This window comes from Noviherbaspirillum agri, from assembly GCF_054780595.1.
In genome coordinates this window covers 171,366-216,470 of sequence record NZ_BAAGWA010000007.1, presented here as the reverse complement: position 1 = coordinate 216,470, position 45,105 = coordinate 171,366, and the positions used below count along the sequence as shown (strand labels likewise).

Below are 45,105 nucleotides of genomic sequence, written 5' to 3'. Positions count from 1 at the left end.
TGGTGAAATCATCCACGATGGTCAACACCTTGATCCGCCGGCCATTGGCCAGCGCGTCACTGACGAAATCCATGGACCATACTTCATTGGGCCGGCTTGGCAGTGCCAGCGGCTCTCTTTCTACTGCAACACCATGCCGCTTGCGCCGGCGCTTTACTGCCAATCCCGCGTCCTGATAAAGGCGGAATACCCGCTTGTGGTTTGCCTCGATGCCCTCGCGCCGCAATAGCGCATGAAGGCGCCGATAGCCGAAGCGACGGCGAACGCCAGCCAGCTCAACCATGCGACTTTGCAATTGATCGTTCTCGGGTTGGGCTTTGCTCTGGTAATGCAAGACAGTGCGTGACAGTCCCACAAGCAGGCAGACACGGCGCTCGGAGATCTTCGTCTTCTCCTGCATCGCCGCCACCGCCTCACGCTTGGCCTGGGGGCTCAGTGCTTTCGGCACAACGCGACCTTCAGCGCTTCTGCATCGAGTATCGATTCGGCCAACAGCTTCTTGAGCTGGGCATTCTCCGCTTCCAGCTCCCGCAGTCGTTTCGCATCCGACACCGTCATGCCACCGAATTTGGCGCGCCAGGTGTAAAACGACGCATCGCTAAATCCATGCTGTCGGCACAGCTCTTTGACCGGAACCCCGGCATCTGCCTGCTTCAAAACACCAATAATCTGTTCGTCGGTAAACCGCTTCCTCACGTTCGTTCTCCCTTTCGAAAACGAACTTTACTAGATCCTGACTGGCACTCTTTATTGGGGGCACATCACTGGTTTAACTGTTTCCGCAAACTGCTGGTGCGCTACGAGGAGCTGCAGCGCAGTTATCTGGCCTTACATCATTTGGCGGCAGCAATAATCGTCATCCGCAAAGTATCGATGAAGGTCAATATTATTTTCGGATAGATTCTAAATCTGCCTGCCAAGCTTGATGATGGCGAAATTGACGCCGTCGTTCGGCTGCTTCATGCTGGCATTCGAAAAGTGTTGAAACTTAATGCCGAGTTCCCATTTGTTTTCAAAGACATAACCGACTCCAATGTGGTCGCCGAATTGAAATTTCGTTGAGAGTTGTCGGCCGTTATTATCGTAGCGGTCGGAAAAGATGTGTACGCCAATGCCGAGCTCCACGTAGGGCCCTTTCAGGCTATTCCTCTGAAGTCTAAATACGGGGGTAATTCCGGCGCCTCCGATATTTTGGGAGCGGTTCGACATGTCTTGGAAGCGCATACCGTGCCAATAAGCGACGTTGAGATTCCAATAGCCGCCGATATGGGTTCCATTCGAATCCCACCAACGTTTGTCCCAGTTCCATTGGACGCCGACCGACCCCGTTCTTGTCTTATTGCCGCTGCCAATCTCGACTGCAATTGAGTCTGCAGCGTTCCCAGAAATTGGTGCGCAAAAAAAAGTTGCGCACAGCGCGAAAGCGCTGAAATTCTTGACATTGAAGCGCATGTACGAACGCCTTCAGGGCTGGTTATTCTGATTGCGCTGAGGGAGCACAACTTGGACTTCTTCGAAATTCTAGCCAGAGTCAGTCCTCGCACAGAAATAACGATGCACAAGTTTGATTCAGGACAGATACGCAGGCTCGACGCGGCCAGGCACGTCCACGCAAAGCGACAGCACGCAGCCTGAAAGTGGATGGTCTTTGAGCTCGTCCTCCTTGCGATTGTGGCGTGCTGTGGTGATATAGAGGGTGCGCAAGTCATCGCCACCGAATGCAACCATTGTGGGGCAACGGACCGGCAAGGAAATCTCGGCAAGTATGTCGCCACTTGGAGACAGGCGTAGCAGGCGACCGCCTTCATACATGGCGCACCAATACGTGTTTTCACTATCGACGGCGGCGCCATCGGGACGCCCACCGTAACTATTCGTTCTGTCAGGCGAAAACTGCTTGAAAACGCGGCTCGTTCCCACACTGCCTGTTGTGAGATCAAAGTCGTAGGCGCGGATGCAATGTGCGGTTGTATCGGCGTGGTAGAGGGTTGAATCGTCGATACTAAATGCGACACCGTTCGATACGGTGACCGGATGCCCCACGTCGCGGATTACGCCGCGCTCAATGCAGTACAAGGTGGCGCCCGGTCGATCACGTGGTTCGTAGAGCGAACCTACCCATAACCGTCCCTTCGCATCACAGCGCCCATCATTGAAACGCACTCGCGAGGGATCAAAAGGTGCGTCGAGTAGAGGGCTCAATTTGCCCGAAACTGTGTCCAGAATCTCCACCCCTGACCGCATGGCTACGATCAGCCCGCCGTCGGCACAGCGCGCAATACATCCGGGCTCGGATGGCAGCCCCCAAGCGATATGTGCATTGCTCTCCGGATGCAAGCGATGTACGGCACGCCCCGCAATATCGATCCAATACAGAGCTCGCTCACAGGGATGCCACAGGGGCGACTCGCCTAACAACATCGGAGTATCGAACGCCATCTGAACATTGCTCGTCGACATAAGCAGTGGAATTTTGAGATGATGACGCACCATTATGCTATCAATCGATTCTCTTTGAAGGAGCGCTCATGACTGTTTCCCCTCGGCTACCAACGCTCGCATTCTTAGGCACCGGGCTCATGGGCAAACCAATGGCTTCGCGACTATTGCAGGCGGGATATCCGCTGTCGGCATGGAACCGAACGCGGTCGAAGGCGGAGCCGCTCGAGTTACTGGGAGCTGCAGTGGCCGATACGCCGGGCGAAGCCGTGCAGGGCGCAGATATCGTCATCACGATGCTGGAGGCGGGGCCTGCAGTTGGACAGGTGCTCGACATGGCGACGCCTGCGCTCCGGCTGGGTGCCCTGGTGGTTGACATGAGTTCGACCCGGCAGTCGGAGGCCAAGGAATTCCAGGCGAGGCTGGCTGCATGCGGTGTTGGATTCATCGATGCACCCGTCTCCGGCGGTGTGCTGGGTGCCGAGGCGGGAACGCTGGCGATCATGGCGGGTGGCAGTGCAAGTGACTTTGCACGTGCCGAACCTGTCCTGACGGTCTTGGGGCGACCTACGCGTGTTGGTGAGCCCGGCTGCGGACAGCTGGCCAAACTCTGCAACCAGCTGATTGTTGGAGGAACGCTCAGCATTGTCGCCGAAGCGCTTCTGTTGGCGGAAGCCGGAGGGGCGGACCCCGCTGCGGTTCGCAGCGCAATTCGCGGCGGCTTTGCCGAAAGCCGCATTCTTGAGGTCCATGGGCAGCGTATGCTCGAGCGGAATTTCATGCCGGGCGGCCAGGTAAAAAGCCAGACGAAGGATCTGGATAATGTGCTGGCCGCCGCCAGCGCGGCTGGTGTGAAATTGCCGGTTACCGAGCTGGTTACCCAATGCTTCCGAAGCATCCTCGACCTCGTTCCCAATGCCGACCAGTCCGCGGCTTTGCTCGCACTGGAAAAACTGAATCCGGGAAAACGCATTGGCACTGCACCTGATCGGCTACCCTGATGCGCATAGACACATTACGCCGATGTCTTGAGCCAGCAAGTGGCGTTTTCAGATAAGTGCAATGACAGCTCGCATTCGAGAACGTACCGACTGGCGTGCAGTATGGCTGCTCATCAAGCCGTACTGGATGTCCGAAGAGAAGTGGACGGCGCGCGGCCTGCTTGGTGCAGTGGTTATCCTTGCGCTTGGCCTGGTCTACCTCGACGTGCTGTTCAACGAGTGGAACCGCGATTTCTACAATGCGTTGGAAAACAAGGACTTCGGCGTCTTTCGCGAGCAACTGTGGCGGTTTTCCTACCTCGCCTTCATCTATATCGCCGTAGCGATCTATCGTGTCTACCTCACGCAGTCGCTGCAGATGCGCTGGCGCCTATGGATGACGCGTCAGTATCTTGACGAATGGCTGAGCAACCAGGCCTACTACCGAATCGAGCAGGCGCGCAGTGCCGACAACCCCGACCAGCGGATTTCGGAGGACCTGAACTACCTGACCAGCGGAACATTGGATCTTTCGCTGGGACTCCTGTCCAGTGTCGTGAGTCTGCTGTCCTTCATCGGCATACTGTGGTCGGTGAGCGGGCCACTCTCCATCATGATCGGATCGCAGGACATCACAGTCCCCGGTTACATGGTGTGGTTTGCGATTGCGTATGCTGCGATCGGTTCCCTGCTCGTCTGGTGGATTGGCAAGCCGCTGGTATTGCTTAACTTCAACCATCAACACTACGAAGCGGACTTTCGCTTCGGGCTTGTGCGTATTCGGGAGCATGCCGAACCGGTCGCCCTGTACCGCGGCGAGGCGCAGGAGCACCGTCAGCTTGCCGGCCGGCTTGAATGGATCTGGAAAAACTGGTGGTCGATCATGCGCACGACCAAGCGTCTGAATGTGGCGTCCAATTTCTATGACCAGTTTGCGATCATCTTCCCCTTCCTTGTCGGTGCGCCGCGGTATTTTTCGGGCGCCATCACCTTGGGCGGACTGATGCAGATTGCTTCGGCATTCGGCCATGTACAACAGGCGCTCTCCTGGTTCATCAATGCTTTCGGTTCGCTCGCGGCGTGGAAAGCCAGCGTGAACCGCCTGGCGGGCTTTCATGCCGCAGTTAGCACCGCAAAGATGCAGGCATCTGGCATTACCGTGGAAAGGAACAATGTCGGCGCGATCTTGCTCGACCGCGTAGTGTTAAGACTTCCTCATGGAGCCGAATTGAACGAGCCGATGTCGGGCGAGATCCATGCCGGCCAGTGCATTCTTGTCACCGGCCCTTCTGGATGCGGCAAGTCGACGCTCTTCCGGGCGATGGCCGGAATCTGGCCTTACGGTAGCGGCCATATCGAAATCCCAAGCGGCATGAGGTTGCTGTTTTTGCCGCAGAAGAGTTACCTGCCGATCGGGACGCTACGTGCAGCGCTTGCTTACCCCGCGCCGGAAGGTGCATACAAGGATCTCGCAATCCGCCACTATCTCGTGCTGTGCCGGCTTCCGCATCTGCAAGAAAAATTGAATGATGTCGACAACTGGAGCCAGCGCCTGTCGCCAGGGGAACAGCAGCGCGTGGCTTTTGTGCGTGCATTACTGGCTCGCCCACAGGTCTTGTTTCTCGATGAGGCGACCAGCGCACTCGATGCGGACACGGAGCAGGCCTTATATGAGCTGGTGCTGAAAGAATTGCCGGGCATCTCGCTCGTCAGCATCGCGCACCGGGATGTCGTGGCGAAGTATCATCAAATCCATTGGCGGTTTGTTGACGACGCACCAGAACGCGACAACTCCGCCTCTGCAACTGCCCAGCATCGCTATACCGTGCGCAAGTTCAACGAGGCCGCCTGCGAATGATGACGAAGAATCGCCTTATTGGCGACCGGCCTGCACGTATGTTGCGCAGACCCATCACCGTTTGTATACGATGAGTCGCATCATCTCATCCCCCGTAATGCTGGTGCACTCTTTCTGACTTTAACGCTCGGTCAATGCAAGCAATGCGAAACTCGCCAGCCAGTGCGTTCCGGCATAGTCGCCATGCACTGCATGCAGCAGCGAAGCGGCGAGGTGTGCGTCGATGGCTGTCGCTACCGCAGGAACCAGTTCCTGCGGTAACTGCTGAACGAGCATCCTCCAACACCATGCACGCGAGAGATTGAGTCCGTCCAGGTGCGCAAGCTTGGGGTCGGAGCGGTCGCTCACAATAACGGGCGTTAGCCATGTCTGCAGATCATGCACCGTCGGGCAGAAGACCTGCCACCAGTCCGCATAGCTGCAGCCATCGACGATACGCATCATCAATACCGCTTCCATCAAGCCGGGTGACAGAAAGTCCTCCCCACTTGGTTCGTACGCAGCGGGATAGCGACGGTCTCGACCGTACCAGTCATTCGCCTTCTCAACGATCCGCTTGCGCAGCGCGACGTGCTGGATGGTTTCGGCGTAGTCGAGCGCAAACAACAGACCAAAAGCGCTATTCGTATGCGTCCCGCAGCGGATGGGGTGGCCGGCGAGTGGAAGAAACTGCAGATACCGCTCAACGAAGGCGTCCGCCAGCGGCGCCAATGCGCCGGACCATGCACCGGCACGATGGTCGGAGTCTGACAACGCCAGCAGCTCGGCCTGCAGTTTGAACAACCATGCCCAGCCATAGGTGCGCTCGAACGACTGGCGTGACGGTTGCCCGAGGTAGGCGACCTCTGCGGAGATGTTTGCCTCGGTAAAGCGATGGTCGAAGGCGAGGTGGATGCTTTCGGCTTCCGGCAATTCCGGGAAAAGGCGCAGCAGTCGCGCCAGCGTCCAGTGCATGTGTACGCAGGAGTGCCAGTCGAAGCTGCCGAAAAACGCCGGGTGCAGCTCGCGTGGCGCCCGCACGTCCGATGCATCGTTGAGCACATGATCGAGCTTGTTTGGATACTCGCGCTCGACATTGGCCAGGGCGATGCGCGCAAGCGGCGAGGCATGGATCGCAGCGACCGAATCGAACGAGGCGGGCGAGGCGTCAGCACTTGCAGTACGTGCTGAAAGCATAGCGGCGTTACGCCTTTTTCAGATAGGACTCGACGAGACGTACCCAATAGGTCGCACCAATCGGCAGCAGCTCATCGTTGAAGTCATAACTCGGGTTGTGCAGATTGCATGGTCCGAGGCCATGGCCCGCTTCCCGATGCAGGCCTTCGCCATTGCCGATAAATACGTAGCATCCCGGCTTCTCCTGCAGCATGAATGCGAAATCCTCCGCACCCATGGTGGGTTCGATGTTGGTGTCGACATTCTTCTCGCCAACAACGGATTTCAGCACCTCCACGGCGAACGCGGTTTCCTTTGCATGGTTTACGAGTGGCGGGTAATTCCGCGTGAAGCTGAAGTCGACCTCGGCGTCGAAAGCGGCACTGGTGTGCTCGGCAATGGCGCGCATGCGCTGTTCCATCAGATCCAGAGTCGGCGTGCTGAAGGTGCGGACAGTGCCAATCAGGGTCGCTTCATCCGGAATGACGTTGGTCGCGCTTCCGGCATGGATCTGCGTAATCGACAGCACCGCAGCTTCGAGCGGATTCTTGTTGCGTGCCACAATGGTCTGCCAGCTTTGCGCAATCTGGATTGCGACCATGATCGGGTCGATGCCTTTGTGCGGCTGCGCAGCATGCGAGCCTTTGCCGCGAACTGTGACCTCGAATTCATTCGAGGAGGCCATCATCGGCCCGGGGGTGACGCCAAAGCAGCCAACCGGCACACCCGGCCAGTTGTGCATGCCGAACACGGCGTCCATCGGACACTGGCGGAACAGGCCGTCATCCATCATCCGCTTCGCACCGCCGCCGCCTTCTTCCGCCGGTTGGAAAATCACGTAAGCCGTGCCATCAAAGTCGCGCTGCCGGGAGAGATGCCGTGCCGCGCCGAGGAGCATCGCCACATGTCCGTCGTGACCGCATGCGTGCATCTTTCCGGCATTCCTGGATGCATGGGAGAAGGTATTGATTTCCTGGACGGGCAGTGCGTCCATGTCGGCACGCAGGCCGATTGCACGATTGCTCGTGCCGTTCTTGATCACGCCGACGACACCGGTAATGCCGAGCCCGCGGATAACGGGGATGCCCCATTCCGTCAATTTCTGGGAAATGACATCGGCAGTGCGACGTTCTTCAAAGCAGAGTTCGGGATGCGCGTGGATATCGCGCCGGATTTGTGACAGTTCCGACTGGAACTCGATGATCGGGTCAATCAACTTCATTGCTATCTCCACATGGCCGCGAGTTGCGGGGAGTTGCTTCTGAGAATGCGTGGCATGCTTAATGTAGGTATATTACGCTGAGCCTCGTACGGCATATTTTAACGACTGCTGGCGCCGCCCGACGATAGATCGAACGGGGTTCCCGGCAGATTCTCTCTTGAACTGACCACCGCCGAGTTGTGCAATGACGACATCAACGATACGCGCGACCTGCCCGCATGATTGCCCCGATACCTGTGCCCTGCTTGTGACCGTGGAAGGCGGCGTCGCAACCCAGGTGCGAGGCGATCCCGATCATCCCACCACAGCCGGAGTGCTGTGCACCAAGGTCGCCCGCTATGCCGAGCGCACCTACCACAAGGACCGTTTGCTCACACCGATGAAGCGCATCGGCAGGAAAGGCGAAGGGCGCTTTGCGCCGATCAGCTGGGACGAGGCGCTCGATACCATTGCAGCTCTCCTGAAAGAGATCGCATCGCGCAATCCCCAGGCGATCCTGCCCTATAGCTATGCGGGGACGATGGGGTTGGTCCAGGGCGAATCGATGGCGGCGCGCTTCTTTCACAAACTGGGCGCGTCGCTGCTGGATCGCACAATCTGCGCTTCTGCAGGTGGCACCGGTTATAAGTACACGATTGGTGCGCGCATCGGGACGGACCTTGAGCAATTTCAGAATGCCAAGCTGATCCTGATCTGGGGCGGCAATCCGATCGCCTCCAACCTGCATTTCTGGATGCGTGCGCAGGAAGCCAAGCGCCGCGGCGCAAAACTGATCGCGATTGATCCCTACCGCTCGCTCACTGCGGAGAAGTGCCACCAGCATATTGCGCTGATGCCGGGCACCGATGCAGCGCTCGCCTTGGGCATGATGCATGTGCTGATCGCGGAGAACCTGATCGATGCAGACTACGTCGAACGTTACACGCTTGGTTTTGATCAGTTGCGGGAGCGGGTAAAGGAGTGGACTCCACAACGCACCGCCGAGGTCTGCGGCATTACGGCAGACGAGGTCGAGCAGCTGGCGCGCGACTATGGAAGTGTTGCAAAGCGTGGCGAGCCGGTTGCGATCCGCCTCAATTACGGTGTGCAGCGCGTGCACGGAGGTGGAATGGCGGTGCGTAATATCGCCTGCCTACCTGCGCTTGTTGGTGCGTGGCGCCATGCAGCGGGCGGCATTCAGCTTTCTTCGTCCGACACCTTCCCGAAAAATAATCATGCGTTGCAGCGTCCCGACTTGCTGCCCACGGAGCGACCACGTACCATCAACATGAGCACCATCGGCGATGACCTCTTGCGAGATTCATCATCGAAATTCGGGCCGAAGATCGAAGCATTGATTGTCTACAACTCAAACCCGGTTGCCGTCGCGCCCGAGTCCCGCAAAGTGGCACAGGGGTTCGCGCGCGAAGACCTGTTCACGGTGGTGCTCGAGCATTTTCGAACCGACACGGCGGATTATGCCGACATCATCCTGCCGGCGACGACACAGCTGGAACATGTGGACGTGCATTCTGCATATGGCCATTCCTACATGATGGCCAACAATGCAGCGATTGCCCCGTTGGGACAAGCCAAGTCGAACACCGAGATCTTCCGGCTGCTTGCAGCGCGCATGGGATTCGACGATGCCTGCTTCAAGGAGAACGATGATGAAATTGCAGCGCAGGCCTTCAACCGCAAGGACGAGCGCGCCATTCATTTCGACTGGGATTCGCTCAAGCGCAAAGGCTGGCAGAAGCTGAATGTGGCAGAAGCATCATTTGCACAGGGCGGATTTCCCACGCCGTCCGGCAAGTGCGAGTTCTATTCGGCGCGCATGCAGGCCGACGGACTTGATCCTTTGCCAGGCTATATCCCTCCGCATGAATCTCCTGCGAGCAGTCCTCAGTTGGCAAAAGCATATCCACTGGCAATGATTTCTCCGCCAGCAAGGAACTTTCTCAACAGCACCTTCGTCAATGTGGAGAGTCTGCGCGATACGGAAGGCGAACCGCACCTCGATATCCATCCCGCCGATGCGGCACAACGCAGCATTGATGATGGCGATCAGGTACGTATCTTCAACCAGCGCGGATCATTCGTCGCCAAGGCGCGCGTGACCGACAAGGCACGCAGGGGACTGGTAGTTGGCTTGTCGATATGGTGGAAGAAGTTTGCCGCCGATGGCAAGAACGCTAACGAAGTCACCAGCCAGCGCCTGACCGACATGGGCAACGCACCCACGTTTTACGATGTGCTGGTGCAGGTGGAGAAGGTGTAGGCAGGACATGAAGATGAAGTGGCGGGCTTTGGTTTTTTGCGGCGTGGCGGCGATGGTCGGCGGTTGCGCACAGTTGGGTTACTTTGCACAGGCGGCGCACGGACAATTGTCCCTGATGGCCGAAGCAAAGCCGATCGACGAATGGCTCGCCAATCCAGGCGTCGAGGACAAGCTCAAAGGCAAGCTCGCCAAGATCAAGGACATTCGTGCATTCGCTGCGCGCGAACTCGGGCTGCCGGACAACGGCAGCTACACCACCTACGCCGACCTCAAGCGCCCTTACGTGCTCTGGAATGTCGTCGCAACGGAAGAGTTTTCGTTGAAGCCCGTGCAATGGTGCTTCCCTGTTGCCGGATGTGTGAACTACCGCGGCTACTACAGCGAAGAAGGCGCAAAAACCTATGCGGCGGAGCTGCGCGCAGCGAAGTACGATGTCGACGTAGGCGGTGTCACAGCCTACTCCACGCTCGGCTGGTTCAAGGATCCCGTGTTATCCACTTTCATCAAGTATCCGGACGTCGAACTGGCAAGGCTCGTATTCCATGAGCTCGCTCATCAAGTCGTCTACGTGCCGGGTGACTCACGCTTTAACGAAGCGTTCGCTGTGGCCGTCGAAGAGGCGGGCATGGAGCGCTGGATGGCGGTTCGTGGTGACGACAAGATGCGCGAGGCATACGCTGCGTATAAGCACCGCAAGCAGGATTTTCTCGCACTGTTGATGAAGCATCGCAACGCGCTGGAAGCGAACTACGAGCGAGATGTCAGCAAGGAGGAAAAGCGCAGGGAAAAAGCTGCGATCTTCAAGGCACTGAAGGACGAGTATCTGGTGCTGAAAGAATCGTGGGGCGGCTACGCGGGATACGACCGCTGGTTCGCTGAACCCTTGTCCAATGCCCACTTGTCTGCCGTCGCCACCTATCATGACCTCGTGCCGGCCTTCCGCGCGCTGCTCGCCGAGAAGAAGAGCATGGAAAAGTTCTATGAGTCGGCACGCGCATTGGCCAGCCTCGACAAGGACGAACGACATAGCAAGCTCGCAAGTCTCGCACCGGTCCCGTCAATCACTGCCGCAAACGAACAAGCGGCTATCGCGCAATAACGGCACCGGCATCGCTGCGCGGCATGCTGCCGCAAACAATAACCACAATCACAAAGCGACCCTTGGCGGTCGCTTTGTCACATCTGGGACAAACGATTTCGGGCGCGCCGCGTGCCTCCGCTTTGTTGCGATGCAATAAGTTGGATGGGATAGAAGAATTGTTCTGATCTTGTTTAAAAGACTTGCACGCTGGCGCGGCCACCGATAGCATCTATGTTAAAAAAAGAATCGGTCGTTCGATTATTTCGCAACCAGTACCAATCCAAAACAATACAAGAGGCAGACAATGGAAAAAATGTGGCTGAAGTCGTATCCCCAAGGCGTTCCGGCGGAAATCGATTACACGCAGTACCGTTCGCTGGTTCACCTGATGGAGGAGGCGTTCCAGAAGTATGCGTCCCGTAATGCATACGTATGCATGGACAAGTTCCTCACCTATGCGGAAGTCGACGACTACTCCAGGCGACTGGGGGCCTGGTTGCAAAGCAAAGGGCTGAAGAAAGGCGCACGCGTCGCCATCATGATGCCGAATGTCTTGCAGTATCCGATCGCACTGGCTGCTGTACTGCGTGCCGGCTATACCGTTGTCAACGTCAATCCGCTCTACACCCCGCGCGAACTCGAGCATCAGCTCAAGGATTCCGGCTCGGAAGCGATCATCATCCTGGAGAACTTCGCCACCACGCTGGAGCAGGTGATCAGTCGCACCCCGGTAAAGCACGTTGTCGTTGCGAGCATGGGCGAAATGCTCGGCGGCCTCAAAGGCATGATCGTCAACTTCGTTGTTCGCAATGTAAAGAAGATGGTGCCGGCCTTCTCGCTGCCGAATGCTGTCCGCTTCAAGCAGGTATTGGCCGAAGGCGCACGCATGACGCTCAAGCCAGTTGACATCAGCCAGGAAGACGTCGCCTTCCTGCAATACACCGGCGGCACGACAGGCGTGTCAAAGGGCGCGACGCTGGTTCATCGCAACGTCATTGCCAACGTTCTGCAGAACGAAGCGTGGGCAAAACCGGTACTGGAAAAGGAACCGAAGGTCGATGCGCTGACCATTGTCTGCGCACTGCCGCTATACCACATCTTCGCGCTGACAGCATGCTGCCTGTTCGGTACACGTGCCGGCGCATTGAATATCCTGATTCCGAACCCGCGTGATATTCCGGGCTTCGTCAAGGAACTGGCGAAGTACAAGTTCAACATGCTGCCTGCAGTGAACACGCTGTACAACGGCCTGCTGAACAATCCTGATTTTGCCAAGCTCGACTTTTCGATGCTCAAGGTCTGCAACGGTGGTGGCATGGCCGTGCAGAAGGCGGTGAATGACAAGTGGCTCAAGGTGACTGGCAAGCCGATCCTGGAAGGTTATGGCTTGTCTGAAACCGCACCGGTGGCAACCGCCAATCCGCCATCCGATGAATTCAGCGGCACGATCGGTCTGCCGATTCCGTCGACCGACATCGCGATCCTCGATGATGATGGCAAGCCGGTGCCGCTTGGCCAGCCGGGAGAAATCGCCATTCGTGGTCCGCAAGTCATGGTCGGTTACTGGAACCGCCCGGACGAGACGGCAAAGGTCATGACGCAGGACGGCTTCTTCAAGTCGGGTGACGTCGGCATCATGGATGAGCGCGGCTTCGTGAAGATCGTTGACCGCAAGAAGGACATGATCCTGGTCTCGGGCTTCAACGTGTATCCGAACGAAATCGAGGCGGTTGTTGCAGCGCATCCAGGGGTGCTGGAGTGTGCCTGCATTGGCGTGCCGGATGCAAACTCCGGTGAAGCTGTGAAGCTGTTCGTCGTACGCAAGGATCCGGCATTGACGGTGGATGAGCTGATGAACTACTGCAAGGAGCAGTTCACCGCATACAAGAAGCCGAAGTACATCGAGTTCCGCGACGAGTTGCCGAAGACGAACGTCGGCAAGATCCTGCGCCGCGAACTGCGTGACGAAAAGAAGGCCGCGTAATACGGTCGATGTCCGAGCAAAACAAAACCGCCTGCATGTCAGGCGGTTTTGTTTTTGTGGCGGAGATTTTGTGGAAGTCAGGCCGCAAACCTGCGACATCCATATGCACGTCATGTAGAAGCGGTTGTAGTGCTATTGCCGTTTCCTGCGCGACGATCGGCCTGCGTTTCTTTTCAGCCGAGGCTTTCCGGTGCATACAAAGTGGATATTCGCCAGACAGATTGGGACGATTTGAGATGACAGCAGGTGCATTCAGAGCATGACACTCGGTCGTACCGGCGAGCCAGAGAAACATGCAGAGTCAAGCTCAGGAACGATGAGCTGTATGTAATCCCGATATTTTCCGCGAAGAGGATATGGTGACGAGTGCTGCCAGTACAGCAAGCAGGCGTGCAAACCGTACGAAAAAGATTCGGCTCAAAGCCAGGGCTGCAGGCTATTCAGGCGCGAATCACCGAGGGGATGAAACGATGTCTCCGACGAAATACTACGCATCCAGCGGCGGCACGAGACGAGGCTTGCGATCTTCGTCCGTCGCGACGTAGGTGAGCGTGGCTTCGGTTACCTTGACGGTTTCGACCTGCAGGCGGTTGCGTTCCGCATAGACTTCCACGTTGACGGTAATGGAGGTTTTCCCTACCTTGACGATGTCCGCGTAAAAGGAAAGCAAATCGCCAACAAACACCGGTTGCTTGAAGAGGAAGGAATTCACCGCGATCGTTGCCACCCTGCCATTGGCGCGTCGCACGGCGGGCAGGGAGCCGGCGATATCCACCTGCGCCATGATCCAGCCGCCGAACACGTCGCCATGGACATTGGCATCGGCTGGCATGGGCATGACGCGCAGTTGCGGAACTTTTCCTTCCGGCAGGCTGGTTTGGTGGTTATCTGTCACGAGATCCTCCTTGAAATCATCTGGTTTTATTGTGGCGCCTGCGTCCGGCATTGCCGCTTGGGCACGCCAAGTTGAGCGGCAGGCGCTACGCTACAATCGACAAGCCGAAGCATAAACCATTCTCTCCGATTGTTTCTCCATGCGCCGCCATTCTGTATCATCCCCCGAGCCCGCCGCCAATCAGGGCACACGTAACGACTGGGCTACGCTCAAAACCCTGATTCCATATTTATGGGCGTATAAGTGGCGCGTGCTTCTCGCGTTGGCTTTCCTTGTGGGAGCCAAACTCGCCAATGTCGGCGTGCCGTTGGTACTGAAAGCGTTGATCGATCACATGACGATCCGCCCGGACAATCCCCAGGCATTGCTCGTGCTGCCGGTGGGGATATTGATTGCCTATGGTGCGCTACGGCTGAGCACGACCGTCTTTACGGAACTGCGCGAATTCGTATTTGCGAAAGTGACGCAGCGCGCGGTACGCACCATTGCATTGAAGGTCTTCCGGCACCTGCATTCGCTGTCCTTGCGCTTTCACCTGAATCGCCAGACCGGCGGCATGACGCGTGATATCGAGCGCGGCACACGGGGTATTTCTTCGCTGGTTTCCTACACCTTGTACAGCATCCTGCCCACGCTGGTGGAAATCACGCTGGTGATCGGTTATCTGGTGCTCAACTACGATATCTGGTTTGCGGCAATCACTTTTTCCGCGCTGCTGGTGTACGTGGTCTTCACCGTTGCGGTTACCGAGTGGCGCACGCATTTCCGCCGCACCATGAATGATCTCGATTCGAAGGCGAATACCAAGGCGATCGATTCGCTGATCAACTACGAGACGGTCAAATACTTCGGCAACGAAGATTATGAGGCGCGCCGTTATGATCAGAGCCTGCAGAGCTGGGAGACCGCCGCGGTGAAGTCGCAGACATCGCTGTCGCTGCTGAATTCCGGCCAGTCATTGATCATCGCGACTGCAGTGACACTGATCCTGTGGCGCGCAACGCAGGGTGTGATTGACGGAAAAATGACGCTGGGCGACCTGGTGCTGGTCAACGCCTTCATGATCCAGTTGTACATCCCATTGAATTTCCTCGGCGTTATCTACCGTGAAATCAAGCAAAGTCTTGCCGACATGGAGCGACTGTTCACCCTGCTCGAGCAGAATCGTGAAGTGGCTGACGCGCCCGACGCAAAGCCGCTTGCAGTGCGTGGTGCCGAAGTGCGCTTCTCGCATGTCAACTTCAGCTATGAATCGAAGAGGCAGATCCTGTTTGATGTTGATTTCGCCATCCCTGCCGGAAGCACGACGGCAGTGGTCGGGCACAGCGGCTCCGGCAAGTCGACCATGTCGCGCCTGCTGTTCCGCTTCTACGACGTCACCAACGGCAGCATCACCATCGACGGGCAGGACTTGCGAGATGTGACGCAGGAGTCCCTGCGCAAGGCGATCGGCATCGTGCCGCAGGACACCGTGCTGTTCAATGACACGATCGAATACAACATCGCGTACGGCAAGCCCGAGGCAAGCAAGGACGAGATCATCGCCGCCGCTAAGGCCGCCTATATCCATGATTTCATCGAGAGCCTTCCGGACGGTTATGCGACCATGGTGGGCGAGCGCGGTCTGAAGCTGTCCGGCGGGGAGAAGCAACGGGTGGCCATTGCGCGCACCTTGTTGAAGAGCCCGGCGATCCTGATCTTCGACGAGGCAACATCCGCACTGGATTCACGCGCCGAGCAGGCGATCCAGGCCCAGTTGAGGGAAATCGCAAAGGAACGGACAACGCTTGTCATCGCACACCGCTTGTCCACCGTCGCGGACGCGGAGCAAATCCTGGTGCTGGATCATGGGCGCATCATCGAACGCGGCACGCATGCCGAGCTCTTGGCCAAGGAGGGCGCCTATGCCCAAATGTGGTCGAGACAGCAGGCGCGCCAGGAACCTTCGGTCTCTTCCTCTCGCCCGGACGATCTGCCCGAGGAGTCAGCAGTTGCCTGACGCTTGGTTTCTGCCGGGAAGCGCTCTACCATAGCGCCATGGAAACCAAATGGCTGGAAGATTTTATTTCGTTGGCGGAGACGCGCAGTTTCAGCCGCTCTGCCGAACTGCGGCATGTCACGCAGCCGGCCTTTTCTCGCCGCATTCAGTCGCTTGAAGCTTGGCTCGGCGCAGACCTGATTGATCGCACCTCTTATCCAACACGCCTGACTCCTGCCGGCGAAGTGTTCTACGAACAGGCACTGGAAATGCTGGGGCAGATCAACAATGCCCGCGCCCTGTTGCGCGGCAAGCTCCCTGCGGCGAAGACGACCGTGGACTTCGCGGTGCCGCACACGTTGTCGCTCACCTTCATGCCGAAATGGCTGGCGCAAATGGAATCCGGATTCGGCCCGCTCCACACTCGGCTGATCGCCCTCAATGTACATGATGCAGTGATGACGATGGTGGAAGGCGGATGCGATCTTCTGCTGTGTTACCACCATCCGCGTCAACCCGTGCAACTGGATGCAAGCCGCTATGACATGCTGGTGCTCGGCAGCGAAACCCTGCGGGCTTACGCGCGCAGCAACAAGGATGGCACGCCACAACTGCAACTGCCCGGCACGCCGAAGGCGCCGCTGCCTTTTCTCTCTTACACCAGCAACGCCTATCTCGGGCGGATGGTGGACCTCATCCTGTCCGATGCAAAGCGGCCGCTCTATCTGGAAAAGCGCTACGAGACTGACATGGCGGAGGGATTGAAAATGATGGCGCTCGAAGGACGCGGGATCGCGTTCCTGCCGGAATCGGCAGTAACGCGGGAGCTCAAGCAAAAGCAGCTCGCGCGCGTCGACGGCGGCCAGGCGTCATGGGAGGTGGACATGGAAATACGCCTTTATCGTGAGCGTCCCTCATCGCAGCGTTCGGGAAAACTTATCGTGACGCGACTCTGGGACTACCTGCTCGCTCGCAGCCAAGCGCAAACCAAGACAAGAAAGCGCAAACAGGCTGCGGCCTGAGAGGAGGGCTGTCATGTCTGTCACGCATGGTTATGCGTTTCCTGCATAGTTGCATGCGCACAAAGCATTGGATTTGCTGCGCTGCGTTGCCCTAGCATGCGGTTCAAACACAAGCCACTGCTCACGAGGCGGTGGTCGAACTTCAAAGGAGCAGCCACCTATGTCGAACCAGCACGAAATCCCTTCATACCTCACCCCGCATGGCATTGGCCCCTGGGGCGTCTATCTGGAACAGATTGAACGCGTCACCCCTCATCTCGGATCGCTCGCGCGGTGGGTGGAAACCCTCAAACGCCCCAAGCGGATTCTGGTCGTTGACGTACCCATCGAACGGGATGATGGCAGCATCGCTCACTTTGAAGGCTACCGCGTCCAGCACAATACTTCCCGCGGCCCTGGCAAGGGCGGCGTGCGTTTTCATCAGGATGTCACGCTGTCAGAAGTGATGGCGCTGTCAGCATGGATGACGGTCAAGAATGCCGCAGTGAATGTGCCCTATGGCGGCGCCAAGGGTGGCATCCGGGTCGATCCGAAAACGCTGTCGCAAGGCGAGCTGCAACGCATGACGCGGCGCTACACCAGTGAGATCAATATCATCATCGGCCCCACCAAGGATATTCCCGCGCCGGACGTCAATACCAATGAAAAGATCATGGCTTGGATGATGGACACGTACTCCATGAACGAGGGAGCCACCGCGACCGGCGTCGTCACTGGCAAGCCAATCTCCCTCGGTGGCAGCCTCGGGCGGCAGGAAGCGACGGGTCGTGGCGTGTTCGTCGTCGGTTGCGAGGCGGCGGCGAAGCAAGGACTGGATATCCGGGGAGCGCGCGTTGCGGTCCAGGGGTGCGGTAATGTTGGCGGTGTGGCGGCACGACTTTTCGCCGAGGCGGGGGCCAAGGTGGTTGCCGTGCAGGATCATGGCGGCACCATCATGCGTGAAAGCGGAATCGACATCCCGGCACTCCTGGCTCATGTCGCACAGCATGGCAGCGTAGCCGGTTTCGGGAACGCGGAGACGATCAAGGACCGCAGTGCATTCTGGGAGACCGATTGCGACATCCTGATTCCGGCTGCGCTCGAGCAGCAGATCACTGAAGCCAATGCCAACAAGATACGCGCCAGGATCATCCTGGAGGGAGCGAATGGGCCGACCACTCCTGCTGCGGATGACATCCTCCACGATAAGGGTGTACTGGTGGTGCCGGATGTGATCGCCAATGCCGGCGGCGTGACGGTCAGCTATTTTGAATGGGTGCAGGATTTCTCCAGCTTCTTCTGGACCGAGGACGAGATCAATCAACGCCTGACGCGTATCATGCGCGAGGCCTTTGCTGCCGTCTGGCAGCTCTCACAGGAGAAAAAGGTTTCGTTGCGCACGGCCGCGTTTATTGTCGCCTGCACGCGTGTGCTGCAAGCGCGTGAGATGCGCGGACTGTATCCGTAATCCCCCTGCGCAGATCTGCTTCAACGAAGGCGCCTCGACCCGAGGGCGGGCGCCTCATCTCCCTGAAAAAGTATTGATTTCCGCGCGGTAATCAAAACTTCACCGGTCGGCTCATTCACTTATCCATCTATCCACTTATCCAATAATCTCAAGGATGAGCAAAAAACCAATTTGGAATTAATGCATTTTGGTACACTTAGCCGGTAACTTTTTATCAGGAGACGTTATGAAAATATCGAAGCAGATCGCTGTTCTTATCGGTGCAGGTCTGATCGCTGCTGGTGCAGCTCACGCACAAGAGAGCGGCACGCTGAAGAAAATCAAGGACTCGGGCACCATTACCCTCGGTGTGCGCGACTCCTCGATCCCGTTTTCCTACCTGGATGACAAGCAGTCGTACCAAGGGTATTCGATTGATCTTTGCATGAAAGCGGTCAGGGCGGTCCAGAAGCATCTCGGCCTGTCGCAACTGAATGTGAGGATGAATCCGGTGACGTCTGCGACCCGTATTCCGCTGATGGCCAACGGCACCATCGACCTCGAGTGCGGCTCCACCACCAACAACCTCGAGCGTCAGAAGCAGGTGGCGTTTGCACCGACGACCTTTGTGGTCGGCACCCGTTTCCTTGCCAAGAAATCGTCGAACATCAATTCGATCAATGACCTGAAGGGCAAAACGGTCGTCTCCACCGCCGGCACGACGTCGATGAAGCTCATCACCGCGTTGAACGGCGAGAAGAACATGGGCATGAACCTGCTCTCCGCAAAGGACCATGCAGAATCGTTCCTGATGGTGGAAACCGGCCGCGCCGTCGCGTTCCTGATGGACGACATCCTGCTGGCTTCGCTGGCGGCTAACTCCAAGAACCCGGGTGACTATTCGATCACCAAGGACATCATGGAAGTCGAGCCGTACGGCATCATGATGCGTCGCGATGATCCAGCCTTCAAGAAAGTGGTGGACCAGGCCATCATTGATACGTTCAAGTCCGGCGAAATCAACAAGATCTACGCGAAGTGGTTCCAGTCCCCGATCCCTCCGAAGGGCGTGAACCTGAACTGGCCGATGAGCGAGCAGCTGAAGAAGGTCATCGCGAATCCGACCGATTCTGGCGACGCGGCAGTCTACAAGTAAGAGGCTTCTGCTGCGGTGATTGATAAACGGGGGGCACGTGCCTCCCGTTTTATTTTTCGCGATGAATTTGTTGCGGAGCACAAACAACAAGGAAATCCCGCCTTTCTCAGGCACATAAGGCTTGAAGGGAAGGCGAAGTAACAACAAGCCTATACAAGAAGAAGGTTTGACATGAACTACAACTGGAACTGGCGGATTTTCTGGGAGCCGTCTCCCGACGCCGTCGGCACATACATGGACACGCTGCTGTCCGGCCTCAACTGGACACTGGCTACCGCATTAAGCGCCTGGATCATGGCGCTCATCCTTGGTGCCATCATCGGCACGCTGCGAACAGTGCCAAACAAGTGGGTGGTCCGCCTCTCCAATGCATACATCGAACTGTTTCGGAACATCCCGCTGCTGGTGCAGATGTTCCTGTGGTTCTTCGTCATGCCGGAACTGGTGCCGACCTCGCTCGGCGACTGGCTGAAGTCCTTGCCGAATGCCCCGTTCGTCACGGCCGTGATTTCGCTCGGCTTCTTTACATCGGCGCGGGTCGCGGTCCAGGTGTCATCCGGCATTCTTGCGCTGCCGCGTGGGCAACGCATGGCGGGCACTGCACTCGGCCTGACCTTGCCGCAGACTTATCGCTATGTGCTGCTGCCCATGGCATTTCGGATCGTCATTCCGCCGCTGACGAGCGAATTCCTGAACGTCATCAAGAACAGCGCCGTGGCGCTGACGATCGGCTTGATGGAATTGACCGCGCGCGCCAGGTCCATGCAAGAGTTCTCTTTCCAGGTATTCGAGGCGTTTACCGCGGCAACCATCATCTACGTGCTGGTTAATATCGTTGTGGTCACGCTGATGCGCTTCATCGAGCGCAAGGTGGCCGTGCCGGGCTTTATCAGCTCTGGCGGAAAGTGAGGCACTGATCATGATGGATTTCGATTTCGATGTCATCCAGCGCTCCTGGGTCTACCTGTTCCAGACGGGGATGGCCTTTACCTTGCAGCTGACAGCCCTGGCCATGATTGGCGGCATTATCCTTGGCACACTGCTGGCGATGATGCGCCTGTCCAGCATCAAGACCATCTCCCTGGTGGCGACGACCTATGTCAACCTGATTCGCTCGGTACCGCTGGTGCTGGTGATCTTCTGGTTCTATTTCCTTGTGCCGTACATCGGCGCCTGGGTCATTGGATCGGAAACGCCGATTCAGGTTGGCGCATTCACTTCTTCGCTGATTACCTTCGTCCTGTTCGAGGCCGCGTATTACTGCGAGATCATGCGTGCCGGTATCCAGTCGATTCCTCGCGGGCAGATCTGGGCCGGGCAGGCATTGGGTATGAACTACTGGCAGACGATGGGCAACATCGTCCTGCCGCAGGCCTTCCGCAACATGATTCCGGTCCTGCTCACGCAGACCATCGTGCTGTTCCAGGACGTTTCCCTGGTCTATGTGCTGTCGATCACCGACTTCGTTGGTGCCGCATCCAAGGTCGCGCAGCGTGACGGCCGTCTCGTCGAAATGTACCTGTTTGTCGCGGTGGTGTATTTCGTCCTGTGCTTCAGCTTGTCCTTATTGGTCAAGCGGCTGCAGCAGAAGGTTGCCATCATCCGGTAAAGCGCACACCACTGCCCTTGTCGCCCATTGGGTGATAAGGGACCACAAGGGAAAAGAAAAGAATTCAGGAGTAGAAAATGATTGAAATTAAAAACGTCAGCAAGTGGTATGGCAGCTTCCAGGTATTGACCGATTGCTCAACCAGCGTGAAAAAAGGCGATGTGATGGTGGTGTGTGGCCCGTCCGGCTCGGGCAAATCGACGCTGATCAAAACGGTGAATGGTCTGGAGCCATTCCAGAAAGGCGAAATCCTCGTGGACGGTATCTCCGTCGGCGATCCGAAGACCAACCTTTCCAAGCTGCGCGCGCGCATCGGCATGGTCTTCCAGAACTTCGAGCTGTTCCCGCACCTGTCGATCCGCAAGAACCTCACCATCGCGCAGGTGAAAGTGCTCGGCCGCAGCGAGGAAGAAGCAACCGAGAAGGGTCTCAAATACCTCGATCGTGTCGGCCTGCTTTCACAGCAGGACAAATTCCCCGGACAGCTGTCCGGCGGTCAGCAGCAGCGTGTTGCGATTGCGCGCGCCTTGTCGATGGATCCGATCGCGATGCTGTTCGACGAGCCGACCTCGGCGCTGGACCCGGAAATGATCAATGAAGTGCTCGACGTGATGGTTGGCCTCGCTCACGAGGGCATGACGATGATGGTCGTCACCCATGAAATGGGATTTGCGAAGCGCGTTGCAAACCACATCGTGTTCATGGACAAGGGCTATATTGTCGAGGACTGCAGCAAGGAAGAGTTCTTTGGTTCGCCGCGTTCGGAACGTGCACGGGACTTCCTGGCAAAGATCATTCACTGACAGCCACTTGTCTTAACCGAAAGCCGTTTCTGCTTCATGGCGAAACGGCTTTTTTGTTTATCCTCGCGGCAGATGGCGCACCGATTGGACAGGTAAAATAGCGGCAATTCTCGGAAAAAACTGCTATGTCCACCCAAACGAACCAAATCAACACCCTCACCATCACACGCCCCGACGACTGGCACTTGCATCTGCGCGATGGCGCGGCACTAGCCAGTGTCCTGCCGCACAGCGCCCGGCAGTTCGCCCGTGCCATCGTCATGCCGAATCTCAAGCCGCCTGTTACCACCACGGTGCAGGCCGCGGCATACCGCGAGCGCATCCTTGCAGCCCTGCCGGCGGGTATGTCGCTCGAGCCGTTGATGACGCTCTACCTGACGGACAACACGCCACCTGATGAAATCCGCCGAGCAAAGGACAGCGGATTCATCCACGCCGTCAAACTCTATCCAGCCGGCGCAACAACCAATTCCGATGCCGGCGTCACGGCATTGTCGAAATGTTACAAGACGCTGGAAGTCATGCAGGAACTCGGCATGCCCTTCCTCGTGCACGGCGAAGTGACCGATCCCGCCGTCGACATATTCGACCGCGAGGCAGTCTTCATCGACCGCGTGATGCAGCCTTTGCGTCGCGATATGCCCGCACTAAAAGTGGTGTTCGAGCACATCACGACGAAAGACGCCGCGCAGTATGTATCCGAAGCGGACGGCCCGGTCGCAGCCACCATCACCGCGCATCACTTGCTCTACAACCGCAACGAAATCTTCAAGGGCGGCATCCGCCCGCACTACTATTGCCTACCTGTCCTGAAGCGGGAAGAGCACCGGCAAGCGCTAGTACGCGTCGCCACATCCGGCAGCCCCAAGTTCTTCCTCGGCACCGACTCAGCACCGCACGCAAAAGGCCTGAAGGAACATGCCTGCGGCTGCGCCGGCTGCTACACCGCATTGCACGCGATGGAGTTGTATGCCCAAGCCTTCGATCAGGCCGGCGCTCTCGACAAGCTCGAAGCGTTTGCGAGCTTCAACGGACCGGCATTCTACGGTTTGCCGCGCAATTCCGGGACGATTACCCTCAAGCGCGAGACATGGACGCTTCCCGCTGAACTGCCGCTGGGCGATGCCACGGTTGTGCCGCTGAATGGCGGTGAAATAATCGACTGGAAGTTCGCCTGATTGCCCGTTGTTGTCGGTTTTGGGATGCCTTAAGTTTAATAGCTGGTACTTGAACTGTGCCCGCAAGCTTCCTGGATATCATCGACTGGAGTCGCCCTTGGCTGGCTCCATATCGCACAATTGCCGAGCCCTTAATACGAGCATCGAATTGGCGCCAAACCCTTAATGCGCTGGCCGGTGAGATGGATTTACGCAACCACCGTGGCCTGCCCATCCAATTTGTCCCCCAAGCGCATCTACCACCGGGAATGGCTTATGAAGAATTTATCAGCACGACGGGTGGTGTCCCAACGCGCGAAAATCTTCATGATTTCTTCAACGCGTTGATGTGGCTGAGCTTTCCGAAAATAAAAATCCAGCTCAATGCGCTCCAAGCCGCAGAAATCGAAAAGGCCGCCCAAAGGCCGAAGGCTGGGATTCGCGGGAGTGTGCGCGATGCCGCCACAATTTTTGACGAGAATGCAGCTTTGTTGGTGGTACGTGATGCGAAATGGATCCAAACCCTGCGCGCCCATCAATGGGGCGAGATGTTTCTCACGCAACGAAACGATTTTGAGCACGACTGCGAAGTTTGGCTATTCGGCCACGCATTAATGGAGAAACTAGTTAGTCCGTATAAAGCAATCACATCACATGCCTGGGGAATCCCGGGCGACAACAGTTTTTATGAAATGACAGAGGATCGAAAACGTAATTGGTTAGATGAATACTTGGCATCGCGGCTTGGATATGACTTCGCGACTTCAAATTTTAGCCCGCTGCCAGTACTAGGTGTCCCACAATGGTGGAGTGGACAGAATGATGCGTTTTATGCAGACAAGAGCGTTTTTCGTCCGCTGCGGAATCAAAGGAAGTAGGCTAGAGGGTGTTATGAACTAAGCGTCGTGGCGGAAGTCTTGCGAGCATGAATGCTCGCAAACCCTACCCAAGCGACGTCAGTGATGAGGAATGGGAATTCGTCGCCCCCTATCTTTCCTTGTTGCCACTAGATGCCGGCCAACGCGACCATGATTTGCGCGAAGTCTTTAACGGTTTGCGCTGGGTGGTTCGCAGTGGCGCCAGCTGGCGCATGCTGCCGCACGATTTGCCGCCATGGCACACGGAGACGCAGCGCTGGTTCAGGGCGGGCAGCTTCGAGTCGATCGCGCATGACCTGCGCATGCTGTTGCGCATGGCCACCGACCGCGAACCATCGCCCAGTGCATCCGTAATGGATAGCCGGACGCTGCAATCGACGCCGGAAAGCGGCTCGTGGGCCGGGTACGACGGCGCCAAGCGGCGCAAGGGCTCGAAAGTCCACTTGGCGGTGGATACGCTGGGCCATTTGCTGGTGTTGCATGTCACGCCGGCCAACGAGCAGGATCGGGAGCAGGTGGCCGAAATCGCCGAAGCGGTCCTGATGTGCCCCCAATAAAGAGTGCCAATCAGGATCTAGTAAAGTTCGTTTTCGAAAGGGCGAACGAACGTGAAGAAGCGGTTTACCGACGAACAGATTATTGGTTTTTTGAAGCAGGCAGATGCCGGGGTTCCGGTCAAAGAGCTGTGCCGACAGCACGGTTTTAGCGATGCGTCGTTTTACACCTGGCGCGCCAAATTCGGTGGCATGACAGTACCTGATGCGAAACGACTGCGGGAGCTGGAAGCGGAGAATGCCCAGCTCAAGAAGCTGTTGGCCGAATCGATACTCGATGCTGAAGCGCTGAAGGTCGCGTTATGCCGAAAGCACTGAGCCCACAGGCCAAGCGTGAGGCAGTGGTAGCGATGCAGGAGAAGATTAAGATCTCCGAGCGCCGTGCCTGCCTGCTTGTGGAACTGTCACGCACTGTCTTGCATTACCAGAGCAAAGCCCAACCCGAGAACGATCAATTGCAAAGTCGCATGGTAGAGCTGGCAGGCGAACGCCGCCGCTTCGGCTATCGACGCCTTCATGCGCTGTTACGACGAGGAGGCATCGAGGCAAATCACAAGCGGGTATTTCGCCTTTATCAGGACGCGGGATTGATAGTAAAGCGCCGGCGCAAGCGGCATGGTGTAGCAGTAGAAAGAGAGCCGCTGGCACTGCCAAGCCGGCCCAATGAAGTATGGTCCATGGATTTCGTCAGTGACGCGCTGGCCAATGGCCGGCGGATCAAGGTGTTGACCATCGTGGATGATTTCACCAAGGAGTCAGTCGATCTGGTCGCTGAGCATGGGATTTCGGGTCACTACGTCGTTCGTGTGCTGGAACGAGCAGCCCAGTTCCGGGGAATGCCGTCGGCGATTCGAACGGATCAGGGGCCGGAGTTTACCGGCAAGGCATTGGATCAATGGGCGTATCAGAACGGCGTGCAACTCAAACTGATTGAGGCGGGAAAGCCAACGCAGAACGCCTATATCGAGAGTTTCAATGGTCGCTTCAGGGATGAATGCCTGAACGATCACTGGTTCACCAGCCTGGCAAAGGCGCGCATTCGAATCGCAGCATGGCGGCGCGATTACAATGAGCATCGGCCGCATAGCGCATTGAACTACCAGACACCGGCGGAATTTGCTGCGAGCTGCCGAACAAACCGGTTACCGAAGGCCAGCGAGCAGGAAAGAATTTGATGTTTTTAACTGGACTTTGCTAGAAGGCCCCTGGCACTACGGATGGGGGCACATCAGTCCAGGTGGCGACCGGCGGCACGGTCGATGTGGCGTTTGTCGACCAGGGATACACGGGGGAGTCGGCCCAGACGCAAGCCTAGGACTATGGAATGGAACTAGTCGTGGTCAAACACACCGAGGCGAAAAAGGGATTCATCCTGCTGCCGCGGCGCTGGGTGGTGGAACGCAGCTTCGCGTGGATGGCGCGCTTTCGCCGACTGGCGCGCGATTACGAACGGCTCGCCGATACTATGGTAGGCCTGCATTTTGTCGCCTTTGTCTGCCTCATGCTGAATAAGGCAGTCATGATGATGGGCCAAGGTTCATAACACCCTCTAGCGGGCCGCGGGCCCAGCAAAAAGAAAAGGCACCCGAAGGTGCCTTTTCTTTTTAGTCAAGTCAATACAGGCTTACACCTGTAAGTGATTAGAACTTGTGCTGAACGCCAACGTTGAAGATGCTGCCGTCATAGCTTGCATCGCGGTTGAAACGAGCGTAGGACGTGTACACGTTGGTACGCTTGGACAGGTTGTGGACATAGCCGACGGAATACTGGTCGACGTCTGCATCAGCTGCCAGACGGTCATCGCTGCGCATCCAAGAAGCGCGAACTTCACCTGCGCCCACCGGAGCGCTAACGCCGAGCATGTAGTTGCGATCCTTAACGGATTCTACGCCCGCAGCTTCGGTCTTGTTGGTCTGGAAGCCAGCATGTACCTTTGCAACTTGCAGGTCGTAAGTGCCGCCCAGCAATGCCGTCTTGGTGTCACCTGTATCGGTAGCGTCGTTGGCATCGTGGTACGCAAACTGTGCGTTGAGCGGGCCATTTGCGTAGCTGAGAGCCAGAGCAAGCTGGCGGCTAGCGCCGGTATTGCCAGCAACTTCACCCAAGCCGTACGCTGCTTGGCCGGTAAAGCCAGCTGCGGAGTACGAGTAGTTGATGGTATTGCTCATGCGCGTACCGTTGTTATTAAACTGGTAGGCGATGTTGCCGGCCATACCCGTGCCGAACGGATCAATCGCATCCAAAGCAAGGTGCATCGGCGTGTACTGATGACCCAGCTTTACGGTACCAAAGCCGCCTTGCAGGCCGACGTAAGCTTGACGGCTGAAGAGGCCGCCGTCGCCACGCATTGCGCCGCTGTCAACTTGGAAACCACTTTCCAGAACGAAGAGTGCGGACAGGCCGCCACCGAGATCTTCCGTGCCCTTGAAACCCAAACGGCTACCGTTCTTGCCGCTATTGAACGAGTTTGCATCACGCATTCCCCAAGTGATGGGGCCGTTGTTGTCGTCGTTGCGCTCGATAGATGCGTCAACAAGACCGTAAACCGTTACGTTAGAGCGATTTTCATATTAATAAACGGAGAAGGAACATAAGGCACAGGAATCTGTCCTGATGGGATTATGGAACCAGAGGTGCCATCATGGCTGCTCCCTACTCATTGGATCTGCGTCGGAAAGTTGTGCAGGCATGCGAGCGCGGAACGCAATCGCAACGCGAAGTGGCTGAGCTGTTCAATGTCAGTTTGTCTTTCGTCGAAGCATTGTTGCGCCAGTATCGGCGCAGCGGCGGCGAACTGGTCCGCCAGCGAAAAAAGTGTGGCCGACACGTGCTGCTGGAGGATGACTGCCGAAAGCAGCTACGCCAATGGCTGCAGAAACAGCCCGATCTGACATTGAAGGAACTGATCGGACGCCTGCAGGCGCGTACCGGTATTGCGGTAAGCGAGCCGACGATGAGCCGGGTTCTGCATCAAATGGGCATGCGTCGAAAAAAAAGACATTACACGCCGCAGAACGGGATACAGCGCGCATACGTCTGGCACGCCGCCGATACCGTAAGCAAATCGGGAACTACCCGGTCAAGAAGCTGAAGTTCATTGACGAGTCGGGATTGAATATTGCCATGACGCGCCGCTATGGAAGAGCGCCACGCGGGCAGCGCGTGCATGACGCGGTCCCGAAAAACTTTGGACGCAATATCAGCATTCTGGGTTCGCTGTCCTGGTATGGCATGAATGCCGTCATGACAATTGAAGGCGCGGTCGACACGGCGGTGTTTCGTGCTTACGTCAAGCGTGTCCTGTTGCCCACGCTGCATGCTGGCGATGTGGTGGTAATGGACAACCTGAGCGTGCACAAGGCAGCGGATGTTGAAGCTCTGATCGCTGGAGCGGGTGCACAACTGATTTATTTACCGCCGTATTCGCCGGACTGGTCACCGATCGAGCCATGCTGGTCCAAATTGAAAACCTGGCTACGCGGTATGAAAGCCCGCACCAGAGAAGCGCTTGACCTGGCCTTGACGAAGGTGATCGGAAGAATCAGCAATAGCGATGCCAGAGGGTGGTTTGCCCACTGCGGTTATTCCATTCACTGATTTGAAAACCGCTCTAGTTTGTGCGGATGCTGCGCCTGCGAAGGCACCCAGAACTGCCAGTGCGAGAAGCGATTTTTTCATTTGAATAAATCCCCAAAGGTTTATTGAGCTAAGTTTTTTGTTAATGCTCTGGTAAGGCCACTAGCGATAACGTCCCTACCATGAAAGCTTCCTAATGAATTTACTAAGAAGCTAGTGTCTATTTCATCAAATAACCGGTCGAACGACAAAGAAAAATTGTCTTTTTGCCGGGCAAAAATGAAATTTGTAGTGCGGTAGCAACGGCAGAGGTGTGATTCACCCTTCTGAAGGGCTTGGTAGTGCGCTTCCTTATCGAGTATGTGCAGAACACTTCAGTACGCGTGTGCTGCCCTTTTGAGAATGAAAGCGAGGGCGAGTCGAATAAATAAAAACGGCTCACCCGAAGGTGAGCCGTCTTATTGCCCATCGAATAAGGTATCAGCTCGTCAAGGCTGGCACTCAATCGATTAGAACAAGTGGTTAATGCCAACCGAAATGCCGGTCACGCGGTCCTCTACGTCACCAGCTGCATTACGCAGCTCGAAGTCATCCTTGAGACGGGAATGATCGATCGCGCCATAGAAGTTCGTGCGCTTGGACAGTGCATAAGTTGCGCCGAGCATGAACAAGTTACGCTTACCCTCGGTAACTGCGAGTTCACGCTTGGTTTGGTACAGAGCAGCGGTCAATTCGACTGCTGGGCTGACAGCATAGTTAACACCTGCCCACGTATTCCTGATCTTCATGTCGTCTGCGCCAGCTATACCCAAGTCCTGCTTGTCTTGCATATAACCTGCTGACACGCGAACCGCGCCGATCTTGTAGGCCCCGCCAACAGTCCATTGATTTTGATCTTCCCAAGAAATCGTGCCTGCTGGTGCACCAAGGCCGGTGAGGATAGCACCGACATTGTTTTTCTTTTGCGTATACGCTGCGCCAACACTGAACGGTCCCGAGGCGAAAGAGCCGCCGACAGCAACAGCAGTGTTATCGCCTGTGCTTCCGGTTTGTTCGCCAAGCGCGTACTCAGCACGTACCGTCACTGGACCGAAGTTGCCAGTGTACTGGATGTCGTTATCAAAACGTGCGCCGCCAGGAATGGAGTAGGCTGCGAGGGCTGCACCAGCGGCCGTCGTGTTGGGGGAGGTTGCAAACGTTGCATTGCCCGTTGAGCCAGCGGCCGCCAAGGCGAGGGGAATAATGCCGGTGTACTTGTAGCCAAACGGCTCATAGCCACCGATAGTTTTAAACGCCACGCTGTATTGGCGGCCAAAGTCTACGCCACCCCATGCGCCACCGAGACCAACTGATGCGGTACGCTGGAACAGGCGTTGAACGCCGCCCGTTGTCGCTGTCAATGTAGCATTGCTATCCAAGGCGCCAGTGCCGGTGTTAAAACCGGCTTCAAGTACAAAGCGAGCATTCAGGCCGCCACCGAGGTCTTCGACGCCACGGAATCCGATGCGGTTGTTATTGTAGGTGCCGACCGAACCCATCGTAGTGCGGCTGTCGCCAGCAGCATTGACATTATCAATGTGGCGGACGCCGCCATCAAATGAGCCGTAAACGGTCACTGCGGACTGTGCATGTGCAGCACCTGCAAATGCACCCATTACTGCCAGTGCGAGAAGCGATTTTTTCATTAACAAATCTCCAAGGGTTGGCGTGCTAAAATTTTTTGAATTGCCTTTTGCTACTTCAGCAAGGTCACTAGTGGTAACGTCCCTGCCGACGCCTCCGACCGCTATGATCAAGAAGCTAAGGGACATTTCATCAAAAGTGTTCTTTTTGGGCAAAGAGAATTTAGGCTTCTAGGTAATATGTAGGCGGGCATGTGGCTGTGAAACAACAAAAGGCTGGGTTTTGTTAATTTATTGCAACAGGTGGGCGACCGGGAAGCGCCGAATTACAACTTACGAACATTGAGTTTGCGTTCTTATTGCCTGTTTATCTTGTGGAGTAGTCAATATGCGCCTCGCTGACGAGTTTATTACGGGTTTCGACAAAGTGTTGCGCGTTCTGAGTGGTGTAGCGTTCCCATCACGGCCGAATCCAGCGGCAAAGGTGGCGGACAACACTTTGGACGATGCGGAGCGGCGCCACAGCGCGGGTCTGATGCGGGTAAACCATGTGGGCGAGGTGTGCGCACAGGCGCTGTACGAGTCGCAAGGGCGATTCGCGAAAAGAACGGAAATGAAAGCGCAATTTTTTCAAGCTGGGCGTGAAGAAGAGGATCATCTGGCCTGGACCGCGCAACGCCTGCATGAGCTGGGTTCGCGGACTAGTCTGCTCAACCCGCTGTGGTATGCGGGCGCTTATGCGATCGGTGCCGTCGCCGCCCGCGTGGGTGATGCGCAGAGTTTGGGGTTTGTGGTGGAGACCGAACGACAGGTGGAAGCCCATCTGGCGAGCCATATGAGCCGGCTACCGTTGCATGACGAAAAATCGAGAGCGATTGTCGAGCAGATGCGACAGGATGAAGTGGCGCACGGGGCGAGTGCGCAAGCGCTCGGTGCAGCCGAAATGCCTGCGCCGGTGCGATTCGCCATGCGGGGCATGGCGAAGGTGATGACTGCTACTGCCTATTATATATAGAGGGGGCAATGGAGGAGGTGGCTTCCTCCATTGCCATGTGGAGCGCGAGTTTTAGGTGGATTCCGGCACTGATGCGTTACCGATGACGCTATCTGTCAGGTCGTCAATGATCTCGAATGAGTGCGTCAATTCGGCGGTTTTTTCGAGCATGATCGACGCGGAGCAGTATTTTTCATGCGAAAGCTTGATGGCGCGCTCAACCAGGTTCGGCTTGAGGTTTCGGCCGCGAACGGTGAAGTGGAAGTGCACCTTGGTAAAAACCTTGGGCTCCTTGTCCGCACGCTCCGACTTGACGGTGACTTCGCAGCCGCGCACGTCCTGATGACTCTTGCGAAGAATCAGGACGACATCGTAGGCGGTGCAGCCGCCGGTTCCTGCCAAAACGAGTTCCATCGGGCGCGGCGCGAGATTGCGCCCGCCGCCTTCCGGCGCGCCATCCATTGTTATAAGGTGGCCGGAACCGGTCTCGGCCATGAAGGTCATGCCGGACGGTCCTGCCCAGCGTACAGTGCATTCCATAGATAGTTGTTCGTTTGATTCGGAAGCGGTTATTGTAACCGGCTTGCCAATTTCAGGCGGCCGGTTTGACGCCAAGTCTTTGAAAAGGCTATAATTTCCAGCTTTCCGTTCGCTCAGGAAAAGATAACAAGGAAGAGTCTGCTAGTAGTGAAGGCAGAACCGCCAATTTGAGCGAGTTATTTTACTTAGGACATCATCATGAAAACCTTTTCCGCGAAACCCCATGAGGTTCAGCGCGAGTGGTTCGTGATTGACGCAACGGACAAAGTCCTCGGACGTGTCGCCAGCGAAGTGGCACTCCGACTGCGCGGCAAGCACAAACCCGAGTTCACTCCGCACGTCGACACGGGCGACTTCATCGTCGTCATCAACGCAGGCAAGCTGCGCGTGACCGGCAACAAGGCGCTGGACAAGACTTACTACCGTCACTCGACCTATCCGGGCGGTATCTACGAAACGAATTTCCAGAAAATGCAACAGCGTTTTCCGGGTCGCGCGCTGGAAAAGGCAGTCAAGGGTATGTTGCCCAAAGGCCCTCTTGGCTACGCGATGATCAAGAAGCTGAAAGTGTATGCTGATGGCTCCCATCCGCACGCAGCTCAGCAACCCAAGGCACTCGAAATCTAAGGAACGGACATGATCGGTAACTACAACTACGGAACCGGCCGTCGCAAGAGTGCAGTGGCTCGCGTTTTCATCAAATCCGGGACCGGCAATATCGTCGTCAACGGCAAGCCGGCAGCGGAATATTTTTCGCGTGAGACTGGTCTGATGGTTATTCGTCAGCCGCTCGAACTCACTGGTAACGTCGAGCGCTTCGACATCATGGTCAACGTGCATGGTGGTGGTGAATCTGGCCAAGCCGGTGCCGTTCGCCACGGTATTACCCGCGCATTGATCGACTACGATGCAGGCCTGAAGTCGGAACTGGCAAAAGCTGGTTTCGTTACTCGCGATGCACGTGAAGTCGAGCGTAAGAAAGTCGGTCTGCGTAAAGCACGCCGCGCAAAACAGTTCTCCAAGCGCTAATCTGCGTTTTCAGAGCATCGAAAAGCCGTCAGGTTTGCGCCTGGCGGCTTTTTGCTTTTTGCAATTGGTTTCGAAGGCTGTCGGCACGGTAGGGCGACAACTGAGTTTGGCAAAGTAGTTCATAACATCTTCGCAAGGAAAAAAGCATGATCAAGGTGGGAATCGTAGGCGGTACAGGCTATACGGGCGTCGAATTGCTGCGACTGCTCGCAGCGCATCCGGAAGTTGAACTGACGGCCATTACGTCACGCAAGGAAGATGGCATGCCGGTTGCCGACATGTTTCCCTCCTTGCGCGGTTATGTGTCGCTGGCGTTCTCTGCTCCGGAAAGGGCAAGGTTGACTGAATGCGATGTCGTATTTTTCGCGACACCGCACGGAGTGGCGATGGCGCAAGCGCGGGAATTGCTCGCCGCCGGCGTAAAAGTGATTGATCTGGCGGCGGATTTTCGTCTGAAAGATACCGCGACGTTCGAAAAATGGTACGGGATGCCGCACTCCTGTCCGGACATTCTGGAAGAGGCGGTATATGGACTTCCCGAGGTGAATCGCGAGGCAATCAAGAAGGCGCGTGTGATCGGCCTGCCGGGGTGCTATCCGACCTCGATGCAGCTCGGCTTTGCTCCTTTGCTTGCCCAAGGCAAGCCGCTCGTGAATGAATCAATGCTGATTGCAGACTGTAAGTCCGGTGTATCGGGCGCGGGCCGCAAGGCGGAGGTTCATACGCTTCTGGCCGAAGCTGCCGATAACTTCAAGGCGTACGGGGTAAAAGGGCATCGTCACCTCCCGGAGACGACGCAGGGGCTGGAAGCAATCGCAGGGCGCAAGATTGGGCTGACTTTTGTGCCACATCTGGTGCCGATGATTCGTGGAATTCATTCAACGCTGTATGCCACCATCTTGCCCGAAGCGAGGGGTGTGGACTTTCAGGCGTTGTATGAAAACCACTTTAAAGGCGAGCGTTTTGTTGACGTAATGCCAGCGGGAAGTCATCCCGAAACGCGTTCCGTACGCGCGTCAAACAAGCTCCGCATTGCCGTGCATCGGCCTGACGGCGGGGATTTGCTGGTTATTCTGGTCGTTGAGGATAACCTGGTGAAAGGCGCAGCTGGCCAAGGCGTGCAATGTATGAATATTCTATTTGGCCTTGATGAATCGATGGGCTTGATGCACATTCCTGTATTGCCGTAAGTAAATATCTGTCGGAATGTCGTCTTCCCTATCACCATTCAGTTCAATGAGGCTTAAGCGCCGGCGCACGTCCTTGTCGTCGCCAAAAATGATGATCAAGACCCAAATGCCGTGGACAACACGGCTACTGGCGTTTGTGTTCGCACTTGGATTGGGTGGTGCGTTGGCCTTGTGGATCTATGACATGGGGCGAGGCTTGACCGGGTTGCATGCCGACGAAACGCGACAGCAGTTGGTTCACTACAAAGAGCGGCTTGAAGTGATGACTGCGGAACGTGATCAATTGTCTGCTACGGCAAACGCTGCTGAAAGCAAAATGAATATCGAGCGGTCGGCGCAGAAGCAGCTCGCTGCACAGGTGAAAGCCCTGGAGTCGGAAAATACACGACTGAAGGAAGATCTGGCATTTTTTGAAAGCCTCTTGCCAAATGCGACTGGACCGGCCGGTATTGCAATTCGCCGATTGAAGATTGACCCGGTTCCTCCCAATCAGCTTCGCTATCGCCTGCTGATCATGCAAGGGGGCAGAAGTGGCCAACATTTTGTTGGCTCCTTGCAACTTGCCGTCACGGTTATCCAAGACGGCAAAAGTGCTATGATGGTTTTCCCTGAAGGGAATCCTGCCGAGCAGGCCAAATTCAAGCTCGGTTTCAGGCATTACCAACGCGTAGAAGGGGTGCTTACCCTGCCCGAAGGCGCGACGGCCAAGCTCGTGCAAGCGCGCGTACTTGAAAACGGCCAGATGCGAGCGCAAGTGTCCGCGAATTTGTAAAGGAGGGCCACCATGTTAGGCCGCAAGAACAAAGGAACGATTGATAGTCTGATTGGCATTTCGACCAGTATCGAGGGCAATGTGCGCTTCCGTGGCGGCTTGCGGATCGACGGGCAAGTCAAAGGCAATGTCATTGCGGAGGGCGAAGAACCCAGCATGTTGGTGATTTCTGAGCACGCAAAGATTGAAGGCGAGGTGCGGGTCGCACATCTTGTGGTCAACGGCGAAATTGTCGGACCGGTTTATTCATCCGAGCTGCTTGAATTACAGCCGAGAGCCCGCATAACTGGAGATGTGCACTACAAGGCGCTGGAAATGCACGGAGGGGCATTAGTTGCAGGCAAGCTTGCTCATGACCAGCTCGAAGAGCCGGTATTGAAACTGGCGATGTCCAATACGTGAAAAGCGCCAAACGTCTATAATGGAGCCATTGTCGCTTAGCAGGAGCCCAAAATGAATGCCGTTACCGAAATGCCCGAACCGATCGTTTTTACCGACAGCGCAGCAGCCAAAGTTGCACAGTTGATCGAGGAAGAGGGCAATCCCGATCTGAAGCTTCGCGTGTTTGTGCAAGGAGGCGGATGTTCTGGTTTTCAGTATGGTTTCACATTCGATGAAATCGTCAATGAAGATGACACCACGATGACCAAGAACGGGGTGCACCTGTTGATTGATTCGATGAGCTACCAGTATCTGGTTGGCGCCGAAATCGACTACAAGGACGACCTGGAAGGTGCGCAGTTTGTGATCAAGAATCCGAACGCAAACACCACTTGCGGTTGCGGATCCTCATTCTCTTAACAGGCGAATGGCAAAAAAAGCGCAGGCATGGCCTGCGCTTTTTTATTTGGAATTCGTTTATTCTGGTACGTCGCCGGTCCAGGTCATGTATAGCGCATTTGCCAAACTGGTGGTGAAGGCGAACGCGCTAAGCCGGGTACAGGCATCCAAGAATTCGCGTACCTTTTGCACCGGTGACGGACGGTAGATTACCGGCTTTTTTTTCTGCATGACGGTGGGCCAGCCACGCAAATGCCAGAGCTTCGACATGATTTGGCGACACCCCCAGCGCACTAGTTGACTGAACGCTGGCGGCATGCCCACACTCGGTAAGCGCCTTTTGTAGTAATTTCATGAGATGCGTATTATGGGCCCCACCCCCGCAAACATAAACTGCTCTGGCTGTCGGCGCATGTGAATGGATCGCATCGGCAAGCGTTGTGGCTGTCAGCGCCGCTAGCGTCGCCTGAACATCTGGCGGAGATGCGTCAGCAAAACGTGCAATTTTGCTATCCAGCCAAACCGTATGGAACAGATCTCGCCCGGTGCTTTTTGGTGGTGGGAGTTTAAAGAAAGCTTCATCCCTGAGTTCGCCTAGCAGGGGTGGGATGACGTGGCCGCTGGCGCCCCATGCACCGTCTGCATCGAAGGGTTTGTCGAGATGCCTGCCAACCCATGCGTCGAGAAGTATATTGCCTGGTCCAGTGTCAAAGCCGATCACCTCGTTGCCTTTGCTCAGGACGCTGATATTGCTGATGCCGCCAATATTTGCCACCACGCGTACTTCATTTTCGGTGCCGAAAATCGCTTGATGGAATGCTGGTACGAGAGGGGCGCCTTGCCCCCCGGCCGCGATGTCCCGGCTGCGGAAGTCGGCTATCACATCGATTCCCGTCAGCTCTGCCAACAGTGACGGATTGCCGGTCTGCCGAGTGAATCCCAATTCCGGCCGGTGCCGCACTGTTTGTCCGTGTGCTCCAATTGCGCGTACATTTTCTCGTGCCGTACCACTCTTTAGCAGAATCTCGTGCACGCATTCGGCGTAAGTCTCGGCAAGTTTGTTTGCAGCCAGAGCCTCGCGCTGGATTTCATTTTCACCGGGCACCTGAAGTGCCATTAACTCCTTTCGTAGAGTGTCGGGAAAAGGAAGGTAAGCTGCTGCCAGCGTGTCGATTGGGGTATCGTTGCCATCGGTGGGAAACGCCGCGAGCACGCCATCGACGCCGTCAAGGCTGGTACCCGACATCAAGCCGATAAAAAGATGGTTTTGAGGGGCGGACATAAATAAACCGTTCAAGGATGGACTGATTTTACAGTGCCCTTGAACGGTTTGTTTTACTTCGGCTACGCGTGGTGATGCGTATTATTTCGAAGCCAGCTTGGTATTGCTTTCTTGCGGATTGAGCAACGTGAATCGATGGCTCATTTCACTTGCAAGCGCGCGGAAACGTTGCAGATTCGCCCCGGCCAAGGGTTGCGCATTCGGGATTTCAATCTTCATCGGGTCGCGCGGTTGATTGTTGATACGGAACTCGTAATGCAAGTGCGGCCCCGTTGACCAACCGGTGCTGCCGACATAGCCGATCACTTCGCCTTGACCGACTTTCGCACCCTTCTTCAAGCCTCTTGCGAATCCGTTCATGTGGGCATAAGCAGTGGAGTAGTTATTCCAGTGCTTGATGACGACTACATTTCCGTAGCCGCCTTGGCGCCCAATGAAGTCGATGACACCGTCACCTGCCGCGCGAATCGGCGTGCCTGTGGGGGCGGCATAGTCAACGCCCTTATGCTGCTTCCACCTGCCCGAAATAGGATGAACGCGCATTGAGAATCCCGAGGAGACACGGGAGAACTCCAGCGGTGATTTGAGGAAGGCCTTTTTCAGCGACTTGCCGTCAAACGTGTAATAGCCGCCGCCCTGTTTGGAGCCGGGTTCGTCGAACCACACCGACTGGTATTTGTTACTGCCATTGTAAAACTCGCCCGCTAATACGCGTCCGGCGCGGACGAATTCGCCGTTCTGCCAGAAAGTTTCATAAACAACGTTGAAACGGTCGCCGCGACGTAGATCGGAAGCAAAGTCAATGTCGGTCGCAAACATGTCGACGATTTGCATCGCCACATTGTCCGGAATCTGAGCAGCATCCGTCGCAGCAAAGAGGGAGGAGCGGATTTCGCCGGTATGCATTTCGATCCGCCGCTCGACTTGTGCCGAGGACTCCGAGGCAGTGAAGCCGTTGGTGCTGCGGACAATCTCGATGTTCTTCAGTCCCTGACCGCCTTCGCTCACCGTTGTGGTGAGTCGCTGCAACTGGCCATCCTGGTTGGTCTGCGCATAGATGCGGCGGCCGGCTTTCAGTTGCAGCACGCTGTAGGCGATGCGATCGGACTTGATAAACTTGGCCGCCTCGTCGTCTTGCACGCCAAGGCGGGAGAGCAGCGTCGCGAGCGTATCGCCCGGGCGAACCTTTTCCTCGCGCAGATAGAACTGCTCATCCGACTGCAGCTTGGCAATTTGCTCGGAAAGGCTGGGGATGGCGAGTTCCTGGGTAATCGACGTAACGGGAAGGTCGGAGGCATCCGGTGCCATTGGAGCAACGCCAGCTGCGCCAAATGCAAACACGGCCAGAAACACTGCTGACGCGGTAATGATGCGCGTCTTGCGTGTCGAACCGAGAATACGCTTGCTGCTCGAGCCTAAGCTCAGGAATTTGTCTGTAGGGAGCATGCAATAAGTTAAAATTTGCTGTTTTAAGCCAAGAGCTCATGAATCGACAGCGGGTACGATTCAGTCCCGGAAGTGCAGTGCGCGCCGTGGAGAAAGCTGGCAGCAAATCGTTTTCGATTACTGCGATGGCGACGCAACTTCATGAGGCCGGAGTTTCTCTTGCAGCGGAAATTTCCTGGCCACAAGATTGAAAATCAGCAGCGATTATATCAATACATCCTATTGGTTTTTTACCGGCTTATCTTAATTTTTATCAGCACATGAATGCCTCTCAACATTTGCAAAACAATAACGAACTGACTTCCTCTCTACCTTTGTCGGAAGTGGTACAGGAAGCATTGGCAATTACAAAGCGCGGTGTCGAGGAATTGCTGATTGAGACCGAGTTTGCCCAAAAGCTCGTGCGTGCAGAAAAGACGGGGAAGCCGCTTCGGATCAAGCTGGGACTCGATCCGACGGCACCTGATTTGCACCTTGGTCACACGGTGGTGCTGAACAAGATGCGCCAACTGCAGGACCTCGGTCATACGGTGATTTTCCTGATTGGTGATTTCACATCGATGATCGGTGATCCATCCGGGCGTAACGTCACCCGCCCGCCGCTGACACGAGAACAGATCGAGGAAAATGCAAAGACTTACTTCGCGCAGGCCAGCCTGGTACTGGATCCGGCGAAAACGGAAATCCGTTACAACTCCGAATGGTGCGATCCGCTGGGCGCGCGCGGCATGATCCAGTTGTCGGCGAAATATACGGTGGCGCGCATTCTGGAGCGTGAGGACTTTACCAAGCGCTTCAAGGCGGGCACGCCCATTTCAGTGCATGAGCTGCTGTACCCGCTGATGCAGGGCTATGACTCGGTTGCATTGCAATCGGATCTCGAGTTGGGCGGAACCGATCAGAAATTCAACCTGCTAGTCGGACGTGAATTGCAAAAGGACTACGGCCAGGAGCCGCAGTGCATCCTGACGATGCCGCTGCTTGAAGGCTTGGATGGCGTGGAAAAAATGTCCAAATCCAAGGGCAATTATGTCGGGATCACCGAGCCGGCCAATACGATGTTTGGCAAGCTGATGAGCATCTCCGACACAATGATGTGGCGCTACTACGACCTGTTGTCGTTCCGCTCCATTGCCGAGATCGCACAATTCCGTAACGACGTTGAAGGCGGTCGCAATCCGCGCGATATCAAGGTGTTGCTGGCGCAGGAAATCGTCGCGCGCTTCCACTCGAAGCAGGCAGCGGAAGAAGCGCTTGCAGATTTCAACAACCGCGCTAAGGGTGGCATCCCGGATGAGATCCCGGAAGTGAGCGTGTCTGGCGCTCCGCTCGGTATCGGCCAGTTGCTGAAACAGGCCAATCTCTGCCCGTCAACGTCGGAGGCTTTGCGCATGGTGGAGCAAGGCGGCGTCCGCATCGATGGCGCGACGATCAGCGACAAGGGATTGAAGGTGTCGGCCGGCACGTTTGTGCTCCAGGTGGGCAAGCGCAAATTTGCGCGTGTGACGCTGGCCTGAGCTGCATGATTGCGTTGTTGCAGCGCGTGTCGCACGCGAAAGTGGAGGTTGGCGGCGAGACGGTCGGTGCCATTGGGTCAGGTTTGATGGTGTTGCTCTGCGCCGAGCGTAACGATAGCGAGCGGGAAGCAGATGCGTTGCTGTCGAAATTGCTTGCTTATCGTGTGTTTTCGGATGAGACCGGCAAGATGAATCGCAGCATCGCTGATGTGAACGGCGGACTGCTGCTAGTGCCGCAGTTCACGCTGGCTGCCGATACGCAGTCAGGAACGCGCCCTTCATTTACCCCGGCTGCAGCACCTGAGGAAGGGCGCAGACTGTTTGATTATTTCGTGGCCAAGGCGCGCGCCAGACATGCGACGGTCGAAACCGGGCAGTTCGGGGCGAATATGCAGGTGTCCCTCACCAACGACGGGCCGGTGACGTTCTGGTTGCAGGTACGACCACAGGTTTGAATGCATGCCGGTGGCGGGTCACCGCCGCGGCGAGAAACGACTAGGCTGTGTTTGACAAGTGTAGCGAGCGGTTCGGAGTGGTGTCGAGGAGCGCACGCGTACGACTGGTACGCCGAGCACCGCAGACATCAATCCGGGCCGCGCAGTAGCTTGTCAAACACGGCCTAGTCCTAACCGATAACCACAGGAGGTCTGATGAAACTCTGGAGCGATTCATTCAAGGATGGCAGCGTTATCCCGGGCGAATTTGCCTTTGGTGTGATTGATCCGGCAACGCACGTCGCGCTGTCGTCGAACAAGAATCCGCATTTGGCATGGAGCGATCTGCCGGCAGGGACAAAGTCGCTGGCGGTGATTTGCCATGACCGCGACGTGCCCTCGCGCGGAGATGATGTGAATCAGGAAGGCAAGACCGTGCCGTCGGACCTGCCTCGCGTGGATTTCTTCCACTGGGTTTTAGTCGATCTTCCGCCAAGCATGTCGTCCATCGCAGCAGGACAATACAGCAGTTCGGTCACTCCCCGTGGCAAGCCGGGGCCTGCCATCGGCCAAGGCAAGCCGGGACGTCATGGCATCAATGATTACACCGGCTGGTTTGCCGGCGACAAGGACATGTCCGGTGATTATTTTGGTTATGATGGCCCGTGCCCGCCGTGGAACGACTCGATCGTGCATCACTACATATTCACCCTGTATGCGCTTGACGTTGAGCGCGTTGCCGTCGACGGCAAATTCACCGGCCAGCAAGTGCGCGACGCAATCCGCAACCATGTTCTCGGTCAGGCGCAGATCACGGGCACCTATACCCTCAATCCACAACTGGCTTCGGCCGGCTAACGCAACACGGAGTTCGCGTGACAGAAATTTTGTTGATTCGCCACGGCGAGACTGCCTGGAACGCCGTCAAGCGCCTGCAAGGCCATATCGACGTGCCGCTCAATGAGGAAGGCGAGCGGCAGGCGGCTGCCCTTGGATGCGCGCTGCTGAACGAACCGCTGGATGCCATCATCTCCAGCGACTTGCAGCGCGCACGGCAGACGGCGCATGAGATCGCCGCCCTGCGCGGAATGACCGTACAGACGGATCCGGGTTTGCGTGAGCGCTGCTATGGCGCTTTCGAAGGATTGTTGTACTCGGAAATCCAAGGGCGCTATCCGGAGGCGTATGCTGCGTGGCAGTCGCGCGATATTGATGCGCGTTTCCCGGAGGGCGAGCGCAAGGGAGAAACACTGCGCGAGTTTTCGGAACGCGTCGTTGGTACGATCACCCGCCTGGTTTCCGATGGCAAGTTCCGTAAGGTTGCGCTCGTTGCGCACGGTGGCGTGCTGGAGTGTGCGTATCGTGCAGCAAAGGGCCTTGGTTTTGCGCATAAGCGTGATTTCGACATCTTCAATGCGAGTATCAATCGCTTTCGCTGGGACGGACAGGCCTTGCATCTCGTGCAATGGGGCGACATTCGCCACCTGCAAACGATGGAAATGGCCGTGCTGGACGAGGTGGACCGTTCCTAGTTCCTAGTTTGAGCGGCCCTTCCATTTATGGGCGGGCCGATCCGGCTAAAATAGCGCCTCCTGCTGCGCTAACCGCATTTTTCCCTGAACCTCGCCGTGAATATCGGGCCCTATTCCCTTCGCAATAGCATCTTTGTCGCCCCGATGGCCGGGGTGACGGATCGTCCTTTCCGGCAGTTGTGCAAGGAGCTTGGCGCAGGCTATGCCGTGTCTGAAATGGCTGCATCCGATCCGCGCTTGTGGGCAACCGAGAAGACCGCGCGTCGCACCAATCATGATGGCGAAATGGAACCGAAGGCCGTGCAGATTGCAGGCGCCGACCCGGCAATCCTTGCCGCATGCGCGAAGTTCAATGTCGACCGCGGCGCGCAGATCATCGACATCAACATGGGCTGCCCGGTCAAGAAGGTGTGCAATAGCTGGTGCGGATCGGCCTTGCTGCAGGACGAAAAGCTGGTCGGGGAAATTTTGGACGCGGTCGTCGCAGCTGTCGATGTGCCGGTGACCCTCAAGTTCCGCACCGGCTGGAACCGCCAGAACAAGAATGCACTGACGATCGCAAGAATGGCGCAGGACAGCGGCATCGCGATGCTGACGCTGCACGGCCGGACCCGCGCCGATGGTTATGGCGGCGAGGCGGAATACGAGACGATTGCGGCTGTCAAGGCTGCCGTGTCGATTCCCGTGGTTGCCAACGGCGATATCACCACGCCGGAGAAAGCCAAGTATGTGCTGGAGGTGACTGGCGCGGATGCGATCATGGTCGGTCGTGCCGCGCAGGGGCGCCCGTGGATCTTCCGCGAAATCGAACACTTCCTCCGTACCGGTGAACACTTGCCGGCCCCGCTGGTGGCCGAAGTCCGCACTTTGATGCGCAATCACTTGCTGGCGCATTACGCGTTTTACGGCGATTACATGGGTCTTCGCACCGCGCGCAAGCATATCGGCTGGTATGTGCGTGATTTGCCGGGCGGGGAGGAATTCCGCCAGCGCATGAATCGCTTGGAAAGCTGTGAAGATCAGCTGGCAGCTGTCGATGCGTTCTTTGAATCGCAATCGGAGCTTGGCGAAAGGTTACAATACGGCCTTGCGGCAGAAAAGCTGGCCGCATAGTTCTCGTATAAAAAGACAATCCCACTGCAATGAGCAAAGACAATATCCAGGACGTCGTCAGGAAAAGCCTTGAGAAATACTTCAAGGACCTGGGCGAACTTCAGCCGTCGAACGTCTATGAAATGGTGGTCTTTACCGTTGAAAAGCCGATACTCGAAGTGGTGATGGCGCGCGCCGACGGTAACCAGTCGCTGGCTGCGGAAATGCTCGGAATTAACCGCAACACGCTGCGCAAGAAGCTGCAACAGCACGGATTGTTGTGATCTATAACGTAAGAGCAGTATTGCCGCGGTAGCAGCCTGCCGCTGCGTATTGCTTTTACGCTATCAATCACTTCTTCTCGTCGACCATGATCAAACAAGCACTTATTTCCGTCTCCGACAAGACGGGCGTCCTTGATTTCGCCAAGGCCCTGTCCGCGCTCGGCGTCAATATCCTGTCCACCGGCGGTACCGCCAAGCTGTTGGCCGACAACGGCGTCAAGGTTACCGAGGTAGCTGACTACACCGGTTTCCCGGAAATGCTCGACGGTCGCGTGAAGACACTGCATCCGAAAGTCCACGGCGGCATCCTCGCCCGTCGTGATTTGTCGGAGCATGTGGCAGCGCTTGAAAAGCATGGCATCCCGACCATCGACATGGTGGTGGTGAACCTGTATCCGTTCCAGCAGACGGTCGCCAAAGATGAGTGCTCGCTGGAAGACGCGATCGAGAACATCGACATCGGTGGCCCGACGATGCTGCGTTCCTCCGCCAAGAACCATAAGGATGTCGTGGTAATTTGCGATCCGGCCGATTATGGCTGCGTGCTTGATGAAATGACGGCGAACAAGGGCGAGGTCAGCTACGACACCAAGTTTGCGCTTGCGAAGAAAGTGTTCGCTCACACCGCGCAGTATGACGGTGCGATCACCAACTACCTGACCGCACTCGGTGAAGACAAGCAGCATGCGACCCGCAGCGCCTATCCGCAGACGCTGAACCTGCATTTCGAAAAAGTGCAGGAAATGCGTTACGGCGAGAACCCGCACCAATCGGCTGCCTTCTACCGTGACCTGGCACCGGTTGCTGGCGCGCTCGCCAACTACAAGCAGTTGCAGGGCAAGGAGCTTTCGTACAACAACATCGCCGACGCCGACGCGGCATGGGAATGCGTGAAGACCTTTGAAGAGACAGCTTGCGTGATCATCAAGCATGCGAATCCGTGCGGTGTGGCGATCGGCGTCGATACACTCGAGGCATACAGCAAGGCGTTCCAGACCGACCCGACCTCAGCCTTCGGCGGCATCATCGCCTTCAATCGTGAGCTCGACGGCAAGGCGGCGGAAGCAGTCGCAAAGCAGTTTGTCGAGGTGCTGATCGCGCCGTCGTTTAGCGCTGAAGCACGGCAGGTATTCGCGCCGAAACAGAATGTCCGCCTGCTAGAGATTCCGTTGGCAAATGCGGTCAATGCCTATGACTTCAAGCGCGTCGGTGGCGGCCTGTTGCTGCAGTCGCCAGATGCGAAGAACGTCGCAGTCGCTGAACTGAAGGTGGTGAGCAAGAAGCAGCCGACGCTGCAGCAAATGCAGGATTTGATGTTTGCTTGGCGTGTCGCGAAATTCGTGAAATCGAATGCGATCGTTTTCTGCGGCAACGGCATGACGCTCGGTGTTGGTGCCGGCCAGATGAGCCGAATCGATTCTGCGCGTATTGCCTCGATCAAGGCACAGAACGCCGGTTTGTCGCTGACGGGTTCCGCTGTCGCGTCCGATGCCTTCTTCCCGTTCCGCGATGGTCTCGATGTGGTGGTCGATGCAGGCGCGACTTGCGTGATTCATCCGGGCGGCTCCATGCGTGACCAGGAAGTCATCGACGCAGCGGACGAGCGTGGCGTGGTGATGCTGTTTACCGGCACGCGCCACTTCCGTCACTAATCAAGGAAAGAACGGCATTCCCGCACAGCCGGGAATGCCGCCATGCATGAAAATCCTCGGAATCGACCCGGGCCTGCGCACCACCGGCTTCGGTATCATCAGCAAGCAGGGCAACAAGCTCAGCTACATCGCGTCGGGCACCATCAAGACGCCCGATGCCGATCTGCCGCAGCGGCTGAAAGTCATCCTCTCCGGGGTGTCGGAAGTTATCCGCACCTACACGCCCGACTGCGCGGCGATCGAAAAAGTCTTCGTCAACGTCAATCCGCAATCGACGCTGCTGCTCGGCCAGGCACGCGGGGCAGCGATTTGCGCGCTCGTCAACGCGGACCTTGCAGTCGCAGAGTACACTGCGTTGCAGATCAAGCAGGCGGTGGTCGGCCACGGCCGGGCGGCAAAGGAGCAGATGCAGGACATGGTGCAGCGCTTGCTGGTGTTGTCCGGTGTGCCGGGTAAGGATGCGGCCGATGCACTGGGCGTGGCAATTTGTCATGCACACAGTGGCGAGGCCTTGGCGACCTTGGGCGATCTGGCGCCGGCACTGGCGAAGAAGGGTTTGCGTGTGCGCCGGGGACGTCTGATCGGTTGATCGGTCGGTTGATCAATCGGTCGAGCGCAGCACAACACCACGGCATATTTATTACCTACAGGCGCTTTTCCGCCTTGCGAGCAGCGATTTCAAAACGGTTGTGCCAGTAGGCGTCCCGTCCGCGAATTGCCGCCCAAACGCTAGAAGCGAGATAGGCGAAGGGAAACACGATCCCCCAGCGAGCAGCCTGGCGCACATGCGTCAGTTCATGGATGAGTACGCGCGCCGATAAACCCTGTTTTTCCGCAATCACGACATGCCCGAGCGCCATGGCGGTCATCGCGCCGAACGGGTGGCGTCCCAACATCCAATCTGCA

Annotated in this window: 42 protein-coding genes and 5 pseudogenes (1 of these 47 cut by a window edge); 35 read left to right on the top strand and 12 right to left on the bottom strand. The window is 56.7% G+C overall.

What is annotated here, in order from left to right:
- Positions 1–696: pseudogene (locus tag ACYVIA_RS14495) on the bottom strand (IS3 family transposase); the annotation flags it as partial.
- Positions 697–759: 63 nt separating this feature from the next.
- Between ACYVIA_RS14495 and ACYVIA_RS14490 the strand changes: the two are divergent.
- A pseudogene (locus tag ACYVIA_RS14490) lies at positions 760–900 on the top strand (IS5/IS1182 family transposase); the annotation flags it as partial.
- Between the two features lie 3 nt (positions 901–903).
- Here ACYVIA_RS14490 and ACYVIA_RS14485 read toward each other — a convergent pair.
- Together ACYVIA_RS14485 and ACYVIA_RS14480 are read right to left on the bottom strand one after the other, a co-directional pair.
- Positions 904–1,452 (bottom strand): acyloxyacyl hydrolase, encoded by a 549-nt coding sequence (locus tag ACYVIA_RS14485; protein WP_460841916.1) that lies wholly within the window; start codon positions 1,450–1,452, stop codon positions 904–906.
- A gap of 117 nt (positions 1,453–1,569) precedes the next feature.
- The gene (locus ACYVIA_RS14480) at positions 1,570–2,439 is read right to left on the bottom strand and encodes an SMP-30/gluconolactonase/LRE family protein (RefSeq protein ID WP_460841914.1); all 870 of its coding nucleotides are present in this window, start codon (positions 2,437–2,439) and stop codon (positions 1,570–1,572) included.
- A gap of 89 nt (positions 2,440–2,528) precedes the next feature.
- On the opposite strand from ACYVIA_RS14480, the gene ACYVIA_RS14475 reads away from it, so the two are divergent.
- Both ACYVIA_RS14475 and ACYVIA_RS14470 read left to right on the top strand, forming a co-directional pair.
- Complete coding sequence (locus tag ACYVIA_RS14475) at positions 2,529–3,440, top strand: NAD(P)-dependent oxidoreductase (RefSeq protein ID WP_460841912.1); 912 nt, start codon at positions 2,529–2,531, stop codon at positions 3,438–3,440.
- Between the two features lie 61 nt (positions 3,441–3,501).
- On the top strand, positions 3,502–5,277 hold the full coding sequence (locus tag ACYVIA_RS14470; protein WP_460841911.1) for an ABC transporter ATP-binding protein/permease: 1,776 nt from the start codon (positions 3,502–3,504) through the stop codon (positions 5,275–5,277).
- Between the two features lie 120 nt (positions 5,278–5,397).
- On the opposite strand, the gene ACYVIA_RS14465 is transcribed toward ACYVIA_RS14470, so the two are convergent.
- Complete coding sequence (locus ACYVIA_RS14465) at positions 5,398–6,453, bottom strand: DUF2891 domain-containing protein (RefSeq protein WP_460841909.1); 1,056 nt, start codon at positions 6,451–6,453, stop codon at positions 5,398–5,400.
- 7 nt (positions 6,454–6,460) lie between these two features.
- Positions 6,461–7,654, bottom strand: a complete 1,194-nt coding sequence (locus ACYVIA_RS14460; protein ID WP_460841908.1) for a M20 aminoacylase family protein — start codon at positions 7,652–7,654, stop codon at positions 6,461–6,463.
- A 184-nt stretch (positions 7,655–7,838) separates the two neighbouring features.
- Between ACYVIA_RS14460 and ACYVIA_RS14455 the strand changes: the two genes are divergently transcribed.
- The 3 genes from ACYVIA_RS14455 (at position 7,839) to ACYVIA_RS14445 (ending at position 12,979) form a co-directional block, all read left to right on the top strand.
- Positions 7,839–9,914, top strand: coding sequence for a molybdopterin-containing oxidoreductase family protein (locus tag ACYVIA_RS14455; protein WP_460841906.1), 2,076 nt, complete (start codon positions 7,839–7,841; stop codon positions 9,912–9,914).
- Positions 9,915–9,927: 13 nt separating this feature from the next.
- Positions 9,928–11,013 carry an aminopeptidase gene (locus tag ACYVIA_RS14450; protein WP_460841905.1) on the top strand — a complete coding sequence of 362 codons (1,086 nt, stop codon included), beginning with the start codon at positions 9,928–9,930 and terminating at the stop codon, positions 11,011–11,013.
- A gap of 286 nt (positions 11,014–11,299) precedes the next feature.
- Positions 11,300–12,979 carry a long-chain-fatty-acid--CoA ligase gene (locus tag ACYVIA_RS14445; protein ID WP_460841903.1) on the top strand — a complete coding sequence of 560 codons (1,680 nt, stop codon included), beginning with the start codon at positions 11,300–11,302 and terminating at the stop codon, positions 12,977–12,979.
- 487 nt (positions 12,980–13,466) lie between these two features.
- Here the strand turns inward: ACYVIA_RS14445 and ACYVIA_RS14440 are convergent, their stop codons facing one another.
- Complete coding sequence (locus tag ACYVIA_RS14440) at positions 13,467–13,817, bottom strand: acyl-CoA thioesterase (RefSeq protein WP_460841940.1); 351 nt, start codon at positions 13,815–13,817, stop codon at positions 13,467–13,469.
- Positions 13,818–14,013: 196 nt separating this feature from the next.
- On the opposite strand from ACYVIA_RS14440, the gene ACYVIA_RS14435 reads away from it, so the two are divergent.
- From ACYVIA_RS14435 to ACYVIA_RS14380, 12 genes and pseudogenes are all read left to right on the top strand, one after another.
- The gene (locus ACYVIA_RS14435) at positions 14,014–15,873 is read left to right on the top strand and encodes an ABCB family ABC transporter ATP-binding protein/permease (RefSeq protein WP_460841901.1); all 1,860 of its coding nucleotides are present in this window, start codon (positions 14,014–14,016) and stop codon (positions 15,871–15,873) included.
- 38 nt (positions 15,874–15,911) lie between these two features.
- The gene (locus ACYVIA_RS14430) at positions 15,912–16,874 is read left to right on the top strand and encodes a LysR family transcriptional regulator (RefSeq protein WP_460841899.1); all 963 of its coding nucleotides are present in this window, start codon (positions 15,912–15,914) and stop codon (positions 16,872–16,874) included.
- 160 nt (positions 16,875–17,034) lie between these two features.
- Positions 17,035–18,321, top strand: a complete 1,287-nt coding sequence (locus ACYVIA_RS14425; protein WP_460841898.1) for a Glu/Leu/Phe/Val family dehydrogenase — start codon at positions 17,035–17,037, stop codon at positions 18,319–18,321.
- 226 nt (positions 18,322–18,547) lie between these two features.
- Positions 18,548–19,456, top strand: a complete 909-nt coding sequence (locus ACYVIA_RS14420) for an amino acid ABC transporter substrate-binding protein (protein ID WP_460841896.1) — start codon at positions 18,548–18,550, stop codon at positions 19,454–19,456.
- A gap of 171 nt (positions 19,457–19,627) precedes the next feature.
- On the top strand, positions 19,628–20,365 hold the full coding sequence (locus ACYVIA_RS14415; RefSeq protein WP_460841894.1) for an amino acid ABC transporter permease: 738 nt from the start codon (positions 19,628–19,630) through the stop codon (positions 20,363–20,365).
- Positions 20,366–20,372: 7 nt separating this feature from the next.
- Positions 20,373–21,065: an amino acid ABC transporter permease gene (locus ACYVIA_RS14410; RefSeq protein ID WP_460841938.1), complete on the top strand. Its 693-nt coding sequence runs from the start codon at positions 20,373–20,375 to the stop codon at positions 21,063–21,065.
- A 77-nt stretch (positions 21,066–21,142) separates the two neighbouring features.
- Positions 21,143–21,868 carry an amino acid ABC transporter ATP-binding protein gene (locus ACYVIA_RS14405; RefSeq protein WP_460841892.1) on the top strand — a complete coding sequence of 242 codons (726 nt, stop codon included), beginning with the start codon at positions 21,143–21,145 and terminating at the stop codon, positions 21,866–21,868.
- A 125-nt stretch (positions 21,869–21,993) separates the two neighbouring features.
- A complete protein-coding gene (pyrC, locus tag ACYVIA_RS14400; RefSeq protein WP_460841890.1) occupies positions 21,994–23,046 on the top strand; it encodes a dihydroorotase in 1,053 nt (350 codons plus the stop codon).
- Positions 23,047–23,228: 182 nt separating this feature from the next.
- Positions 23,229–23,903 carry a DUF3025 domain-containing protein gene (locus ACYVIA_RS14395; RefSeq protein ID WP_460841889.1) on the top strand — a complete coding sequence of 225 codons (675 nt, stop codon included), beginning with the start codon at positions 23,229–23,231 and terminating at the stop codon, positions 23,901–23,903.
- A 47-nt stretch (positions 23,904–23,950) separates the two neighbouring features.
- Positions 23,951–24,439: pseudogene (locus tag ACYVIA_RS14390) on the top strand (IS5 family transposase); the annotation flags it as partial.
- A gap of 72 nt (positions 24,440–24,511) precedes the next feature.
- Positions 24,512–25,632 (top strand): IS3 family transposase gene (locus ACYVIA_RS14385; protein ID WP_460841887.1). Its coding sequence is split into 2 segments (ribosomal slippage): positions 24,512–24,755 and positions 24,755–25,632, totalling 1,122 coding nucleotides; the frame shifts between segments, so codons are not numbered across the junction.
- 56 nt (positions 25,633–25,688) lie between these two features.
- Positions 25,689–26,000 (top strand): annotated as a pseudogene (locus tag ACYVIA_RS14380) (transposase); the annotation flags it as partial.
- Between the two features lie 97 nt (positions 26,001–26,097).
- On the opposite strand, the pseudogene ACYVIA_RS14375 reads toward ACYVIA_RS14380, so the two are convergent.
- Positions 26,098–27,003: pseudogene (locus tag ACYVIA_RS14375) on the bottom strand (porin); the annotation flags it as partial.
- Positions 27,004–27,098: 95 nt separating this feature from the next.
- On the opposite strand from ACYVIA_RS14375, the gene ACYVIA_RS14370 reads away from it, so the two are divergent.
- Together ACYVIA_RS14370 and ACYVIA_RS14365 are read left to right on the top strand one after the other, a co-directional pair.
- On the top strand, positions 27,099–27,548 hold the full coding sequence (locus tag ACYVIA_RS14370; RefSeq protein ID WP_460841886.1) for an IS630 transposase-related protein: 450 nt from the start codon (positions 27,099–27,101) through the stop codon (positions 27,546–27,548).
- Positions 27,488–28,054: an IS630 family transposase gene (locus ACYVIA_RS14365; protein ID WP_460841936.1), complete on the top strand. Its 567-nt coding sequence runs from the start codon at positions 27,488–27,490 to the stop codon at positions 28,052–28,054. Before ACYVIA_RS14370 ends, ACYVIA_RS14365 begins: the two co-directional genes overlap by 61 nt.
- Positions 28,055–28,542: 488 nt before the next feature.
- On the opposite strand, the gene ACYVIA_RS14360 is transcribed toward ACYVIA_RS14365, so the two are convergent.
- Complete coding sequence (locus ACYVIA_RS14360) at positions 28,543–29,871, bottom strand: porin (RefSeq protein ID WP_460841885.1); 1,329 nt, start codon at positions 29,869–29,871, stop codon at positions 28,543–28,545.
- A gap of 172 nt (positions 29,872–30,043) precedes the next feature.
- On the opposite strand from ACYVIA_RS14360, the gene coq7 reads away from it, so the two are divergent.
- On the top strand, positions 30,044–30,670 hold the full coding sequence (gene coq7 / locus ACYVIA_RS14355) for a 2-polyprenyl-3-methyl-6-methoxy-1,4-benzoquinone monooxygenase (protein WP_460841883.1): 627 nt from the start codon (positions 30,044–30,046) through the stop codon (positions 30,668–30,670).
- 51 nt (positions 30,671–30,721) lie between these two features.
- Here coq7 and ACYVIA_RS14350 read toward each other — a convergent pair whose 3' ends face one another.
- Positions 30,722–31,189: an OsmC family protein gene (locus tag ACYVIA_RS14350; protein WP_460841881.1), complete on the bottom strand. Its 468-nt coding sequence runs from the start codon at positions 31,187–31,189 to the stop codon at positions 30,722–30,724.
- 198 nt (positions 31,190–31,387) lie between these two features.
- Between ACYVIA_RS14350 and rplM the strand changes: the two genes are divergently transcribed.
- From rplM to erpA, 6 genes are all read left to right on the top strand, one after another.
- Positions 31,388–31,816, top strand: coding sequence for a 50S ribosomal protein L13 (rplM, locus tag ACYVIA_RS14345; RefSeq protein WP_460841879.1), 429 nt, complete (start codon positions 31,388–31,390; stop codon positions 31,814–31,816).
- 9 nt (positions 31,817–31,825) lie between these two features.
- Positions 31,826–32,218, top strand: coding sequence for a 30S ribosomal protein S9 (gene rpsI, locus ACYVIA_RS14340; RefSeq protein ID WP_460841878.1), 393 nt, complete (start codon positions 31,826–31,828; stop codon positions 32,216–32,218).
- A gap of 146 nt (positions 32,219–32,364) precedes the next feature.
- Positions 32,365–33,408 carry an N-acetyl-gamma-glutamyl-phosphate reductase gene (gene argC, locus ACYVIA_RS14335; protein ID WP_460841876.1) on the top strand — a complete coding sequence of 348 codons (1,044 nt, stop codon included), beginning with the start codon at positions 32,365–32,367 and terminating at the stop codon, positions 33,406–33,408.
- Positions 33,409–33,496: 88 nt separating this feature from the next.
- Positions 33,497–34,180: a DUF6776 family protein gene (locus ACYVIA_RS14330; RefSeq protein WP_460841875.1), complete on the top strand. Its 684-nt coding sequence runs from the start codon at positions 33,497–33,499 to the stop codon at positions 34,178–34,180.
- 12 nt (positions 34,181–34,192) lie between these two features.
- Positions 34,193–34,582: a bactofilin family protein gene (locus ACYVIA_RS14325; RefSeq protein WP_460841873.1), complete on the top strand. Its 390-nt coding sequence runs from the start codon at positions 34,193–34,195 to the stop codon at positions 34,580–34,582.
- Between the two features lie 51 nt (positions 34,583–34,633).
- Positions 34,634–34,981, top strand: a complete 348-nt coding sequence (gene erpA / locus ACYVIA_RS14320; RefSeq protein WP_460841872.1) for an iron-sulfur cluster insertion protein ErpA — start codon at positions 34,634–34,636, stop codon at positions 34,979–34,981.
- Between the two features lie 127 nt (positions 34,982–35,108).
- Here erpA and ACYVIA_RS14315 read toward each other — a convergent pair whose 3' ends face one another.
- A complete protein-coding gene (locus tag ACYVIA_RS14315) occupies positions 35,109–36,242 on the bottom strand; it encodes an anhydro-N-acetylmuramic acid kinase (RefSeq protein ID WP_460841934.1) in 1,134 nt (377 codons plus the stop codon).
- 81 nt (positions 36,243–36,323) lie between these two features.
- Positions 36,324–37,688, bottom strand: a complete 1,365-nt coding sequence (locus ACYVIA_RS14310) for a peptidoglycan DD-metalloendopeptidase family protein (protein ID WP_460841870.1) — start codon at positions 37,686–37,688, stop codon at positions 36,324–36,326.
- A 260-nt stretch (positions 37,689–37,948) separates the two neighbouring features.
- On the opposite strand from ACYVIA_RS14310, the gene tyrS reads away from it, so the two are divergent.
- The 8 genes from tyrS to ruvC all read left to right on the top strand — a co-directional run bounded on the left by tyrS (position 37,949) and on the right by ruvC (position 44,788).
- Positions 37,949–39,205 (top strand): tyrosine--tRNA ligase, encoded by a 1,257-nt coding sequence (tyrS, locus tag ACYVIA_RS14305; protein ID WP_460841869.1) that lies wholly within the window; start codon positions 37,949–37,951, stop codon positions 39,203–39,205.
- 5 nt (positions 39,206–39,210) lie between these two features.
- Positions 39,211–39,660 (top strand): D-aminoacyl-tRNA deacylase, encoded by a 450-nt coding sequence (dtd, locus tag ACYVIA_RS14300; protein WP_460841867.1) that lies wholly within the window; start codon positions 39,211–39,213, stop codon positions 39,658–39,660.
- A gap of 195 nt (positions 39,661–39,855) precedes the next feature.
- Positions 39,856–40,497, top strand: a complete 642-nt coding sequence (locus ACYVIA_RS14295; RefSeq protein ID WP_460841865.1) for a YbhB/YbcL family Raf kinase inhibitor-like protein — start codon at positions 39,856–39,858, stop codon at positions 40,495–40,497.
- Positions 40,498–40,514: 17 nt separating this feature from the next.
- Positions 40,515–41,171 carry a histidine phosphatase family protein gene (locus ACYVIA_RS14290; RefSeq protein WP_460841863.1) on the top strand — a complete coding sequence of 219 codons (657 nt, stop codon included), beginning with the start codon at positions 40,515–40,517 and terminating at the stop codon, positions 41,169–41,171.
- Positions 41,172–41,267: 96 nt separating this feature from the next.
- Entirely contained in the window at positions 41,268–42,284 is a 1,017-nt protein-coding gene (gene dusB, locus ACYVIA_RS14285) for a tRNA dihydrouridine synthase DusB (protein ID WP_460841861.1), read from the top strand.
- A gap of 29 nt (positions 42,285–42,313) precedes the next feature.
- Positions 42,314–42,547 (top strand): Fis family transcriptional regulator, encoded by a 234-nt coding sequence (locus ACYVIA_RS14280; protein WP_460841858.1) that lies wholly within the window; start codon positions 42,314–42,316, stop codon positions 42,545–42,547.
- A gap of 86 nt (positions 42,548–42,633) precedes the next feature.
- On the top strand, positions 42,634–44,199 hold the full coding sequence (gene purH / locus ACYVIA_RS14275) for a bifunctional phosphoribosylaminoimidazolecarboxamide formyltransferase/IMP cyclohydrolase (protein WP_460841856.1): 1,566 nt from the start codon (positions 42,634–42,636) through the stop codon (positions 44,197–44,199).
- A 46-nt stretch (positions 44,200–44,245) separates the two neighbouring features.
- Positions 44,246–44,788, top strand: a complete 543-nt coding sequence (gene ruvC, locus ACYVIA_RS14270) for a crossover junction endodeoxyribonuclease RuvC (protein WP_460841854.1) — start codon at positions 44,246–44,248, stop codon at positions 44,786–44,788.
- Positions 44,789–44,843: 55 nt separating this feature from the next.
- Here the strand turns inward: ruvC and ACYVIA_RS14265 are convergent, their stop codons facing one another.
- A protein-coding gene (locus tag ACYVIA_RS14265) for a hypothetical protein (protein WP_460841852.1) crosses the window boundary here: on the bottom strand, positions 44,844–45,105 show its 3' portion. The gene runs 443 nt beyond the window's last position; only the last 262 of its 705 coding nucleotides appear in the window; its start codon lies beyond the right edge, outside the window; the stop codon is at positions 44,844–44,846.

Excerpts from the sequence above, each read along its gene's own strand:
- ACYVIA_RS14485 (WP_460841916.1), bottom strand. The coding sequence starts at position 1,452 with ATGCGCTTCAATGTCAAGAATTTCAGCGCTTTCGCGCTGTGCGCAACT.
- ACYVIA_RS14480 (WP_460841914.1), bottom strand. The coding sequence starts at position 2,439 with ATGGCGTTCGATACTCCGATGTTGTTAGGCGAGTCGCCCCTGTGGCAT.
- ACYVIA_RS14475 (WP_460841912.1), top strand. The coding sequence starts at position 2,529 with ATGACTGTTTCCCCTCGGCTACCAACGCTCGCATTCTTAGGCACCGGG.
- ACYVIA_RS14470 (WP_460841911.1), top strand. The coding sequence starts at position 3,502 with ATGACAGCTCGCATTCGAGAACGTACCGACTGGCGTGCAGTATGGCTG.
- ACYVIA_RS14465 (WP_460841909.1), bottom strand. The coding sequence starts at position 6,453 with ATGCTTTCAGCACGTACTGCAAGTGCTGACGCCTCGCCCGCCTCGTTC.
- ACYVIA_RS14460 (WP_460841908.1), bottom strand. The coding sequence starts at position 7,654 with ATGAAGTTGATTGACCCGATCATCGAGTTCCAGTCGGAACTGTCACAA.
- ACYVIA_RS14455 (WP_460841906.1), top strand. The coding sequence starts at position 7,839 with ATGACGACATCAACGATACGCGCGACCTGCCCGCATGATTGCCCCGAT.
- ACYVIA_RS14450 (WP_460841905.1), top strand. The coding sequence starts at position 9,928 with ATGAAGTGGCGGGCTTTGGTTTTTTGCGGCGTGGCGGCGATGGTCGGC.
- ACYVIA_RS14445 (WP_460841903.1), top strand. The coding sequence starts at position 11,300 with ATGGAAAAAATGTGGCTGAAGTCGTATCCCCAAGGCGTTCCGGCGGAA.
- ACYVIA_RS14440 (WP_460841940.1), bottom strand. The coding sequence starts at position 13,817 with ATGCCCATGCCAGCCGATGCCAATGTCCATGGCGACGTGTTCGGCGGC.
- ACYVIA_RS14435 (WP_460841901.1), top strand. The coding sequence starts at position 14,014 with ATGCGCCGCCATTCTGTATCATCCCCCGAGCCCGCCGCCAATCAGGGC.
- ACYVIA_RS14430 (WP_460841899.1), top strand. The coding sequence starts at position 15,912 with ATGGAAACCAAATGGCTGGAAGATTTTATTTCGTTGGCGGAGACGCGC.
- ACYVIA_RS14425 (WP_460841898.1), top strand. The coding sequence starts at position 17,035 with ATGTCGAACCAGCACGAAATCCCTTCATACCTCACCCCGCATGGCATT.
- ACYVIA_RS14420 (WP_460841896.1), top strand. The coding sequence starts at position 18,548 with ATGAAAATATCGAAGCAGATCGCTGTTCTTATCGGTGCAGGTCTGATC.
- ACYVIA_RS14415 (WP_460841894.1), top strand. The coding sequence starts at position 19,628 with ATGAACTACAACTGGAACTGGCGGATTTTCTGGGAGCCGTCTCCCGAC.
- ACYVIA_RS14405 (WP_460841892.1), top strand. The coding sequence starts at position 21,143 with ATGATTGAAATTAAAAACGTCAGCAAGTGGTATGGCAGCTTCCAGGTA.
- pyrC (WP_460841890.1), top strand. The coding sequence starts at position 21,994 with ATGTCCACCCAAACGAACCAAATCAACACCCTCACCATCACACGCCCC.
- ACYVIA_RS14395 (WP_460841889.1), top strand. The coding sequence starts at position 23,229 with ATGGATTTACGCAACCACCGTGGCCTGCCCATCCAATTTGTCCCCCAA.
- ACYVIA_RS14370 (WP_460841886.1), top strand. The coding sequence starts at position 27,099 with ATGGCTGCTCCCTACTCATTGGATCTGCGTCGGAAAGTTGTGCAGGCA.
- coq7 (WP_460841883.1), top strand. The coding sequence starts at position 30,044 with ATGCGCCTCGCTGACGAGTTTATTACGGGTTTCGACAAAGTGTTGCGC.
- ACYVIA_RS14350 (WP_460841881.1), bottom strand. The coding sequence starts at position 31,189 with ATGGAATGCACTGTACGCTGGGCAGGACCGTCCGGCATGACCTTCATG.
- rplM (WP_460841879.1), top strand. The coding sequence starts at position 31,388 with ATGAAAACCTTTTCCGCGAAACCCCATGAGGTTCAGCGCGAGTGGTTC.
- rpsI (WP_460841878.1), top strand. The coding sequence starts at position 31,826 with ATGATCGGTAACTACAACTACGGAACCGGCCGTCGCAAGAGTGCAGTG.
- argC (WP_460841876.1), top strand. The coding sequence starts at position 32,365 with ATGATCAAGGTGGGAATCGTAGGCGGTACAGGCTATACGGGCGTCGAA.
- ACYVIA_RS14330 (WP_460841875.1), top strand. The coding sequence starts at position 33,497 with ATGATGATCAAGACCCAAATGCCGTGGACAACACGGCTACTGGCGTTT.
- ACYVIA_RS14325 (WP_460841873.1), top strand. The coding sequence starts at position 34,193 with ATGTTAGGCCGCAAGAACAAAGGAACGATTGATAGTCTGATTGGCATT.
- erpA (WP_460841872.1), top strand. The coding sequence starts at position 34,634 with ATGAATGCCGTTACCGAAATGCCCGAACCGATCGTTTTTACCGACAGC.
- ACYVIA_RS14315 (WP_460841934.1), bottom strand. The coding sequence starts at position 36,242 with ATGTCCGCCCCTCAAAACCATCTTTTTATCGGCTTGATGTCGGGTACC.
- ACYVIA_RS14310 (WP_460841870.1), bottom strand. The coding sequence starts at position 37,688 with ATGCTCCCTACAGACAAATTCCTGAGCTTAGGCTCGAGCAGCAAGCGT.
- tyrS (WP_460841869.1), top strand. The coding sequence starts at position 37,949 with ATGAATGCCTCTCAACATTTGCAAAACAATAACGAACTGACTTCCTCT.
- dtd (WP_460841867.1), top strand. The coding sequence starts at position 39,211 with ATGATTGCGTTGTTGCAGCGCGTGTCGCACGCGAAAGTGGAGGTTGGC.
- ACYVIA_RS14295 (WP_460841865.1), top strand. The coding sequence starts at position 39,856 with ATGAAACTCTGGAGCGATTCATTCAAGGATGGCAGCGTTATCCCGGGC.
- ACYVIA_RS14280 (WP_460841858.1), top strand. The coding sequence starts at position 42,314 with ATGAGCAAAGACAATATCCAGGACGTCGTCAGGAAAAGCCTTGAGAAA.
- purH (WP_460841856.1), top strand. The coding sequence starts at position 42,634 with ATGATCAAACAAGCACTTATTTCCGTCTCCGACAAGACGGGCGTCCTT.
- ruvC (WP_460841854.1), top strand. The coding sequence starts at position 44,246 with ATGAAAATCCTCGGAATCGACCCGGGCCTGCGCACCACCGGCTTCGGT.